The organism is Collinsella intestinalis (assembly GCF_902501455.1).
GTDB classification, from domain to species: Bacteria; Actinomycetota; Coriobacteriia; order Coriobacteriales; family Coriobacteriaceae; genus Collinsella; species Collinsella intestinalis.
In genome coordinates, this window is the sequence record NZ_CABWIC010000030.1 from 57,672 (window position 1) to 114,782 (window position 57,111).

51 protein-coding genes and 1 tRNA gene (2 of these 52 running past the window's edge) are annotated in these 57,111 nt (G+C 63.7%); 10 read left to right on the forward strand and 42 right to left on the reverse strand.

Annotation, left to right across the window (positions count from 1 at the left end; all coding sequences use genetic code 11):
• From AOBCEHNH_RS07325 to AOBCEHNH_RS07340, 4 genes are all read left to right on the forward strand, one after another.
• Window positions 1-280, forward strand: the 3' end of a protein-coding gene (locus AOBCEHNH_RS07325) for a putative ABC transporter permease (RefSeq protein ID WP_226803353.1). Its footprint begins 707 nt before the window's first position; 280 of the gene's 987 nt are visible here — the last part of the coding sequence; its start codon lies beyond the left edge, outside the window; the stop codon is at window positions 278-280.
• Between the two features lie 190 nt (window positions 281-470).
• Window positions 471-1,610: a hypothetical protein gene (locus AOBCEHNH_RS07330; protein ID WP_152063756.1), complete on the forward strand. Its 1,140-nt coding sequence runs from the start codon at window positions 471-473 to the stop codon at window positions 1,608-1,610.
• A 962-nt stretch (window positions 1,611-2,572) separates the two neighbouring features.
• Window positions 2,573-3,430 (forward strand): metallophosphoesterase, encoded by an 858-nt coding sequence (locus tag AOBCEHNH_RS07335; RefSeq protein ID WP_152063757.1) that lies wholly within the window; start codon window positions 2,573-2,575, stop codon window positions 3,428-3,430.
• A gap of 72 nt (window positions 3,431-3,502) precedes the next feature.
• Window positions 3,503-4,279, forward strand: coding sequence for a hypothetical protein (locus AOBCEHNH_RS07340; RefSeq protein ID WP_152063758.1), 777 nt, complete (start codon window positions 3,503-3,505; stop codon window positions 4,277-4,279).
• 113 nt (window positions 4,280-4,392) lie between these two features.
• Here the strand turns inward: AOBCEHNH_RS07340 and AOBCEHNH_RS08070 are convergent, their stop codons facing one another.
• The 3 genes from AOBCEHNH_RS08070 to AOBCEHNH_RS07355 form a co-directional block, all read right to left on the reverse strand.
• On the reverse strand, window positions 4,393-4,620 hold the full coding sequence (locus tag AOBCEHNH_RS08070) for a YbaK/EbsC family protein (RefSeq protein ID WP_226803354.1): 228 nt from the start codon (window positions 4,618-4,620) through the stop codon (window positions 4,393-4,395).
• Window positions 4,621-5,387: 767 nt separating this feature from the next.
• On the reverse strand, window positions 5,388-9,995 hold the full coding sequence (locus tag AOBCEHNH_RS07350; protein WP_152063759.1) for a 2-hydroxyacyl-CoA dehydratase: 4,608 nt from the start codon (window positions 9,993-9,995) through the stop codon (window positions 5,388-5,390).
• Window positions 9,995-10,717, reverse strand: a complete 723-nt coding sequence (locus AOBCEHNH_RS07355; RefSeq protein ID WP_306437547.1) for a TetR/AcrR family transcriptional regulator — start codon at window positions 10,715-10,717, stop codon at window positions 9,995-9,997. Before AOBCEHNH_RS07355 ends, AOBCEHNH_RS07350 begins: the two co-directional genes overlap by 1 nt.
• 289 nt (window positions 10,718-11,006) lie before the next feature.
• Here AOBCEHNH_RS07355 and AOBCEHNH_RS07360 point away from each other — a divergent pair, with 289 nt between their 5' ends.
• Both AOBCEHNH_RS07360 and yihA read left to right on the forward strand, forming a co-directional pair.
• On the forward strand, window positions 11,007-11,819 hold the full coding sequence (locus tag AOBCEHNH_RS07360; protein WP_152063760.1) for a 5'-methylthioadenosine/S-adenosylhomocysteine nucleosidase: 813 nt from the start codon (window positions 11,007-11,009) through the stop codon (window positions 11,817-11,819).
• 84 nt (window positions 11,820-11,903) lie between these two features.
• Window positions 11,904-12,527 carry a ribosome biogenesis GTP-binding protein YihA/YsxC gene (gene yihA, locus AOBCEHNH_RS07365; RefSeq protein ID WP_152063761.1) on the forward strand — a complete coding sequence of 208 codons (624 nt, stop codon included), beginning with the start codon at window positions 11,904-11,906 and terminating at the stop codon, window positions 12,525-12,527.
• Here the strand turns inward: yihA and AOBCEHNH_RS07370 are convergent.
• From AOBCEHNH_RS07370 to AOBCEHNH_RS07455, 18 genes are all read right to left on the reverse strand, one after another.
• Complete coding sequence (locus tag AOBCEHNH_RS07370) at window positions 12,524-13,534, reverse strand: YitT family protein (RefSeq protein ID WP_152063762.1); 1,011 nt, start codon at window positions 13,532-13,534, stop codon at window positions 12,524-12,526. The two genes, yihA and AOBCEHNH_RS07370, sit on opposite strands and share 4 nt — an antisense overlap.
• Window positions 13,535-13,738: 204 nt before the next feature.
• The gene (locus AOBCEHNH_RS07375) at window positions 13,739-14,605 is read right to left on the reverse strand and encodes a MetQ/NlpA family ABC transporter substrate-binding protein (RefSeq protein ID WP_152063763.1); all 867 of its coding nucleotides are present in this window, start codon (window positions 14,603-14,605) and stop codon (window positions 13,739-13,741) included.
• 125 nt (window positions 14,606-14,730) lie between these two features.
• Window positions 14,731-15,396 carry a methionine ABC transporter permease gene (locus AOBCEHNH_RS07380; protein ID WP_118271902.1) on the reverse strand — a complete coding sequence of 222 codons (666 nt, stop codon included), beginning with the start codon at window positions 15,394-15,396 and terminating at the stop codon, window positions 14,731-14,733.
• Window positions 15,389-16,129, reverse strand: a complete 741-nt coding sequence (locus tag AOBCEHNH_RS07385) for a methionine ABC transporter ATP-binding protein (RefSeq protein ID WP_152063764.1) — start codon at window positions 16,127-16,129, stop codon at window positions 15,389-15,391. Before AOBCEHNH_RS07385 ends, AOBCEHNH_RS07380 begins: the two co-directional genes overlap by 8 nt.
• A gap of 60 nt (window positions 16,130-16,189) precedes the next feature.
• Window positions 16,190-16,336 (reverse strand): hypothetical protein, encoded by a 147-nt coding sequence (locus AOBCEHNH_RS07390; protein ID WP_006723939.1) that lies wholly within the window; start codon window positions 16,334-16,336, stop codon window positions 16,190-16,192.
• Between the two features lie 122 nt (window positions 16,337-16,458).
• A complete protein-coding gene (locus AOBCEHNH_RS07395) occupies window positions 16,459-17,001 on the reverse strand; it encodes an Asp23/Gls24 family envelope stress response protein (RefSeq protein WP_152063765.1) in 543 nt (180 codons plus the stop codon).
• 97 nt (window positions 17,002-17,098) lie between these two features.
• Window positions 17,099-17,497, reverse strand: coding sequence for a DUF2273 domain-containing protein (locus tag AOBCEHNH_RS07400; RefSeq protein ID WP_152063766.1), 399 nt, complete (start codon window positions 17,495-17,497; stop codon window positions 17,099-17,101).
• Window positions 17,498-18,034, reverse strand: a complete 537-nt coding sequence (locus tag AOBCEHNH_RS07405) for an Asp23/Gls24 family envelope stress response protein (RefSeq protein ID WP_152063767.1) — start codon at window positions 18,032-18,034, stop codon at window positions 17,498-17,500. It lies immediately after the preceding gene.
• Window positions 18,035-18,176: 142 nt separating this feature from the next.
• Entirely contained in the window at window positions 18,177-18,983 is an 807-nt protein-coding gene (locus AOBCEHNH_RS07410; RefSeq protein ID WP_006723943.1) for a YebC/PmpR family DNA-binding transcriptional regulator, read from the reverse strand.
• A 172-nt stretch (window positions 18,984-19,155) separates the two neighbouring features.
• Complete coding sequence (gene lgt, locus AOBCEHNH_RS07415; RefSeq protein WP_152063768.1) at window positions 19,156-19,986, reverse strand: prolipoprotein diacylglyceryl transferase; 831 nt, start codon at window positions 19,984-19,986, stop codon at window positions 19,156-19,158.
• 96 nt (window positions 19,987-20,082) lie between these two features.
• Window positions 20,083-20,364: a NifU family protein gene (locus AOBCEHNH_RS07420; RefSeq protein WP_039910734.1), complete on the reverse strand. Its 282-nt coding sequence runs from the start codon at window positions 20,362-20,364 to the stop codon at window positions 20,083-20,085.
• Between the two features lie 167 nt (window positions 20,365-20,531).
• On the reverse strand, window positions 20,532-21,002 hold the full coding sequence (rlmH, locus tag AOBCEHNH_RS07425) for a 23S rRNA (pseudouridine(1915)-N(3))-methyltransferase RlmH (RefSeq protein WP_118271896.1): 471 nt from the start codon (window positions 21,000-21,002) through the stop codon (window positions 20,532-20,534).
• A gap of 9 nt (window positions 21,003-21,011) precedes the next feature.
• Window positions 21,012-22,745 (reverse strand): aminotransferase class I/II-fold pyridoxal phosphate-dependent enzyme, encoded by a 1,734-nt coding sequence (locus AOBCEHNH_RS07430; protein ID WP_264297779.1) that lies wholly within the window; start codon window positions 22,743-22,745, stop codon window positions 21,012-21,014.
• 847 nt (window positions 22,746-23,592) lie between these two features.
• Entirely contained in the window at window positions 23,593-24,516 is a 924-nt protein-coding gene (locus tag AOBCEHNH_RS07435; RefSeq protein WP_152063770.1) for a hypothetical protein, read from the reverse strand.
• Window positions 24,517-24,762: 246 nt separating this feature from the next.
• A complete protein-coding gene (locus tag AOBCEHNH_RS07440; protein WP_193221225.1) occupies window positions 24,763-25,647 on the reverse strand; it encodes a patatin-like phospholipase family protein in 885 nt (294 codons plus the stop codon).
• 165 nt (window positions 25,648-25,812) lie between these two features.
• On the reverse strand, window positions 25,813-26,676 hold the full coding sequence (locus AOBCEHNH_RS07445; RefSeq protein WP_152063771.1) for a class I SAM-dependent methyltransferase: 864 nt from the start codon (window positions 26,674-26,676) through the stop codon (window positions 25,813-25,815).
• Window positions 26,673-27,578 carry a hypothetical protein gene (locus AOBCEHNH_RS07450; RefSeq protein WP_152063772.1) on the reverse strand — a complete coding sequence of 302 codons (906 nt, stop codon included), beginning with the start codon at window positions 27,576-27,578 and terminating at the stop codon, window positions 26,673-26,675. The genes AOBCEHNH_RS07445 and AOBCEHNH_RS07450 overlap by 4 nt, the downstream gene beginning before the upstream one ends.
• Window positions 27,579-27,604: 26 nt before the next feature.
• Window positions 27,605-28,468, reverse strand: coding sequence for a type III pantothenate kinase (locus tag AOBCEHNH_RS07455; RefSeq protein WP_226803355.1), 864 nt, complete (start codon window positions 28,466-28,468; stop codon window positions 27,605-27,607).
• A gap of 115 nt (window positions 28,469-28,583) precedes the next feature.
• On the opposite strand from AOBCEHNH_RS07455, the gene AOBCEHNH_RS07460 reads away from it, so the two are divergent.
• Window positions 28,584-30,287 (forward strand): OPT/YSL family transporter, encoded by a 1,704-nt coding sequence (locus AOBCEHNH_RS07460; RefSeq protein ID WP_152063773.1) that lies wholly within the window; start codon window positions 28,584-28,586, stop codon window positions 30,285-30,287.
• A gap of 480 nt (window positions 30,288-30,767) precedes the next feature.
• Here AOBCEHNH_RS07460 and AOBCEHNH_RS07465 read toward each other — a convergent pair whose 3' ends face one another.
• On the reverse strand, window positions 30,768-33,200 hold the full coding sequence (locus AOBCEHNH_RS07465; RefSeq protein WP_226803356.1) for a Tex family protein: 2,433 nt from the start codon (window positions 33,198-33,200) through the stop codon (window positions 30,768-30,770).
• A 302-nt stretch (window positions 33,201-33,502) separates the two neighbouring features.
• Between AOBCEHNH_RS07465 and AOBCEHNH_RS07470 the strand changes: the two genes are divergently transcribed.
• Both AOBCEHNH_RS07470 and AOBCEHNH_RS07475 read left to right on the forward strand, forming a co-directional pair.
• Window positions 33,503-33,991, forward strand: coding sequence for a low molecular weight protein-tyrosine-phosphatase (locus AOBCEHNH_RS07470; RefSeq protein ID WP_152063774.1), 489 nt, complete (start codon window positions 33,503-33,505; stop codon window positions 33,989-33,991).
• An 8-nt stretch (window positions 33,992-33,999) separates the two neighbouring features.
• The gene (locus AOBCEHNH_RS07475) at window positions 34,000-34,716 is read left to right on the forward strand and encodes a DUF554 domain-containing protein (protein WP_152063775.1); all 717 of its coding nucleotides are present in this window, start codon (window positions 34,000-34,002) and stop codon (window positions 34,714-34,716) included.
• A 375-nt stretch (window positions 34,717-35,091) separates the two neighbouring features.
• Here the strand turns inward: AOBCEHNH_RS07475 and AOBCEHNH_RS07480 are convergent, their stop codons facing one another.
• The 5 genes from AOBCEHNH_RS07480 to AOBCEHNH_RS07500 form a co-directional block, all read right to left on the reverse strand.
• Window positions 35,092-36,705, reverse strand: coding sequence for a peptide chain release factor 3 (locus tag AOBCEHNH_RS07480; RefSeq protein ID WP_152063777.1), 1,614 nt, complete (start codon window positions 36,703-36,705; stop codon window positions 35,092-35,094).
• A 218-nt stretch (window positions 36,706-36,923) separates the two neighbouring features.
• Complete coding sequence (locus tag AOBCEHNH_RS07485; RefSeq protein WP_152063778.1) at window positions 36,924-37,208, reverse strand: hypothetical protein; 285 nt, start codon at window positions 37,206-37,208, stop codon at window positions 36,924-36,926.
• Window positions 37,208-37,477, reverse strand: a complete 270-nt coding sequence (locus AOBCEHNH_RS07490) for a hypothetical protein (protein ID WP_039910738.1) — start codon at window positions 37,475-37,477, stop codon at window positions 37,208-37,210. Before AOBCEHNH_RS07490 ends, AOBCEHNH_RS07485 begins: the two co-directional genes overlap by 1 nt.
• Before the next feature lie 473 nt (window positions 37,478-37,950).
• Entirely contained in the window at window positions 37,951-39,618 is a 1,668-nt protein-coding gene (locus AOBCEHNH_RS07495; protein WP_152063779.1) for a SulP family inorganic anion transporter, read from the reverse strand.
• A gap of 142 nt (window positions 39,619-39,760) precedes the next feature.
• A complete protein-coding gene (locus tag AOBCEHNH_RS07500) occupies window positions 39,761-40,453 on the reverse strand; it encodes a class I SAM-dependent methyltransferase (RefSeq protein WP_152063780.1) in 693 nt (230 codons plus the stop codon).
• 246 nt (window positions 40,454-40,699) lie between these two features.
• Here AOBCEHNH_RS07500 and AOBCEHNH_RS07505 point away from each other — a divergent pair, with 246 nt between their 5' ends.
• Window positions 40,700-41,386, forward strand: coding sequence for a phosphoribosylaminoimidazolesuccinocarboxamide synthase (locus AOBCEHNH_RS07505; RefSeq protein WP_039910739.1), 687 nt, complete (start codon window positions 40,700-40,702; stop codon window positions 41,384-41,386).
• A gap of 98 nt (window positions 41,387-41,484) precedes the next feature.
• Here the strand turns inward: AOBCEHNH_RS07505 and AOBCEHNH_RS07510 are convergent, their stop codons facing one another.
• The 15 genes from AOBCEHNH_RS07510 to AOBCEHNH_RS07580 form a co-directional block, all read right to left on the reverse strand.
• On the reverse strand, window positions 41,485-42,561 hold the full coding sequence (locus tag AOBCEHNH_RS07510; protein WP_152063781.1) for an NAD/NADP octopine/nopaline dehydrogenase family protein: 1,077 nt from the start codon (window positions 42,559-42,561) through the stop codon (window positions 41,485-41,487).
• A 229-nt stretch (window positions 42,562-42,790) separates the two neighbouring features.
• A complete protein-coding gene (gene groL / locus AOBCEHNH_RS07515) occupies window positions 42,791-44,428 on the reverse strand; it encodes a chaperonin GroEL (protein ID WP_118271881.1) in 1,638 nt (545 codons plus the stop codon).
• Window positions 44,429-44,609: 181 nt separating this feature from the next.
• A complete protein-coding gene (locus tag AOBCEHNH_RS07520; RefSeq protein WP_006723971.1) occupies window positions 44,610-44,897 on the reverse strand; it encodes a co-chaperone GroES in 288 nt (95 codons plus the stop codon).
• A 244-nt stretch (window positions 44,898-45,141) separates the two neighbouring features.
• Window positions 45,142-46,791: an amidohydrolase gene (locus AOBCEHNH_RS07525; protein ID WP_152063782.1), complete on the reverse strand. Its 1,650-nt coding sequence runs from the start codon at window positions 46,789-46,791 to the stop codon at window positions 45,142-45,144.
• 418 nt (window positions 46,792-47,209) lie between these two features.
• A tRNA-Thr gene (locus tag AOBCEHNH_RS07530) sits at window positions 47,210-47,285 on the reverse strand.
• Window positions 47,286-47,395: 110 nt separating this feature from the next.
• Window positions 47,396-48,211 (reverse strand): purine-nucleoside phosphorylase, encoded by an 816-nt coding sequence (locus tag AOBCEHNH_RS07535; RefSeq protein ID WP_226803357.1) that lies wholly within the window; start codon window positions 48,209-48,211, stop codon window positions 47,396-47,398.
• A gap of 350 nt (window positions 48,212-48,561) precedes the next feature.
• Window positions 48,562-49,767: a SurA N-terminal domain-containing protein gene (locus AOBCEHNH_RS07540; RefSeq protein ID WP_152063784.1), complete on the reverse strand. Its 1,206-nt coding sequence runs from the start codon at window positions 49,765-49,767 to the stop codon at window positions 48,562-48,564.
• Window positions 49,768-49,996: 229 nt separating this feature from the next.
• Window positions 49,997-51,082, reverse strand: a complete 1,086-nt coding sequence (locus AOBCEHNH_RS07545; RefSeq protein ID WP_152063785.1) for an isocitrate/isopropylmalate dehydrogenase family protein — start codon at window positions 51,080-51,082, stop codon at window positions 49,997-49,999.
• Between the two features lie 3 nt (window positions 51,083-51,085).
• Window positions 51,086-51,781, reverse strand: a complete 696-nt coding sequence (locus tag AOBCEHNH_RS07550; RefSeq protein ID WP_006723977.1) for a hypothetical protein — start codon at window positions 51,779-51,781, stop codon at window positions 51,086-51,088.
• Between the two features lie 182 nt (window positions 51,782-51,963).
• Entirely contained in the window at window positions 51,964-52,404 is a 441-nt protein-coding gene (locus AOBCEHNH_RS07555; protein ID WP_152063786.1) for a hypothetical protein, read from the reverse strand.
• 6 nt (window positions 52,405-52,410) lie between these two features.
• Window positions 52,411-53,511, reverse strand: coding sequence for an NAD(P)-dependent oxidoreductase (locus AOBCEHNH_RS07560; protein ID WP_152063787.1), 1,101 nt, complete (start codon window positions 53,509-53,511; stop codon window positions 52,411-52,413).
• 89 nt (window positions 53,512-53,600) lie between these two features.
• The gene (locus tag AOBCEHNH_RS07565) at window positions 53,601-54,557 is read right to left on the reverse strand and encodes a DegV family protein (protein ID WP_118104373.1); all 957 of its coding nucleotides are present in this window, start codon (window positions 54,555-54,557) and stop codon (window positions 53,601-53,603) included.
• A gap of 74 nt (window positions 54,558-54,631) precedes the next feature.
• Window positions 54,632-55,216 carry a ribosome hibernation-promoting factor, HPF/YfiA family gene (gene hpf, locus AOBCEHNH_RS07570; RefSeq protein ID WP_006723981.1) on the reverse strand — a complete coding sequence of 195 codons (585 nt, stop codon included), beginning with the start codon at window positions 55,214-55,216 and terminating at the stop codon, window positions 54,632-54,634.
• 165 nt (window positions 55,217-55,381) lie between these two features.
• Entirely contained in the window at window positions 55,382-56,341 is a 960-nt protein-coding gene (locus tag AOBCEHNH_RS07575) for a transporter substrate-binding domain-containing protein (protein ID WP_152063788.1), read from the reverse strand.
• 494 nt (window positions 56,342-56,835) lie between these two features.
• Window positions 56,836-57,111: the end of a ComF family protein gene (locus tag AOBCEHNH_RS07580; RefSeq protein ID WP_226803358.1), read on the reverse strand. The gene runs 336 nt beyond the window's last position; only the last 276 of its 612 coding nucleotides appear in the window; its start codon lies off the right edge, out of view — the gene reads right to left on this strand; it ends in the stop codon at window positions 56,836-56,838.

Consider the following 57,111-nt stretch of genomic DNA (forward strand, 5'->3'; position numbering starts at 1 on the left):
CGAGATGTCGGATGGCGCCTTCGAGGCCGTGCGCGGCAAGGTGGAGATGCCCTCGTTTATAGCCGAGGGCAAGCAGAACCTCAGGCTGGTTGTGCGCCATGCACGCAGCATAGCCCAACGCGCCGAGATCTCCACCCCCGAAAAGCTGAAGACCGTCCTCACCCGCCGTGAGCTGCGTTTCTTCAACGCGTTCCCGGAGATCAAGCTGAAAGCATATGAGGGAATCATCCGTGCGACGAACCTCAAGGAGCGGGCGCACGAGCTGTTTTATAGGAGGTAGTGGGTAACCACAACGGGCAGCGGCATTATCACTCCATTCGCGGATTGGGGCCGTCGCCTCATCATATGCCATCCCCTCCTGCGCCATACTCAGGAGAACCGAGGCGCACCGGCGGCGGACCTTCCCAAAAAAGAGGGGCGCGGCGGCGCAGCCCGGAGATGAAAGAGCAGCGTCAAACCCGGGAGGGCCCGTGCTCAGCACACGCGATGCAAAGCTGGTTAAGCGCTATTACCTGCTCCCCAAGGCAGCCTGGTATTCCCTGGTCGCCTTGTTTCTCACAGGCGGGCTCGCGATCTTGCTCGTGATGATCGACAACATCGGACTGGGTTCCAAAGGCTTTGGAGACCTGCAGCTGATCGCCATGGCCGCCCTCATGATCGCCGAGGGCGCGGTGTGCGTCGCCTGCGGGGTAGTTGCCAGGCATGGGCTTGGCAGCGCCCACTGGCAGGAGCTCGAACGCGAGGCCATCGGTGGCAACGCGGACATCGGGACGAACCCGGCCGTCGCGGGCGGCATCGGCGTGGCGGCCGCGGGGCGCTTGGTCGACACCCTGGACAACGACGACCTCGACGCCCTGAGCACGGGGCTGGAAATCGCCGGCGCCGCCATGTCCGCATATGGCTTTTTCGACACCATGCGTCGCATGAGCCGGGCCGCGGCCGCAGTTGCGCACGCTCACGGGATTGAACTCCCCGGGCTCGGCCGCACGCGCTTCCTGATGATCGGTCTGCCGCTCCTGCTCCTCACGCTCGCCTTCGTCCCTCGCTTCATCGACTCCACCGCGCAATCCTCGGAAGCCCAAGAGGCCTCCGCGCGCGCCATTCAGGCCCTCAACACCGCGCTCGAACCGGCGTGCAGCTACACTCTCGCCGACGACCCCCTCGAGCACCGCCAGGACAGCGGCTACCGCGTGAGCGGAAACATCACCGATGAAGACGGCGACATCGTGGCGAGTGTCTCCGTTGAAACGGACGAATACGGCGCCGTCGATAGCGTGGTCTACAACGCCGACGTAGATATCGCGCGCACGCCCGAGGAGAACCTTGCCTTTGCCGAAGAGAACTTCGCTCGCTTCTATGAGGCAATTTCCAGCGTGAACGTCGAGGCGGAGAGAATCGAGCTGCTGGACACGGGGCTCGTCAACGCCCCCGTTCTGCCCGATCAGTTCCGTCAGGCGTTCCTCACCGGCGACTATTACACCGCCATCGACACGGACCTCGACGACACCGGCACCCTGCGCGCCTGGGCCCTCTTCGACACGGAACCGGAAGAGGAATTCGACGAGTACACGAACGCGAGCATCTCGATTTACCTGCTGGCTCGAGCTTAGTGCTGCAAGAATTCCTTGCCGTAAATTATCAGCGCCTCAGAGTCATTTTTCCGGCATATGGCATGGAGGCATCGGTCCATGCGCAAGACGATGGCGCGGAGGAGCAGCTGGTAGCGCGCGTCATCACCTAGCGTGAGCTGTCCACGCAAGAGCGAGAAACTGCCGAGGGGCTCATCCGGCTCGATGTCCCCGAACTCGGCCGCGTGGAATTCGCAAGCTCGTAGCGGCCGAATCCGCTCCTGCAACCCGGAAGCGCAAAGCCGTTGCGTTGACATATCGCATTGATGGCCCTTGCCGGCTCGAAGGTCGTCAGCTTTTTCTGACGTTCATACACAACAGTCCCTTCGCGCTTCATGGAGCATCATCTTGACCCGCACTCAACTTGCGCATAGAGGTCTGGCTGGCTACCACCACCTGCAAGAATCGCAAAGCTGCATCTTGCTGGAGGACTATGCCGACTTTAAAATGTCACCCGCGATCCTGCTTGGCTGGCACGCATGCGATGGCATCGCGTGGCGCCTGGAGGAAAAATACCGGACGCCCTCGCCTCCAGACATAGCAAATCGATTAGATTTGGCGGAAGTTACACGGCCGGCTTTGGATACCGCAGCCGCGCGGGAACATGGATGCGAGGCGGCGGGCGATATGGTTCGGGCATCGAAAGCCCCTCCCCTTGCGGCCCCTCCGGGGGTGGACGGCGATGGTCGTGGCGCCAACCGCGTAGTGGCCTGACCCGCTCCTGCAATCGGGCGCATCTTGACCCCCGTCCCAGTAGGGAGAAGCCCCTTTCTCCAATATGAAGATCCCCAAGCTGCTTTGCTCCTTTTATATATTTTTCAACCCTCTATTGGTAGCGTTTTTTCATAGGCATCTACCAGCGGGTTTATAAAACTTATTTATTATTAGGGAGAGGCATATTGGAGATTTTACTATTGTTTAACCCCTCCCTGAAAGGAGAAGGTATGAAGACAATCGTTGTTGGGGACATGCATCAAAAGCAACATCCGATCTTGCCGATTGTGGACAACGCCATCCGGTTCCTTGGCGCGCGGCGGGTCGTGCTGCTCGGGGATTATTGCGATGATTACAGCCCCAACAGAGACACAACCGATGCAAAAAAACTGCTAGAAGGGTTGGAATTTCAGGCAGATTGGATCGATCGAACGCGCGGGCGCGGCATACAAGTAGACGCCCTGCTGGGAAACCACGACATGCAGTATCTCATCGAGCGACAGGGGCCGGGCACCAACTTGAACTGCATCATCCCCGCACAGCGACTGCTCGCCCAGATGAACGTGCGCATGGCGGCAGCCGTCGATGGATGGCTCGCCACGCACGCAGGCCTTACCAGCCAATTCGCGGACATCGTCCTCGAAATCGATGTCGAGGCAGAGTCGTTCGGCGAGCCGTCATATTCCGCCGATTCACTCGCCGCCCAGCTCAACGCCACGTTCGACCACGCGCTGAGCGAGATGTTCGAGCACGGCAACGATGAGGAGCTCCTGCTGTTCAACCTCTGCGGCCCCGGCCGCGGCGGCATCAGCATCCCCGGGCCACTATGGGCATCGACCAGCGAACTCACGGTCCTCGGGATGCCGCACCTCAACCAGATCGTCGGCCATACGCCCGTCTATTCCGCCCGCGAGCTGGAGGAGCAGGGTTTCCGCGGCGAGCGATTCATAGCCTGCGACACGTTTTCGACCGATTTCGATTTCCGCCCGCTCGGCGATGGAAGCATCCTGCTCGCCGATGATGAGACGCACGAGATGCGCGCCGTGACACCCGAGGAAGTAGACTGCGAGTGGGCGGGAGCATGCTGATTCTTACGGGCATCAGACCTACCCGCCACATACATGGGAAGCCACATGAACTGAAAGAAAGAAGGACGACAAATGAGCGACAACTCTGTCCTTACCTGTAATAAATTTCTCGAAGCGATCTTCGAGCAGATCCGACCCCATGCAGACAATCCCGAAGAGTTTACAAGCGAGTGGAAGAGAATAACGGGCGAGCTCGACAATAAGGTCAAGGAGCTTGAGCGAAGCATGTCCGAACGAGATGAGTTGGTACGGGAGCTCCTTATTTTGATGCGCACTCAACTTGTTAAAAGAACCGATGAAAGTACCCCGTTTGATGATTGGGATCTTCAAGCCTCGCAAGGCTGCACCATTTTGCGCGACTACGCAGACCTCGATCCCCGACCCTCCAAATTCGGCGGTCATCAGTGCGACGGCATTAAGTGGACTGAGATTGAACGAAGCATGATGCCCGACCATCCTAAAAGGCGATTTGATTTCCGCGGCAGCGAACGCAACGGCCAACCCTATTATAGCTGCCTGGATCACGCCATAAGCAATTTGATTTGCAAGGTCTGGGGTTTCTCCGGCTTTACCGATTCAAAATTCAGCGAACCGAAGAAAAGCATGCTGCCTTCAATCCGCTTCGACACCGAATGGTGGAAAGATGCAAGCATGTACTTTGCCGTGTTGCTCTGCTTCGGAGACAGCATCCTTGATGATCATGTTTTTCTCGACAACATCAGCGTGACCTTCAATGAGCCCGCCTCGTCGCAAGATAAGCTAGAAACCGTATTAAGCGCAAAGAAGGCGCACGATATTCGTGAAGCACTCTGGGAACGCATACAGGAACTCATTTCGGACAGAGGATAATGCGCAGCCCTCTAAGCAGACATAGCTCAAGCAGCCTGCATGAACGCTAGCCCTGACCCCAGCCCGCAGAAGGTCAGGGTCAGGTCGCCCTTACCCCGCGAGCTTGCAGACGTCTACCCACGTGGCACCTGGCATGGCAACCGAAAGCTCCTTCGGCGTCGGCGCACGGTGCTGTTGGAGCTGCCGCACGCGGGACACGCGCATCCAAACCGACGGATGGATTCGTCCAGATACACGGGCACGCCTTCTGCCACCGCGAAGAGACACACGCCATCGGGGGCATGACCCACCAGCCCCTCCACGCGGTCGCCGGAAATCATCTTCACCTTGGCGTGGAACATGGCCTTGAACTTGGATTATTGATCTTAGTATCGCCCGCAGCACACACGGGCATCGCGCCCTCGCTCATCGGACACGAAAGCGTCTTCACAATCTCGCCCTCGCTCGTGCCAACGGCCTACGCCGCTATCGACACCGTGGCAGATGAGACGTCGAGCTCCATGACTCGACCACCGAGCCGCGTTGTTCCAGATACGCTTTCGCCTGATCAAACGACATCGAGCCCTCCAATTTAAGCCCCCTTAAGCGACGGGGAAATCCCGCGCCCGTGCAATTGCCTTACAAAGCTCGCGTCGATTGGATTACGCATGCGCGTCATTGGCAACATCATCTGGATGCTCTGCGGCGGCATCTTCACCGCGCTCTACTGGTTCGGCGCTGGATGCCTGTTCTGTATCATTTGATAATCGCTGTCGTCAGATCGCTCATTTTAACCAAGACAACGTTGGCGGCGCGCACTTTCGGAGATGCGCGCCGCGCTTCTTGAGGTTTTTCGTATCGAAATTAAGAACTCGCGAGCAGGCCGAAAGTGGCGGTAGGAAAAACCGCAGGTCGCTGGAGGCCACAAATGCCGCTTACTCGACGAATCCCGATTTGAATACGAAAAACCTCATTTAGGCTTGCCGACTTGGAACGTAAACGACAAAAGGAGATGAGCCCGGGATGAGCCGCCTCCCATTTCTTGGACATGAGAGAAAGAAGGCGGCTCGAGCGGCCGCCTTCTTTTCCATCGAATCTTATCCTCAGCCAAGGCGCCCAGTCGAGGTGTTTACTCCTCCGCGTCGCCCTTGCTCGCGCGCTTCCAGTGCAGGCCGCGGCTCAGGCGGTGCGCCACGCGCTCCACCTCGGCATCGCTCGTGAGATGGTGCGGCTTCATGCGGCTTGTCACCGAGTCGCGGCGGATGGTGGCGATGGGTTCCATCACAAAACCCTTGCCCGCGCGCATGTTCTCCTTGGCCACGCTGATCATGAGCTTGATACGGTTGAGCTGGTTGACCTCGCTCGCGCCCGGGTCGTAGTCAACGGCCACGATATTGCTCTCGGGGTGCAGGCGGCGCAGCTCCTTGATCACGGCCTTGCCCACCACGTGGTTGGGCAGGCACGCGAAGGGCTGCGTGCAGATGATGTTCGGCGCACCATGGTCGATCAGGTCGAGCATCTCGGCAGTGAGCAGCCAACCCTCGCCCATGTTGTTGCACAGGGAGAGAATCTGACGTGCCTTGTCCTGCATCACGGAGATGGGCTCGGGGCGCTCGAAGCGATCGCTCTTCTCGAGCATCTCGTCTACGGGCTTGCGCATCCAATCCACCAGGCCGATCGCAGCGTCCATGCTGGCGCGCGCTGCGGCTGAGCTGCCCAGCTCGTCCTTCTGCACCTGCGCGTTGCTCATGGAATACAGGAAGAAGTCGAGCAGGCCCGGCACCACGGCCTCGCAGCCCTCTGCCTCGATGACGTCCACCACGTGGTTGTTCGCCGTGGGGTGGAACTTCACCAGGATCTCGCCGACCACGCCCACGCGCGGCTTGGAGCCCTCACCCGTGAGCGGCAGCGTGTCGAACGCCGTGATGGCCTCGCGGGAGAGCTTGGTGAAGCTGCGGCGCGTGAATGTCGGCGCGAGGCGACGGGCGCGCTCCATGAAGTCCTCGAACAGCTCGTTGGCAGCCCCCTCCTCCGCCTCGTAGGGACGCGTGCGATAGAGCATCTGCATCATGAGATCGCCGAACAGCACGCTGTACACGCAGGACTTGAGCAGCGGGACCGTGAGCTTAAAGCCCGGGTTGCTCTCGTCGAGCTTCACGGCGGAGAGGCTGATCACCGGGATGTCGGGATGCCCGCTGTCGCGCAGGGCCTTGCGGATGAGCGCGATGTAGTTGGTGGCGCGGCAGCCACCGCCAGTCTGGGTGATCACCACGGCGGTCTTGGACAGATCGTAGCGTCCGCTCTCGATGGCCTCCATGATCTGACCCGTCACCAGGATGGACGGATAGCAGATGTCGTTGTTCACATAGCGCAGACCCGCCTCCACGGCACCGCGGTCGGTGGAGGGCAGAAGCTCCAGGTTGTAACCGCCGGCACGGAAGACCTCCTTGATGAGGTCGAAGTGGATGGGCGCCATCTGCGGGCACAGGATGGTGTAGCCCGCCTCGCGCATCTCCTCGGTGAAGGGCACCTTGGGAAACGCCGCGCTCGCGGCGGCGCGTTGCGGCTCGAGGGCGTATTTGTGCGTGGCGAACACCGGCGCATCAGGGCTCGGCGCGACGGGCGCGGCCTCGCCCTGCTCGTACGCCTCGCCCGCGGCAGCCGCCTCGGCGGCGCGCTCGGCCTCCTGGTCTTTCAGGGCGGCCATGAGCGAGCGGATGCGGATGCGCGCGGCGCCCAGGTTGGACACCTCATCGATCTTGAGCACGGTGTAGATCTTACCGCTCGCCTCGAGGATCTCCTGGACCTGGTCGGTGGTAAGCGCGTCCAGGCCGCAGCCGAACGAGTTGAGCTGGATGAGGTCCAGGTCGTTGCGCATGGTCACAAAACGCGCCGCGGCGTACAGGCGGCTGTGGAACATCCACTGGTCAACCACGCGGATCGGACGCTCGGGCTTCACCAGATGCGCCACGGAATCCTCGGTGAGCACCGCGAACCCAAAGCTCGCGATGAGCTCGGGCAGGGCGTGGTTGATCTCGGGATCGTTGTGGTACGGGCGACCTGCCAGCACGATGCCGCGGCCGCCGTTGTCCTCGATCCAGCGCATGGCCTCCTCGCCCATGGTCTGGATATCCTGATGGAAGCGCGCGTCGGCCTCGTAAGCGGCGTTCACGGCCTGATCGATCTCGGTGCGGGTGAGCTTGGGCCCGCGCACACGGCCGCGACCCGCCTCGGCGTCGGCCACGCGCTCCACGGCGAGCAGCTCGTACAGGCGGCGCTTGAGCTCTACCTTGTCATGGTAGGGCACGAACGGGTACATGAACTCGACGTGGTTCTCGGTGATGGCGTCGACGTTCAGGCCCAGGGCCGTGGGGTAGCTCATCACGATGGGGCAGTTGTAGCAATTGCCCGCCGTGGGGTCCTCCTTGCGCTCCCAGCGCACGCAGGGCATCCAGATGAAATCCGGGTCCTTGGCGATGAGGTTCATCACATGGCCGTGGGAGAGCTTGGCCGGATAGCACACGCTCTCGCTCGGCATGGACTCGATGCCGCTCTCGTAGGTCGCCTTGTTGGAGTTGTCGGAGAGCATCACCGAAAAGCCCAGCCGCGTGAAGAACGCATGCCAGAACGGATAGTTCTCGTACATGTTGAGCGCACGCGGAATGCCCACCGTGCCGCGCGGGGCCTCGTCGGGGCTCAGGCACTCGCGGTCGAACAGCAGCTTGTTCTTGGCGGCGAACAGGTTGGGCGCCTCGGTCTTGCGCTTCTTGTGACCCGCGCCCTTCTCGCAGCGGTTGCCGGTGATGAATTTGCGCCCCTCGCCGAAGTCGTTCACCGTGAGCTGGCAGTTGTTGGAGCAGCGACCGCAGCGCACATGACGCTGAGCCACCGTGAGACCGGCGATCTCGTCGGCCGAGAGCACGGTGGAGGTGCCGGTGGCGCCGGCACGGTCGCGCGCGAGCAGGGCCGCGCCGTACGCGCCCATGCAGCCGGCGATATCGGGACGCACGGCGTTCACGCCGGTGAGCAGCTCGAACGCACGCAGCGTGGCGTCGGACATGAAGGTGCCGCCCTGGACGATCACCTGACTGCCGATCTCCTTGGGGTCACGCAGCTTGATGACCTTGAACAGGGCGTTTTTGATGACGGAGTAGGACAGGCCGGCGGCGATGTCACCCACCGTGGCACCTTCCTTTTGCGCCTGCTTCACGCGGGAGTTCATGAACACGGTGCAGCGGCTGCCCAGGTCGACGGGGCCGCGGGCGGCGATCGCCTCGGCGGCGAAGGCGCGCACGTCCATGTCCATGGACACCGCGAAGCTCTCGATAAAGCTTCCGCATCCGCTGGAGCATGCCTCGTTCAGCATGATGTGCTCGATCACGCCGTCGCGGACGCGCAGGCACTTCATGTCCTGGCCACCGATGTCGAGGATGAACTCTACACCGGGCAAAAACGCGCGGGCGCCGCGCAGGTGCGCCACGGTCTCGATCTCGCCGGAATCGGCCTTGAGCGCCTCGATGAGCAGGGCCTCGCCGTATCCAGTGGTGGTCACGTGGCCAATCGTGCACCCTGACGGGATGTGCGCGTAAAAGTCGGCCATGATCGTCTTGGCCGTGCCCAGGATGTCGCCGTTGTTGTTGCCGTACCAGGTGTGGAGGAGCTGGCCGTCCTCTCCCACCATGGCCGCCTTCATCGTGGTGGAACCGGCGTCCAAACCGATGAACACGCGACCCGTGTAACCCTCGAGATCGCCGCGGGGCACGACTTCCTTGGCGTGGCGCGTGCGGAACTCGGCAAGATCGTCGTCGGTCGCGAACAGCGGCTCGAGGCGGGCGACCTCGGCGCCCTGCGTGTCGCCCAGGCCATCGATCGCCTCGACGAGCTCACCGAGGCGCACGAGCTTGCTCGACTCATGCGCCATGGCAGCGCCGGAGGCCACGAACAGATGCGCGTTCTCGGGCACGATGATGTGCTCGTCGTCGAGGTCGAGCGTGAGGTAGAAGCGGTGGCGAAGCTCGGAGAGGTACTGCAGCGGGCCGCCGAGGAACGCCACATGGCCGCGGATGGGGCGACCGCACGCCAGACCCGAGATGGTCTGCGTCACCACGGCCTGGAAGATGGAGGCGGCCACGTCCTCGGGACGGGCGCCCTCGTTCAGCAGCGGCTGGACATCGGTTTTGGCGAACACGCCGCAGCGGCTGGCGATGGGATAGATGTTCTCGGCGCGCTTTGCGAGCTCGTTCAGCCCCGCGGCATCCGTGTGCAGCAAGGTTGCCATCTGATCGATGAACGCGCCGGTGCCGCCGGCACACGTGCCGTTCATGCGCTGCTCGATGCCCGAGTCGAAGTAGATGATCTTGGCGTCCTCGCCGCCGAGCTCGATGGCGACGTCGGTCTGCGGAATCAGGGTCTCCACCGCGCGCTTGCTCGCGATGACCTCCTGCACAAACTCGAGGCCGAGCCACTGGGAGAGCAACAGGCCGCCCGAACCCGTGATGGCGCAGGTCATCTGCGCCTCGGGCAGCAGCGACGCCGCACCCTCGAACAGGTCGCGCGCGCATGCGCGAACATCGGTGTGATGGCGCTGGTACTTGGCGTAGACGATTGCGTTCTCGTCGTTCAGGACCGCGAGCTTGACGGTGGTGGAGCCAACGTCGATGCCCAGGTGGAGCGCGCCGCGCGCGTTCTCGGGGTTCCAAACCGCGTTCTCAACGGCCTTGGTCTGCATGTCGGTCATCAGTCGTTCCTCCCTGTGGAACCTGAGGTGATGTCGTTGAAGTCTATAGCTGGAATGTCAATATTCAGTCCCATGAGCTTGGCACCGTAGGCGGGGACCTTGACGTCAATGGGCATGCCGTACAGGTCGCCCGGACGCACGAAGGCGATCACCGTCATGATGCGCGCCATGGTCTCGGGGCTCTCCGCCAGATCGCGCTCGAACCACAGCTGGACCACGCCGACCTCGGCGGAAACAACCGAAGCGAGGTAGTAGTCGAAGAACGCACCCACGGCGGCGGGAAGGATTCCGGTCTGCATGCGGTCGGACACCTCAGAGCACGACATGTCGATGACCTTCTTGATGAAGGCCTGGTCGCCGCCGGGCCCTATGAGGGCGCCAATGAGGTCGCGGTTCTCGGAGATGTACGTAAGCAACTCGACCGAGCCGGGCGCCGGTTCGAGGCGCTCGATGTTCTTGTACAGATCGGGCAACGTCGCCTCGGCAATGGCGCGGACGCGGACGCGAATCTCATCGAACAGGCCGTTCTCGACCTGCTCGATGAAATCGGGGATGTCCTTGTAATGCGAGTAGAACGTGCGGCGCGTGAGGCCCGCACGCTCGGTGAGCGCGGCCACGCTCACGCGGGCAATGTCCACGCCCGAGCTGAGCTCCGCCACAAGGGCCTCGCGCAAAGCGCGCTGCGAGCGCAGGATACGCCGATCCGACTTCAGGGGACGCATGGCCTCCATCTGGGCATCGAGTCCTTTCCATATGGGATATTTCACTCGACGTGCATTATTGCACGCAGTGTGAATCATCACGGAACGTCTATCGAATTGGGGCCATATCTGCACAGAGCCCCAACGGGGGGTCTCAATTGGGGACAGGTACAAATTGAGACGTTTTTCACCGGTCAAACACGCCGCCCGCAATCGAGAATGGTCTCAATTTGTACCTGTCCCCAATTGAGATCTAAGAGACTCTGTGCTGGTAGAATAGGTCGCGATTGAATTTGAAGATTGGAGACCCATGGCACCTGTCATCGCCATCATCGGAGCGCTCGAGAAGGAAGTGCGCCAGATCTACGCCGCCGTCGAGAAGGGCACCGTCGTCGACGAGGCCGGCCTGCACATCGTGGGCGGCGAATACCACGGCTTCGAGATCGTTGCCACCACGGCCGGTATGGGCACCGTCAACGCCGCGGCCGCGGCGCAGCACCTCATCAGCGCGCACGGCGCCAACGCCATCATCTTCTCCGGTATCGCCGGCGGTCTCAACCCTGCCCTGCACATCGGCGACGTCGTGATCGGCGAGCAGCTGCGCTACCTCGACACCGACACCGCCCTGATCGCCGAATCCGCGCCCGGCCTCGAGGAATTCTCCAGCAGCGATTTCCTCGTCGAGCTTGCCGAGCAGACCCTGCGCGCCCACGGCTTTGTCGATGCCGCGCTCTCCGAGGGCGATGCAGCGACCGCCCGGGCCGAGGCCGACGCCACCCTCTTCCGTCGCAACAACACCGATTCCGAGCCGCAGCGCTTCCTGCGCGGCACGATCGCCACGGGCGACCGCTTCGTGAGCGGCGCGGAGGCTAAGGCGGCCGCGATCGCTGCGACGCAGGGCGACTGCGTGGAGATGGAGGGCGCCGCCATCGCACACGTCGCTGCCAAGAACGGCATCGACTGCCTGGTCTTGCGTGCCATCTCGGACAACTGCGACGAGAGCTATGACGCCCTTTCCTCCCGCGAGTTCGATCTCGAGGAGTACGCCAAGAGCGCCAGCTCCCTCGTGCTTTCCATCGTTCGCCGCCTCGCGGTCCAGCTCGGGATCGAGCCGCGCGACTAACGGCGCACCGCACATTCCCGGACGCGCCGGCCGTATCCGCACGTTCCGCAAGCCCCGCCCCCGATCACACAGAGAGGCATTCCCATGGCAGAGGCCATCAACTACAACAAGGTCCATTTCGTCGCCAGTTACGGCAAGGCATCGCAGATCCCGCGGTCGACCTGCCCCGAAGTGAGCTTCGTGGGCCGTTCCAACGTAGGCAAGTCCTCGATCATGAACAAGCTGTTCAACCGCCGCGGCCTCGTGAAGGTCTCCTCCACCCCGGGCAAGACCGCCAACGTCAACTTCTTTGAGGCCGACGGCGTGCACTTCGTCGACCTGCCCGGCTATGGCTTCGCACAGCGCAGCAAGGCCGAGCGCGACCGCTGGGCCCAACTCATCGGCGACTTCTTCGATTCCGAGCGCAGCTTCAACCTGGTCGTCTCCCTTGTGGACATCCGCCACGACCCGAGCAAGCTCGACCTGCAGATGATCGAGTTCCTGCGCGAGAACGGCTTCAACTTCATCGTCTGCCTCACTAAGGCCGACAAACTCTCCAAGTCGCAGCAGGGCAAGCAAGCCGCGTCGATCCGCAAGCAGATCGGCGTCCCCGCCGATCGCCTCATCGTCACGAGCAGCGAATCCGGTCTGGGCATCGACCGCCTCAAGCAGGCCATCGTCGATTTCTGCCTGGATGACGAGGATGAGAACGAGGCCGCCGTCGACTAGTTGACGCCCCTGAAGCCCTTGCCCACGATCTCGGAGCTGTCCACGATCGTGATGAAGCACCCCGGATCGACCTCGCGCGCGTATCGACGCAGCTTCACGGCCTCACGGCGGCTCAGCACGCACATGATCACCGTCACGAGCTGACCTGAGAACGCACCGTATCCACGGCTGATGGTGGCCGTGCGGTTGAGCTCCTTGACGATGTAGGTCTCGACCTTCAAAGGCTCCTTGCAGATGATGGTGCAGACCTTCCTCAAATGGATGCTCTCGATGGCCTTATCGACCACCAGTGTCTTGGCGAACAGGCCGAGGACGCAGTAGAGACCCACGCGTGGACCGTACAGCACCGCCGCGATGCACACGATGCCGATATCCACCAGCAACAGCGCGCGCCCGATCTCGAGCGTACTATGGCGTTTGAGGATCATGGCGAGGATGTCGGTGCCACCCGTCGACGCGCCGATGTCGAACACCATGGCGCTGCCTATCGCGGGCAAGATCACGGCAAAGCACAGGTCGAGCCACATATCCCCCGTGATGGACGTTGTCGACGCCCCGGGGAACAGCATCTCGAACAGGGACACGTAACCCGAAAGCGCGAACGATGCGAACACGCTCCACAGGATCGCCTTGCGCTCCAAGAAGATGAATCCCAGCGCCACCAGCACGATGTTGATGATCCACATGAAAGCGCCGACCGGCAACGTGGGGAACAGCGTCGAAAGGATGACCGACACGCCGGAGGTACCGCCGAACGCAAAGTGGTTGGGCGTCTTGAACAACACGATGGCCAGGGCGGTGAGGATCAACCCGCCATTCAAGATGACAAAGAAGCGCAGGAAGCCCGGGTCCTTGCTGCGACGAGCGCCAGCTTGCTCGCCGCGGCGGATGTCCTCCTCGCTCACGAGATGCTCAAGGGGCTCGACCGGTGTCGTATGTTGGGTCGCCGCCCATGAAGAGGCGGCCTCCGTCGCCGTTGGCTTTGCTTGCTCTTTCTGCTCTTCCACGCCGCGCCCCGCTTTTCGAATCGGTTCCTCGCGCCCCTGATGGTAACGCGAACGGCCCCTTATGCAAGCAGCGTTTGCGACAGTTCGGGCAACGGACAATCACAGGCGTCATCGGCATGAAAAAGGCGGCCGCCCCTCGGCGACCGCCCCATATAGCCTCTTATCACCCGAGACGATACCCGGGCCCAGAATCGACAGCGAAACCTAGAACGCGGGAAGCACGTCCTCGCCGTAGTTCTCCTCGAGATAAGCCTTGAAGTCCCCAGAGGTAAGCACCTTGACGAGGGCCTTGATTCCCTTGGAATCCTCCTGGCCCTTGGCGACGCAGATGATGTTGGCGTACCTCTCAACGGCGAGCGAATCGGAGGACTCGTGCGCGAGGGCATCGGCAACGTGATAGCCGGCCTCGATGGCATAGTTGCCGTTGATGACCGCAAAGTCGACCGAGGAAAGGGCACGCGGCAGCGCAGCGGCCTCGAGCTCCTGGAACTTGAGGTTGTGCGGGTTCTCCTTGATGTCCTTGGGCGTGGACTCGAGGTTCTCGGGGTCGGAAAGGGTAATCAGGCCAAGATCCTGTAGCAGGAGCAGGGCGCGACCCTCGTTGGTGGGGTCATTCGGAATCGCGACCGTGGCGCCGTCGGAGATATTGTCGAGGTCATCGGACGCACCGGCGTACACCGCGAAGGGCTCGTAGTGAATCAAGCCGGCGGACACGAGGTCGGTGCCGTTCTTCTCGTTGTAATCCTCGAGATAGGTGATGTGCTGGAAGTAGTTGGCATCAACGGAGCCAGCGGACGTGTCCTTGTTGGGCTGGATGTAATCGGTGTACTCCTTCACCTTGAGCTTGATGCCCTGCTCGGCGAGAAGAGGCGCGGCGAAATCCGTCAGGATCTCGGCGTGCGGCGCGGGGCTGGCGGCGACAGTCAGCACGGCGGAATCGGCCGCGGCGGAGCCGGCGGGAGCGGAAGAGCCGCCGCAAGCGGTGAGCCCGCCCAGGGCAACAACGCCCAGACCGGCAGCAAAAGAGGTGAGCAGGGAGCGACGAGAAACGGAAGCGTTGAAGTTCTTCATGATGGGATCCTTTCGAAGGACGTTGTTGAGAGATGAATGGTCTGGGGCCAGACAGGGTTTCCCAGATGCTGCAGGTTGACGCAAGCGACGATTGAACGCAGAAATGCGATGCCCGGGAAAGCCCGTCAGCGGTGATCGACCTTGCGGGCAATGAGATTGCACACTGACTGGATGAGCTGGACGAGCACGATGAGCAGCACGACCGTGGCGATCATGGCACCGTCCTCGTAGCGGTAATAGCCGTAGCGGATGGCGATATCGCCCAGGCCGCCCGCGCCCACGGCGCCGGCGATGGCGGTGTAACCCAGCACGGCGATGAGCGTCACGGCGATGCCACGCACGATGCTCGGCAGCGCCTCGGGCAGAAGCGCCGAGAACACGATACGGGGCACGGACGCGCCGCACGCCTCGGCGGCCTCCACGGCGTCGCGGCTCACCTCGGCGAGCGATTGCTCGACCATACGGGCCACAAACGGGGCGGTCGCAACCACCAGCGGCGGGATGACGCCCACCACGCCCGTGGAGGTGCCAACGAGCGCCTGAGTGGCGGGCATAAGGGCGATCAGCAGAATGATGAACGGCAGGGAACGGCCGATGTTGACCACCCAGCCCAGCACCGCGTTCAGCACGGGCACGGGGCGCAGGCCGTTCGGCGCGGTGAGGTGCAGCACGACACCGAGGACCGTGCCGATCACATAGGCGACCGCAGTGGACGCGAACACCATGACGAGCGTGTCGATGGTGCCCTGAATGAGCAGCGGAGCAAACTCCGCGAGGAAATCGTTAAGCATCCCAATCCACCTTTCCGAGCAGCACGCGCGTAGCCTCGGCCTGGGGATCGGCGAACACCTTCGCCACGCTCCCCTGCTCCACCACGCGACCGTGCTCGAGCACCGCGACGTTATTGCAGATCTTCTCGACCACATCCATGGAATGGGTGATGACCACCAGCGTCACGCCGGTCTCGCGGTTGATGTCGCGCAGCAGCTTGAGGATGGTGTTGGTGCTCTTGGGGTCGAGCGCGGAGGTCGCTTCGTCGCAGAGAATCACCTCGGGCTCGCAGGCCAGTGCGCGGGCAATGGCCACGCGCTGCTTCTGACCGCCGGACAGCTGGCTGGGATAGCTCTGGGCCTTCTCGGCCAGTCCGACGCGATCGAGCAACTCGAGCGCGCGGGCGCGGTTCTCGGCAGTCACCTTGCCGGAAGCGGCGAGGAACGGGAAGCACACGTTGTCCAACACGGTCTTTTGCGCGAGCAAGCCGAAGTTCTGGAAAATCATGGCCACGCGACGACGATACGCGCGCAGCTCCTCGCCGGACAGGGCGGTGACGTCGCGGCCATCAACCTCGATAGTGCCCGACGTGGGGCGCTCGAGCAGGTTAATGGTACGCACGAGCGTGGACTTGCCCGCACCGCTCATACCGATGATGCCAAAGACATCACCGTCGGCGATATCGATGTTGATATCCGAAAGGGCGTGCGCGCCGCCGTCATAGGTTTTGTCTAGATGCTTGATGCTGATCACGAGGAAAACTCCGCTTAAAGATGGTTTTGGGATAAATGGCCATCTCCCGCCGGAGACAACCTAGTGGAGGCGCCCGGTCTCGGTCAGCACGCGGAAAACGCGCGGCATGACAAAGTGCCCGGGCGAGGGCATCTCCATGACCATCATCATGCTCGCGATATGTCCGTCAAACGTAATCATGGGGATGAGCTTAACAGGGTACCCCATATCGGGCAACCATGGAAACCGCCATGAAACAAAAACGGCCGTCTGCAAACAGACGGCCGCATGCCCTTTGGCGACATGTTGCAAATTGTACCTGTCCCCAATTGAACAGCTTTGGCGATGTCTTACTCGTCGTCCTCGGCGTGGCGCTTCTTGCTTGCCTCGTACTCCTCGCGCGTCACCACGTCCTCGATGCGCAGGTTGATGCCTGCAACCTCCAGGCCGGTCATAGCGGTCAGACGCTCGGTCACGCGCTCCTTCACGTCCTCGAAGATCGCCGGCGCATAGCAACCGTACTCGATGATCACGGAGATGTTCACAATCACACGATTGTCGTCGGTGACCTCAACGGTAACGCCCTTGGTGAGGTTCTCGGCGCCGAAGGTCTCCTGCACGAGATGCATAAGGTTGCCCTTCATGCCGAGCACATGCGGGACCTCACGCGTGGCCATGGCGACGATCTTCTCGATAACGCCGTTGGAATAGGTGAGAGAGTCCTCAGAATCGTCCTCGAGATCCTCTTCGAACTCGGGCTCGTCCTCGAGCGCAGACTCGTCCGCCTCGTTCATATCCTGCTCCATGAGCTGCAGCTCGCGCTCGGCCTCGTCGTCAGCCTCCGAAAACGCGACCTCGATGCCGAACAGTCCCTGCTTCTTCTCGTCTGCCATGGTGTCCTCCCCTGTCGGGCTCTGCCGTCTGATTTCCTCATGCTATCGAATATGCCCACGAACGCGCGGTTCATGCACAGGCGCGGGCGGCGTCATGTTATTTGTCGAACAGACGGCGGATGAAGTTCACCGCCGCGTTATCGCCGTCACGCATTTGACCGATGACCACACCGACGCCCACGAACACGGCGATAACAATGGTGTCCCACAGCCCGATGACCAAGATGAGCACCGCCAGCACGAACCCCATGATGCCGTACAGCGTGGCATGCGGATGCGCATCGGCGTGCTCCCACATCCTGCGCCCCAGCTCGCGGAAAAAGCCGAAGGTCGCCTCGTGGAACGTCTCGGGGCGAGTGGTCCCATCCGCATCGGTCGCGCTCGCCTGCGAGCCAGCCTCGGCGGAAGACGTATGCGTCTTGCTCTCGACGGGCTCGACGACATGCTCGATGACGGCTTTGGGCGCTCTCTGCGCGCCCTTTGCAGTATCACTCACTTAGCAAACCTCCCTGGTAACGGTCACGGTCTTGCTCGGCAAGAACCGAACGCGCACGGAAACACCGGGCACACCGAGCATCTGCTCGCACGCCCGCTGCACGCGGCCCTGCATATCCTGTCCAAGGGCCGCAAGGTCCCCATCAACAAGAGCGATCGCCTCGATCTCGATATGGACCTCCGAACGGTCACGGCCCCGCACGTGCGCCCCGACCTCCTCGATGAGCACGTCATCGCACTCGGCGGCAGTGCGAGAAATGGAAACGAGCGCGGGTAGGGCGACTTCGATCTGCACATCGCCGGAAAGTCGCAAAAATTCAGGCTCTGGCTTGTCCGCAATGGCCGCGATCAAAAGCACCGCCATCTGGACGAGCACCACGCACACGCACGCAAACGCGAGAACGCGTACCCACGGCACAGCCAGCAGGGCATTGAAGCGATCCGTATGGGGGCCGAATTGAGAGCCCGCGAACAGGCCAACCACAACCACGGCGGCGATCAGGTACAACATCACGCCGATCTTGCGTATGCGCCTCATGGGCCCTCCTCTCTCCGGTGCAACGCGCGCAGACCCTCCGCGCGCGATAACGCTTTCCTATTATAAAGCGAGCCGGGCCCACGGCGATGCGGACCCGGCTTCACAAGCACTTCTTAACCAAGCGGCGAAAACCGCGTGGATGTTACTCCTCTTCGAGGGCGGCGATGACCTCATCGGTCATGTCCATGGTGGAGTACACGTCCTGGACGTCGTCCAGGTCCTCGAGGCGGTCGATGAGGCGCTGGACCTTCTTGGCGTCGGCGCCGGAGACAGCCGTCGGGGTGGTCGGGACCATGGTGAGCTCGGCGCCCTTGACCTCGATGCCCTGAGCCTCGATGCCCTTGGACACGGCCATGAGGTCGCCCGCGGCGGTCCACACGACCCACTCGTCACCGGCATCCTCGTAGTCGTCGCCACCGGCCTCGGCGATGACCATCATGAACTCTTCCTCATCGCCGGCAGCGCCGTTGGCCATGAGGTTCTCCTTCTTGTCGTTCGGGTCGACGATCTGCTTGGAGACCACGACCTGGCCCTTGCGCTCGAACTGGAAGGCAACGGAGCCGGTGGTGCCCAGGTTGCCGCCAGCGTGGGAGAAGGCGGAGCGGACATCGGCGGCGGTGCGGTTGCGGTTGTCGGTCAGGCACTCGACGTACACGGCAACACCGGCCGGGCCGTAGCCCTCGTACACGATGTTCTCGTACACGGCGGCATCGGCGCCGGAACCGAAGGCCTTGTCGATCGCGGCCTTGATCTTATCCTTGGGCATGGACTGAGCCTTGGCCTTGGCCACGGCAGCGGCGAGGGAGGCGTTGTTGTCCGGGTTGGGGTCGTTGCCAAGACGGGCCGCGACGGTGATGTTACGGCTCAGCTTGGAGAACAGGGCGGAACGCTTAGCGTCCTGCGCACCCTTGCGGTGCTTGGTAGTTGCCCATTTAGAGTGTCCGGACATATGATGCTCCTTCTATTTTCCCGCCCGCGGTGTTGGCGCGAGCCCATATAAACACACGTTCAGCATGATATACCGATTGCCGACCATGCGAAAGGTCTTTGAGTCAGCTTCACACACGGTCTCAATCGAGGAGGGGGCGATTGCCCGAAAGGCAAACGAGCGACCGATTGTCCTACAGCCAATCGCGATGTTGCGGTCGTCTGGTCTTCCACGCGTACACAAGCAGCGCCGCGCCCACAGCGATCAGCGGTAGGCTCAACAGCTGCCCCATGGTGAGCCAACCGCCGGCGAGGTAACCAAGCTGCGCGTCGGGCAGGCGAACGAACTCGATGAGAAATCGCACGATACCGTAGCCGAGCACGAAAATGCCGAGGTACGAACCCTGGGGCAGCGGCTTTGCACGACGGCTCAGCACATACAGGATCGCGAACAGCACAACACCCTCGAGCAGCGCCTCGTACAGCTGGCTCGGGTGACGCGGCACGTTGCCCGCCGCACCGCCAAAGACGACTCCCCACGGCAGATCCGTGGGCTTGCCCCACAGCTCACCGTTCACGAAGTTCGCGCAGCGCCCCAGGCAAAGCGCCAGCGGTACGCCCACAAAGGAGGCATCGGCCACCGTGAGAGGAGAGATTCGCAGGTAGCGGCAGGCGATGAGCCCTCCCAGCAAGCCTCCTGCAAGACCGCCGTGGAAACTCATGCCGCTGATTCCGCCGCCGTTCGTGCCAAAGAAGATCTCAAGCGGATGCGTGAAGTAGTATCCGTTGCTATAGAACAGCACGTATCCCAGGCGCCCACCAATCAGCAGGCCGAATACGACGGCGATGACGACGGTCATGACGTCATCGGGGGTGAATCCGATGTTCCAGCGTTTCTGGGTCCGGTACATCACGAACCCTGCCAGCAGCGCACCGACCATATAGGCCAATCCGTACCAGTAAATCGTGATGGGACCCGCCGAGAACGCGACGGGATCGAGGCTGTGATACAGCTCGTTGAGCATAATGCCCCCTTGCGGCGCCCCGACGAGGCACACCTTTACACAAAGAGCCGGGCCGGCCGTGGTGTCCACGATCCGGCCCGGCTCCATCACGGATGATTAGAACGGCATGTACTCGTCGTACAGGTCGTTTGCGGCATCGGCGCCGCCGCCAACCTGCTCGACGCGCGTCACGCCGGGCACATGCTCCTTGAGGATACGCTCGACACCCATGGAAAGCGTCAGCGAGCTCATGGGACAACCGGCGCAGGCGCCCTGCAGCTCCAGCTTGACCACGCCATCCTCGGTCACACCTATGTACTCCATATCGCCGCCGTCGGCCTGGAGGTTGGGGCGGATCTGCTCAAGCACCTCTTTGAGGAGGGTCTCGTCTACTGCCACGGAGACTCCTTTCATCTACAGCGAGCCGGCCGATGGGCGGGCCCGCGTCAATCGCACGGGTGGTGCACATGATACTACAGCGTGATACCCGCCCGCAGGGCTTCTATGCACCCCGGTTGCCCACAGAGCCGCCCATGGGCCCTCGCACCGGAAACGAGTGGCAAGCCCTACTTGTGATACGGCTCGCCGCGCATGATCTTGAACGCACGGTACACCTGCTCGAGCAGGACCACGCGAGCAAGGTTGTGCGGGAGCGTGATGCGCCCGAACGAAAGCCGCTCGTCGGCACGAGAGCGCACCTCGGGCGAAACACCGCACGAACCCCCGATGACAAACGTGATCGAGCTCTCGCCGCGCAGCATCAGGTCGTCCAGATGTGAGGCGATCTCCTCGCTTGAACGTTCCTTGCCGCCGATGTCGAGCAGCACCACATGCGAGCGTTCGGGGATGGCGGCGAGGATGCCCTTGCCCTCGAGGGCGCGGCCCGCCTCCTCCCCGCCTGACTTCGCGGGGTCCCGGTCGGCGATTTCGACCATCTTCACGGTCGCGTACGCTGAGAGACGTTTGGCGTATTCCGCGCAGGCATCGGCCCAAAAGCGCTCCTTGAGCTTGCCGACGGCGACGACGGTGATTTTCATGCACGCCCCCTAGCGCTGGCGATACGTCTCGAAGAATTCCGCCAGGTCCTCCATGGCCTCGTGGAGCACGTCCATGGGCGGAAGGTAGACGATGCGGAAGTGGTCGGGCTCTGGCCAGTTGAAGCCGCCGCCGCGGGTGATGAGGATGCCCTTCTGATGCAGGAGGTCGAGGGCAAACTGCTCGTCGTCGCGGATATTGAACTTCTTGACGTCCATCTTGGGGAAGATGTAGAACGCCGCCTTGGGCTTGACCGCGGTGATGCCGTCGATCGCGTTGAGGGCCTCGTACACGTAGTTGCGCTGCTCGCACACGCGACCGCCCGGCGTCACATAGCTCTTCACGGACTGATGCCCACCGAGCGCCGTCTGGACGATGGACTGCGCCGGCACGTTCGAGCACAGGCGCATGTTGGAGAGCATGTTCACGCCGAGCATGAAGTCCTCGCCCAGACGCTTGTTGCCCGACACGATCATCCAACCGATGCGATAGCCGGCAATCATATGGCTCTTGGAGAGGCCGGAGAACGTGACGCAGAACAGATCGGGCGCGAGGCTGGCGATGGAGACGTGCTCCGCATCGTCCATGCACAGGCGGTCGTAAATCTCGTCCGCGAAGATCATGAGCTGGTGCTTGCGGGCGATCTCCACAATGCCCTCGAGCACTTCCTTGGCGTACACGGCGCCGGTGGGGTTGTTCGGGTTGATGATGACGACCGCCTTGGTGCGAGCCGTGATCTTAGCCTCCATGTCGGCGAGGTCGGGATTCCAATCGGCCTGCTCGTCGCAGCGATAATGCACGGGCGTGCCGCCGGCCAGCGTGGCGCAAGCGGTCCACAGCGGATAGTCCGGGCTGGGGATGAGAATCTCATCGCCGGTGTCGAGCAGGGCCTGCATGCACAGGTTGATGAGCTCCGAAACGCCATTGCCGGTGTAGATGCCGTCCATGCTCACGTTGGGCAGGCCCTTGAGCTGGGCGTACTGCATGATCGCCTTGCGCGCGGAGAACAGTCCGCGGCTGTCGGAGTATCCCTCGCACTCGGGCAGCTGCTCGCGCATGTCCTGGATGACCTCGAAAGGCGTGCGGAAGCCAAACGGCGCAGGGTTACCGATATTGAGCTTGAGGATGTGCGCACCCTCGGACTCGAGGCGAGCCGCCTCGTCGACCACGGGACCGCGGACGTCGTAGAGGACGTTATCGAGCTTGGAAGACTTTTTAAAAGTGCGAGTGTTCTCAGACATGATGTTCCCTTCGGAATGCGAGCTGGAGGTCGAGCGGTCCGCGAATGTGCGGGGCTCCGGGAAGGCGGCGGCAGGCCGCGCCTCGGCTCGTCCGGGAGGATCGGACATCACGGGGCTGGAAGGGGTGAAAGCGGACGTGGCAGGCGCAACGGCTCCGTCGGCCGGCGCGGACGCGGGGGCGGGGGCGCCATCAGCCGTGGCGGGCGCGGCGGACGCGGGCGTGGCGGCATCATCGGGCACGGCGGGCGCGAGGGCGGCAGGGGCTGCAGATTTAGTACGCGCGACGGGTGCGGGCGCGGGCGTGGACTCGTACTCAGCCGCCCAGCTCTCCCCCGTAAGCTCGAAAGGTTCAATTTCAAGGATATCTGCGAGCAGCTGCACCACCGCGCGACGCGGGAGCGTTTTGCCACTCACGTACTGGCTCACCTGGCTCTTGCCGAGCTTCGACCCGCGGTCCGCAGCCATGCGAATCAGGTCGGCCTGCTTGAGACCGCGCCCGTCCATGGCGTGGCGCAGGCACGAGGCAAAGACCTCCACCGTTGTCGGCGATGTATTCACGGTGTTTTCACCCTCAGCCACTTCTACTCCAATCATGAAATTGAACTCTAAGTTCAATTTCGCAAGAGTCTATCACGAGAGTTCAATTCTTCGATCAAAAGAGTTCAATTTTCATTGCACATCAAGAAGCCCACATCCAATCGGGACGCCGCATGCGGCTGCACGTCAACATGCGCCTGCACGTCCACATGCGGCTGCACATCCTCATGCACCTGCACGTCCGACTCGATCTCTCCTCCTCATGTAACCAACGCACGCGATCTGGATGCCGTGCACGGTTTGTAGGCTATGAACGATTGGAGGATATGAACGATTGCCGCTTCTTGCACTATTGGACGCTCAGCATTTTCCCAGGTAGATACATGTACAGAAATGGAGGTTGTGAGCGAACCGTTCATAGCTTGCAATTTCTGCCAGGCAAATCGTTCACAGCTTCCAACCGTTCATATCCTGCAAAAATGCCCAGGCGCTGGGCCCAGGCGCCCGTGCCCAGGCGCACCCGGGCCCGCGCCCGGGCCCGGCACGGGCCTGGCACCGCAAACCCGGACAACAAAAAAGGGGCGCACGGGAGTTTCGAATCCCGTGCGCCCCCGACGTGCGCGTTTTCTTGCTGTAGCCACACTCGGCAAAACCAGCAGGCTCGATCGAGCCGGACCACTGCAACCAACCCGACCACTCGGGCCGATGCGATATTGCAATCGCGGCTTAAGCCCATGTGGCCAACGGAACCGCAGAGACGATCAGCTCCCTGCCCCGCTTTGGCCGGACCCGCCGGACCGCGCTCAGCCTCGCTCTAGAAGCGACGGCCACCGCGATCGCCGTAGTTGCCACGGCCGCCGCGATCACCGTAACCGCCACGACCACCGCGGTCGTCACGGCCACCAAAGCCGCCACGGCCACCACGGCCGCCACGGTCACGATCGCCGAAGTCGCGACGAGGGCCGCGATCGCCAAAGTCCTTGCGAGGACCACGGTCACCGAAATCGCGGCGCGGGCCACGGTCGCCACCGCGATCGCCAAAGCCACCACGGCCACCGCGGTCGCCGCCACGGCCACCGAAGTCCTTGCGCGGGCCACGGTCGCCACCACGGCCGCCGAAGCCGCCGCGACCGCCGCGGTCGCCGCCACGGCCACCGCGATCATCGTTGTCCAGACCCATCTCGGTCAGCGGGTCGATGAGCTTGTCCATGAGTGCGACGATATCCTCGGCGTCCAGCTGGGACAGCTGCGGGACGAGCTTCTTGCGCTTGCCACCGATGGAAGCGGCGAGCTCCTCGGCGTTCTCGTTGGCGGAGACGAGGATGGCGCGCATGTCCTCCTCCTCGGGCATGATGCGCGTCACAGCGCCGACTTCCTCAGCCTCGCGCAGGATGCCGTCGAGCTCGCGCAGACGCATGCCGAGCAGGTCGGACATCTCCTTCTGCTCCATCTGGGGCTTGAGCTCGAGGAGCTTGAGGGCGCGCATGAGCTCGCTGGCGCGGGCGGCGTCGGCCTCGGCCTCACGGCCCATGGCGAACTTGCGGTTACGGAGCAGGCGAGCGGCGCGCTGCACCTTATCGAAAAGCTGGTCGTCCAGGCTGGGCTCCTCAGCGGCCTCCTCGGCGGTCTCCTCGACGACGTCCTCGGCCTCGACAGCCTCCTCGACGACCTCGACGGTCTCGGAAGCCTCGACGACCTCTTCCACGTTCTCGTTCTCGTTCTCGATGTACTCGGACATTTCGTCCTCCTTCTGCGCCCTCGGACGCGTTCATTGGGGGCCTCGCCCCGATGCCGGCGACCTCTATTTCCGCCTGGGCACCATCTCCACGCCTTCCGGCGTCTCATGCGGCACGCTCCATCTGAGCCTCGAATGCCGCCGTGCACCAGTGTACGCGCCGCGGAGCCACTTCAATCGTGCGCTTTTGGTGACACACACCTTTCGCATCCACCTGGGAATGTGGCTCCAATCAGCGGATGCCGCCGGCTATGCCAAATAGCACCTCACGTCCGCAATCCGCGCCTCGCCGTCGCGGCGCCCTACCTGGTAGATCCGCTCCAAGATCTCCGGGTCCTTTACGACGAGCGGCGCCTTGACCGACTCGCTCGGGCGGATGACGAGCGCCTTCCCGTCGCGCTCGAGGCGGGCCACCTCTTCGAGCTGGGCGTTATAGCGCACGTGGCGGTTGGCTAGCAACTCCACCAGCTTGGGATACGTACCGTATGCGCGCTTCAAGAGCGGCATGAGCCTGTTCGGCTCCTTCACGAATCCCGCGGGCTGTGTGAGAACGACCACGTTTCTGTCGTACCCCTGCGCGACCATCCATGCCGCTGGGATCGAGTTGGCGATGCCGCCGTCGAGGAGCTCGCGGCTATCGAGCTCGACGGGTCGCGCGAGCAGGGGCACCGAGGCGGATGCCCGAATCCAATCGAGGTCATCGCCATCGCCGCGTTCGATGTCGCGATAGACAGCCTCGCCCGTGACGATATCCGTGCAAACGGCCGTGAAGCGCATGGGATTCGCGACGGCGGCCTCTATATCGAAGGGATCGAGGTGCAAAGGCACCTCACGATAGGCGAAATCGATGCTGTAAAGCTCCCCGGTGCGCAGGAGGTTCTTAAGGCTGGCGTAACGCGGATCGGCGCAGAAGCGCTTGTTATAGCGGATGGCACGGCCCACCTGGCGCGACTTGATGTTCACGCCGAACGCGGCGCCCGCGGACACGCCCACCGCATGGGCGAACTCCACGCCGTGCTCCATGAACACGTCGAGCACGCCCGCCGTGTACAGACCGCGCATGCCGCCGCCCTCGAGCACCAAACCCGCCGTCATATCGCCCAGCCTCCCATCGTCGTGGTTTCGACGGGCCATTCTACGCCTATCGCACAGCGTGGCGTGAGGCCCCGCATGGGGAACCCATTTTTCGCTTCGCCGAGCGAGGGAGACGGATGCGGTGGGCCTTCCAGCTGTGCGCCTGCCGCTGCGGGCCCGTCCGCGGCGAGCCTGAACGCTGTGGGCGAGCCCGCCGTAGGCCCGTCAGCGCGGCGGGACGATGCAGTCGTAGCGCACGGCCTTGCCAGCGATTGCGTGGCTCGGCTTGACGCCGGCGAGATAGGGGCCCTTCACCGGGCGCTTGATCACGACTTTACGCGGACGCGCGGCAAGCGCGGCCTGGAGCAGCGACTCCTCGTCGAGGGGCTCGGTCGGGCGCTCGAGGCCGTGGATGAGCTGGAACTTCTTCTTGACCGCGGCGCTCTTGGTGCGCCCCGGGAACATGGGGTCGAGATAGACCACGTCGGGCTGCGCGCCCGTGCTGGCCCCGGCCCGCTCGAGGGCGATGCGGCTGTCGCCCGCGACCAAGTGCATGCGCTCGACGATAGGCCCGAGGACCTCATGCGCCGATGCCCGCGCGAGGGCGTCCTCGAGCAGGGCGGCGATCACCGGATCGGCCTCGCACAGCGTGACCGTGAAGCCGGCAGCAGCGAGCAGCAGGGAGTCTTCGCCCAGCCCCGCCGTGGCATCCACGGCACGCGGGGCCTCAACGCCCTTCACCCGGGCGGCCTTGACGAGCATCTCTCGCTGCAGGGCGCCCTGTTTGATGCGTGGCAGCATCTCGGCAAAATCGGGGCGGAGCTCCATGCCATCGCGCATGAGGGAGAGACCGTCGCGGGACACCTTGAGATACAGGAGGCCCGGCTCGGGAATGAAAGCCGCCTCCGAACAACCGGCCTCGCAGACCGCGAGCGGGGCGTCCAGTCGATCGGACAGTCCCTGTGCGCGGTCGAGCGAGCCCCCGTCGATGCAAAGCACCGTCACGGGCGATTCGGCAGAACCGACCCTCAATACGGCGACATCCGGCGCGCCCCGCATGCCGTCCTCCTCGATTCGAGACCCCGTCATGACCGGTCCCCGCCCTTGATGGCGTTGACCGCGCCACGGCGCACCTTGGCCGGGTTGAGCGTCGACGCGGCGGCGTGAATATCGATATTCACGCCCAGCAAGATCTTCGCCATCCAAAAGTAGAAGAGAAGCACCAACAGCGGAATGAGGCACGAGGTCACGAGCATCACCGCCAGCGACTCGATGAACTGGTTGAGCGACTCCTGGGCGCCCTCGACGGCGCTCGAAATCCCGCCGGTCACCGTGTCGATAGCGCCCTGGAAAAAGCCGAGGATGCCGCCTTCGTCCTTCTTGCCGCCCTCCGACTCGGCCTCCGCCGCGCCCTCGGCCAACGCCTCGGCCGCCTCGACCGACTGCGCGAGCGAAGTGTCGTACATGGCGTCGACCTGGTTGGTCACCCAGGTGCTGGTGGGTATGGCCAACAGCAGCACCGCGCCGATCAAGGCGAATTTGACGCCGAGGCGCACCGGCACGGCCGACCAGCGCGCACGGCCGTACGCCCAGGTGAACACAATCGCGGCGAGGAGCGCGAGCGGCATCACGAGCCCCAGCGCAACACCGCTGAAGATGGCGATGAGGTATTTCTCAAGGAACAGGGCAGCGAGCACGATGAGGAAACCGGTGCTCAGATCCATGAGCTTCTCGGCGATGGGCGAGCCCGCGTCGCCGGGGATCGCCGAGATGAGCGCTGATGCACCCGCGGAGCCCGCCGTGAGGGTGAGCACGTTGTCAATCTTCTCGTCGATGGTGGCAATCACCCCCGCATGCGCCTCGGGCGAGGCGAAGTGCGGGGCAAGGCCGAACACGAACAGGGCGATGAGGGCCACAAGGACCATGGTGACGATCGCCCGCACCTGGGTGCTGGGCCCGAACGTCTCGTCGTACTGCTCAATTTCGTTCATGGGAACACCTCTCATCGATTCGCGTGTCAGTGGCGATTGCGGAGCCAGATATGGTGCAAGCCGCGCAGGGTGAGGGTCTCATCGACCACCGCATCATGGGAGATGAGAGCGGCGACCTGCGCGGCGCCGTCACCCGTGATCACCACGGGAGCGTCGGTGCCAAGCTCGTCCATCACCGCGTCGAGCAGGCCGTCGATGCGCGCCGCCTCGCCCAGGACCACGCCGGACTGCATGGCGGAGCGCGTGCTGCGTCCGATCACGCGCTCCGGCGCTCGCAGCTCAATCATGGGCAGACGCGCCGCCGCGGCGGTAAGCGAACGCGCACCCAGGGCGACACCAGGGGCGATGATGCCTCCGGCAAAGGCGCCGGACTCGTCCACGACCTCGATATTCGTGGTCGTCCCCAAATCCACCACGACCACGGGAGCACCGTAGGTCTCGCGCGCCGCCACCGCGTCGGCCACACGGTCGGAACCAACTTCGGACGGATCGTCATAGCGCATGCGGATGCCGGTCTTGAGACCCGGGCCCACCGCGTAGGGACGGGTTCCACACAGCTTGCCCAAAGCGGAGCGCCACACCTCGGCAAGGCTCGGCACCACGCAGGAGAGGATGGCGCTTGTGGGCTCGGGCGCGCCCAGCATGTCGATCGCACAGGCGGCCTGCGCCCATGCCTCATCGGCCGTGCAGCGCTCGGAGGTCGTTACCTCCCACGTGCCCGCGAGTTCATCCGCGGCGAACACGCCGAACTTGGTAACGGTGTTGCCCACGTCGACGGCGAGAAGGCAGGACGCCGCCGAGGGCTCCGAGATGCCCCGAGCTTGCAGAACCCGGTCGCGTGAATCCGGTCCCTCGGGCCGAGCGTCCGTGGCCTCCATATCGACATCCATCGCGCCCTCCATGTTCTCGAACGCATATCTCTCAATCGAGCTTACACTATAGCGGTCCTATTGCCGTAACCCGACTCCCCGCATAAGGGGGAGCGGATATACGAAGGAGCTACAAATGAGTTCTCTGAACCAGCGCGCGCCGTGGCGCGGGCAGATCAGTGCCGCCGGTATTCTCATCGGCTGCATCGGCTGCGTCATCATCACGGCATCTTCCGTCTACACGGCCCTCAAGATGGGCGCCCTGCCCTGGCCGACCATCTTCACCTCGATCACCGCGCTGGTCCTGCTGCGCGCGGCGGGCCGCACGAGCCTGAACGAGGCGAACGTCACTCAGATCATCATGTCAGCCGGCTCCATGGTCGCGGGCGGATTGGCTTTCACCATCCCCGGCGTATGGATGCTCGGCCTCGGCGCGGAGCTGAGCTGGATCGAGATCGGCGGCGTCGCGCTGGCTGGCACGCTGCTCGGCCTGGTGTGCACGGCGCTGATCCGCCGCCGTTTTGTCGAGGAGTCCGACCTCGAGTACCCCATCGGCACCGCCGCCGCCGAAACGCTCATGGCCAGCCGCGCGGGCGGCGCAACGGGCAAGAGACTCTTCGGGTCCATGGCGGCGGCCGGTATCTGGTGCGCGCTGCGCGACCTCGCGGGCGTCATCCCCGCCATGATCGGCGCACTGCCCATCCCCGGTATGGCCTTCGGCATCTACAACTCGCCCATGCTGCTATCGGTCGGCTTTTTGGTGGGCGGCGCCGCCGTGGCATTTTGGCTGGCAGGCGGGCTCATCGCGAACTTCGGGATCATCGTGGGCGGCAGCGCGGCGGGACTCTGGGACGTGTCAAGCGCGCAGGGAGTCGTGTCGAGCCTGGGCATGGGCCTCATGATGGGCTCTGGCATCGGTGTCGTGGTGCGAGACATCCTGCCCGCCGCCTTCCGTAGCGCACACAATGGGCGACGCGACGACGACCACGCAAACGTCCCCGCACGCGCATTCGGAAAACTCGACCGCAGCGTCCTCTCCCTGTTCGTGGCGGCGGCCGCCCTCCTCGTCTGCCTCGTGCTCGGCCTCTCCCCCATCGCCTGCGCCGTCGCGGTGGCGCTCGCATTCGTCACCACCATCATGAGCGCGCAGTCGGTGGGCCAAACCGGCATCGACCCCATGGAGATCTTCGGCCTCATTGTCCTGTTGGTCATCGCCGCCCTGGGAGAGTCCGATCAGGTCAGGCTCTTTTTCGTCGCAGGCGTGGTGGCCGTGGCATGCGGCCTCGCGGGCGACGTCATGAGTGACTTCAAAACCGGCAAAATCATCGGCACCGACCCGCGCGCCATGTGGATCGGCCAGGCGATCGGCGCGCTGATCGGCTGCGCCGTATCGGTGGCGGTGATGTGCGCGCTCCTCAACGCCTACGGCGCCGACGCATTCGGCCCCGGAAAGCTCTTCGTGTCCGCCCAGGCAAGCGTGGTGGCAACCATGGTGTCGGGCATCCCGAGCGTCCCCGCCTTCGCGCTCGGCCTTGTCGCGGGCGTGGCCCTGTACTGCCTGGGCATCCCGTCCATGATGCTCGGCCTCGGCGTATATCTGCCGTTTTACATGACGCTCTCGGCCTCTCTCGGCGCAGCCGTGAAGATCGCCTACGATCGCGTAGCGTCCATCCGGAACGCGCGTGCGAACGGCGACGCGACGACGAATGCCAACACGGGCACCGATGAGACGTCGCACGAGGAGACCGGCATCATCGTTGCCTCCGGCGTGCTCGGCGGCGAGTCGATCGTGGGCGTGATCATCGCGCTCGCATCCGTTGCGAGCGGCCTTTTGGGGTAAGCGCACTCACGTCGACTCTTTCCCCATAATCAAACGACCATGCCCCATGCCGCGGCATCACGATGCGCCGTATGGGTACCTTCAAGGCCAATTCGGGGCCGTCCACCGAGGAGCTACACTCGATGGACGGCCCGCGCTTTATGCTTGATTGCATCTGAGCGCACCGCCCGGTCCCGGGGATTCGGCCCACACGACTCCTGGCCGCATGCACGACACCCCTCCAAAGCCTCGGGCGATGCGCCCTCCTTGCGACTGGTCCCGCGAAAGGCGCTCGCCATGCGGGTTTTCGACACCACCCTGTACCAAATCTATCCACTCGGCATGTCGGGCATCCCCTGCCTGTATTACGGCAGCGAGTGAGGACAGCCTGGAGAGAAGGGCACCGGCTACCTGGCCGACATCGACCTGCGCCCGGCGATTGCGGCGCCTCCTGTCGAGGCGCCAGGCCCCTCGGGCTCGTGGCGAATGGGCCGGAAAGGACTACTTGCCCATGCGGCCCTTCACCATGGTGAGGGAGATCTTGCCGCGCGCCTTGTCGACGCCGGTGATCCACACGGTCACGGTATCGCCCACTGCCACGACCTCGCTCGGATGCTTCACAAAGCGATCGGCGAGCTTGGAGATGTGGACCAGACCATCCTGATGCACGCCGATATCCACAAACGCGCCGAAGTCCACCACGTTGCGCACGGTGCCCTTGAGCTCCATGCCGACCTCGAGGTCCTCGATGCTGCGCGCCGCCTGGGAGAACACGACCTCGGGGGCGTCGTCGCGCGGGTCGCGGCCGGGCTTTTCGAGCTCCGCCACGATATCGCGCAGGGTGGGCACGCCGCAGCCCAGCTCGGCGGCCACCGCGCCCAAGCCGCCGATCTTGGCGCCGATGCCCGGCACGCCGCCCGCCGCCAGCGCACTCGGCGCCACACCGGCACGGCGCAGTAGCTCACCGGCGATCTCATAGCTCTCGGGATGCACACTCGTGGCGTCGAGCGGGTTCTTGCCGCCCGTGATGCGCATGAAGCCCGCCGCGTTGAGGTACGCCTTGGGGCCGAGCTTGGGAACCTTCTTGAGCTGACGGCGATCGGTGAAGGCGCCGTTCTCCTCGCGGTACGCCACGATGTTCTTCGCCACGGCGGGCGTGATGCCCGAAACGTATCCGAGCAGACTCGCGCTCGCGGTGTTCACGTCCACGCCCACGCGATTGACCACGTTCTCCACCACGTTGCCCAGCGCGCGACCGAGCTCGGCCTGATCGAGGTCGTGCTGGTACTGGCCGACGCCGATGGACTGCGGCGGGATCTTGACGAGCTCCGCCAGGGGGTCTTGCAGGCGGCGACCCAAGCTCATGGCGCCGCGCGTGGTCACGTCGAGGTCCGGGTACTCCTCGCTCGCCAGCTTGGAAGCCGAGTACACCGAGGCACCCGCCTCATTGACGATGGTGTAACGCAGCTCGGGTGCGGACTCGGCGATGAAGGCGGACACAACCTCCTCGGTCTCGCGACTCGCCGTGCCGTTGCCCACCACGATGGTGTTGATGCGGTGTTTGCGGGTGAGGCGCAAAAGCTCGCGCTTGGTGCCCGCGATGTCGCGACGCGGCGGCGTGGGATACAGAATCGTGTGGTCGAGCAGTTTTCCGTACTCGTCGAGCACCGCCACCTTGCAGCCGGCACGATAGCCCGGGTCGAGCGCGATCACTCGTGCGCCGCGCACCGGGCGCTGCTGCAGCAGGCCCTCGGTGTTCTTGGCAAAGACCTTGATGGCGTCGGCCTGGGCTCGCATGGTGAGGTCGACGCGCAGCTCGCGCTCGAGCGAGGGGGCCATGAGGCGCTTGTAGCCATCGGCGATGGCGGCGTTGAGCTCGAATGCGAACGGCCCACGGCGACGCGGGTAGCGGCTCTGGAGGCGCTCGGCCGCGGCCTCGCCGTCCACGCGCACGCGCACGCGCAGCTTGCCCTCGCGCTCGCCGCGGTTGATGGCGAGGATGCGATGGTTGGGGATGGAACGAGCCGCCTGCGAGAACTCGTAATAGGGCTCGTACGGCGTTTTCTCGTCCGCGTCCATCGCCTCGGACTCGATGGCGGCCGTCTTATGCGTGTACTCGCGCAGGTCCGCCGTGTTCTCGGGGTCCTCCGCCACGAGCTCGGCAACGATATCGCGCGCACCCGCAAGCGCCGCCTCCGCCGTGGCAAAGCCGCCCTCGGCGTTGACGTATTCGGCCGCCGCCACGAGCGGCTCGGCCCCCTGGGCGGGCTGCATGAGAATGAGGTTGGCGAGCGGTTCGAGACCGGCGTCGCGCGCCTTGGACGCACGGGTAGCGCGCTTCTTGCGGTAGGGCTTGTAGAGGTCCTCCACGCGCTGAAGCGTGGACGCCTCTTCGATGCTCGCGCGCAGCTCCTCGGTGAGTTTGCCCTGGGCGTCGATCGCCGCGATCACGTCGGACTTGCGCTGCTCGAGATTGCGAAGGTAAGACAGGCGATCATCGAGCGTGCGCAGCGCGACGTCGTCCATGCCGCCCGTGGCTTCCTTGCGATAGCGCGCGATGAACGGGATCGTCGCCCCCTCATCGATGAGCGAGATCACGGACTCGATGCGAGCGGCGGGCTGGTTCAACTCGGAGGCGAGGGCCGCGACGATGCGCTTATGACGGGCCGCCAGCTCCTCGGGCGAAGTCTCCGCGCGGCGACCGGTCGCCGGGGCATCCGCGACATCGTCGGCGGTGAGCGAGCCGGCGGAGCCGAGGGTGCGCACCGTGGCGGCACGGACCGGTGCCACGGAAGGCGCGGGGTCCGAAACGGGCGCTGGCGCTGGCGCAGCGGGCTCGATGATGACATCCTTGCGCGCGCCGCTCCCCTCCGGGCTCAGCGTGGCGACCATATTCATGATGGAGGCGATGTCGACGTTGTTCGTTTCGGCCATATGAAGACTCTCCCATCGAATTCGGCTAGGCATTACATCCTACCCGACCGTTGGGACACATCATGCAATCCCTATGCGGCGGCACGGAGGCGATCACGCACCGCCGGGCCATCCTCACCCGAGTGTGCGCCAAGCCGATCTCGACGACCAGAGGCAAACCATTGGGGGCCGAGCCCGCGCGACTGGAGGCAAAACCGCCGCACGCGCAAGCCATGCTGCCGCGCACGGCACCGTGCCGTCCCGCCCTCGCGCGCTCTGGTAAGCTGTGCTGTGAAATCATCCATTGAAAGGCCGCTTGCGACATGCATCGCATTCTCTTCATCTGCCATGGGAACATCTGCCGTTCCACCATGGCCCAATTCGTCTTTGAGGAGCTCGTGCGGAGGGCCGGGCTCGAGGGCGAGTTCATAATCGATTCCGCGGCGACGTCTCGCGAGGAGATTGGAAACCCTCCGCATCGCGGGACCGTCGCCAAGCTCCGCGAAGTCGGCATCCCCGTCGGGGCGCATCGCGCTCGTCAGATCACGCGCGGCGAATACGGAAACTGGGACCTCATCGCGTACATGGATCGCGAGAACGAACGGGGCCTCAATCGCATTCTCGACGGCGACCCCAACGGCACCTGTCACAAGCTCTTGGAATTTGCCGGATGCAACCGCGACGTGGCCGATCCCTGGTATACCGGGGACTTCGACGCGACCTATCGAGATATCGCAGAGGGCTGCTCGGCCCTGTTCGAGCACGTAACCGGAATCAACGCGCCTCTCTTACCGGGCATCGAAGCACACTAGGAGCCCCTATGATCGGACTCGGAACGCTCATCGACGTCACGCTCATCCTCCTGGGCGGCTTCGCCGGCCTCGCCTTCGGACGGTTCATCAACGAGCGCATACAAGACACCCTTCTCAAGGCAACCGCGGTGGCCATCATCTTCATCGGCATCTCCGGCGCCATGAGCGGCATGCTCACCGTATCCGGCGGCGAGATCTCGGCCGGCGGCTCCGCGCTCGTCGTCATCTCGCTCGCGTTGGGATCGCTCATCGGCGAAATGCTCGACCTCGAACGCCAGATCGACCGCTTTGGAGAGTGGCTCAAGTATGCGACCGGCAGCAGCGGCGACTCCGAGTTCGTGGACGCCTTCGTCACCGCGTCGCTTTCCGTCGCAATCGGCGCCATGTCCATCGTCGGCTCCATTCAGGACGGCATGACGGGCGACTGGACGACGCTCGCCATCAAAGGCGCCATCGACGCCCTGCTCGTATGCACCATGACGGCGTCGATGGGCAAGGGTTGCATCTTCGCCGCGATTCCCGTGCTGGCGCTCCAGGGCGCCCTCACCCTGCTCGCGAGCTTCTTGCAGCCGCTCATGACCGCCGCGGCACTCGCCAACCTCTCGACGGTCGGCTCGATCCTCATCTTCTGCATCGGCATCAACCTGATCTGGCCCAAGACCTTCCGCGTGGTCAACATGCTCCCCGCGGTTGTCGTTGCCATGACGGCGGCATTTGTGGTGTAAGCGACGGAGGATCGTCGCGAACACAAGGTAGGGCTTTCGAGCACGGGTCGTCACGCGCCGTATGCTGGTCCCGTGGCTGGTCCCGTGGCTGGTCCCGTGGCTGGTCCCGTGGCTGGTCCCGTGGCTGGTCCCGTGGCTGGTCCCGTGGCTGGTCCCGTGGCTGGTCCCGTGGCTGGTCGCAAAATGCCACTCTGTACAAACGTGGCATTTTGCGACCATTTTTCGCTTGAATGACCCAAAAAAGTGGTCGCGATTTACCACGCTAGAACAGAGCAGCAAATCGCGACCACTTCATGGGAGCGGAGCGCCTGAGAAGCAGGCCCGGGCATCGCGACGTGCGCGTCTCATGGCCAATGCCCGGGCCCCGCCTGCATCTTAGAACTCCACGTTGCCGAACTCGGACAGCTTGAGCTCCTTGTTGTGGTCCGTGGCCCAATCGATGTTCCACGGGCTCGTGAACAGTAGCAACTTGCCGCCGCGCATGTCCTCGACACGCAGCGTGTCACGCGTGAGGGAGAGCGCCGGAATGTCGATGGTGCCGGGCTCGTTCACGATCCAGCGGATGTCGGTGTAGGGCAGCGGCTGGCGGCGCACCTCGACGTGGTACTCGCTCTTGAGGCGCTGCTCGAGCACCTCGAACTGCAGGGTGCCCACCACGCCCACGATGACCGACTCCATACCGGCGCCGAGCTCGCGGAAGATCTGGATGGCACCCTCCTGGGCGAGCTGCTCCATGCCCTTCACGAACTGCTTGCGCTTGAGCGTATCGACCTGCGTGACGCGCGCGAACAGCTCGGGCGCGAACGTGGGGATGCCCGTGAACTGCACCGGCTTCTTGCCCGTGCAGATGGTGTCACCGATGGAGAAGATGCCCGGGTCGAACAGGCCCACGATGTCGCCGGCGTAGGCTTCGTCCACGATGGCGCGGTCGTCGGCCATCATGGTCGTGCCCGTGGCCAGCTTGATCTTGCGGCCGCCCTGCACGTGCGTGGCGTCCATGCCGCGCTCGAACTTGCCGGAGCAGATGCGCACGAAGGCAATGCGGTCGCGATGGTTCTTGTCCATGTTCGCCTGGATCTTGAAGACGAAGCCGGAGAAGTCCTCACGCGTGGGCTCCACGGGCTCGCCGGTCAGCGCGTCGGTGTGCGCGCCGGGGCCGGGGGCCAGGCGCAGGAAGTCCTTGAGGAAGGGCTCGACGCCGAAGTTCGTGAGCGCGGAGCCGAAAAACATCGGGGAGAGCTTGCCCGTGAGAACCGCATCGAGGTCGAACTCGGAATCGGCACCGTCGAGCAGCTCGATGTCGTCCATCAGGTTGTTGTGGCTGTGCTCGCCGATGAGCTCGGTCAGCGCGGCGTCGCCGAGCGTGGCCTCGACCTCATCGACCTTCTTGGTGCCATTGGCGCGGCCGTCACCCTCGAACGCAAGGACCTTGCGGCTGGCGCGGTCGAATACGCCGCGGAAGTCGCGGCCGTTGCCGATGGGCCAGTTCATGGGATAGGTGCGGATGCCGAGCACGTTCTCGACCTCTTCCATGAGGTCAAACGGGTCGCGCGTCTCGCGGTCCATCTTGTTCACGAACGTGAAGATCGGGATACCGCGCATAGCGCAGACGCGGAAGAGCTTCTTGGTCTGGGCCTCGACGCCCTTGGCGCCGTCGATCACCATGACCGCGGCGTCGGCGGCCATGAGGGTGCGGTACGTGTCCTCGGAGAAGTCCTGGTGGCCGGGGGTATCGAGAATGTTCACGCAGCAGCCGCCATAGGTGAACTGGAGCACCGAGGAGGTGACGGAAATACCGCGCTGCTTCTCGATGTCCATCCAGTCGGAGACCGCATGGCGGGAGTTCTGCTTGCCCTTGACCGAACCGGCGGACTGGATGGTGCCGGTGTAGAGCAGGAGCTTCTCGGTAAGGGTGGTCTTGCCGGCGTCGGGGTGCGAGATGATCGCGAACGTGCGACGCGAGGAGATCTGCGGGGCGTAAGAGGCCATGGGCGCGTGCGTCCTTTTCTAACGTGGCGGCGCAGATGCGCACGCCGTTCCATGTATCGTGATTTGAACCGTACGTATTGTAGCGGCACAAAGCACTACATCCCGGCCGGACTCCCCCGCAAACGCATTATGCAGGGGATTTCCACCGCAGAACTTGCAGCATTCCGAATGCGGGAACTCACAGGCCGAAAAACGCCGTGTGGATCCGTTCGTTCTAATCAACCAGCTGCCGCCAAGATTCGCACAGCCTTCTCCACAGCGGCCTCGCGCATGAACGCAGACTTCTTGATCCCAAGCTCCTTTGCCGCCGCGGCAATGAGCGCGGCGCTGCTTTCCGGGCATTTAAATGAGAGGTTGGCATTCGGTTCCTCAGACAAACGGGGCCTCCCAACGCGCAGCTCAACCAAAGGCCCTTCCCAAGTGCCCTCTTCCCACTCACGAGCCATTTCCTCGATGTCGCGGTCTGTTAAAACTTTCCCGTCGGCGAGTTTATACGTAGCCATCAAGTCCTCCTTCCCTTGACCTCATCTCTCACGCGCTTTGAAAGCGGAGTGTTCGCGTGATAGATGAGATATCCCGTCGCCGTCGGCACGCCAACCATTTCTACCTCTCTCCCCTTTCCATCGATTCCAATCCAGAGATATTCCGGTGAATTCTTCGAACCGGTCCGCAACGCCTGGAAAAACGAGTTTTGCCAAGCGACGCGCACATCTTCATCGGAAAGCTGGGGGTGACGCGCACTCACTCTAGGATGAACAACGAGCTCAAGCATGGTATTCCACCTGTCATCCATTTTATACTACTATATTCTACTACTAAATGACATGAGAGAGATTTGGCTTGGTGCTGTTCCAGATAGCCTCCGGCCAAATTTGAACTAACCGCAAAAGCTGCGCGCCCTGTCCACCTCCCAGCAGCTCCATCGCGACGCCAAAAGACGCCCATGTAGAACACGCTCACTGGGGAAATGAAAGCCGAATCAACGGCCCCGTATAGCCACAGGTTCTCACGCGGATAGAGCTTGTCCGTGCTTGACGCAAACAGCCGCTTCAGTCGACAAGCTCCCATAACAGTCAGTATACGAACATTTGTTCTGTTATCAAGTTTTGCCGAGGGCACTAAAACGCCCTGGACCTCATGAGTCCAGGGCGCCTAATTCTTCGTATTTAATGCAGGAAGACGCACCGAATCACAAGCGCCTCATTCGCATCTGCCCCCGAGTGGGGCCTGCCTTCAAAATGGGCCTTACGCGTCCTCCCCCAGCAGCTCGCGGGCGTGGGCGATGGCGTCGTCGATACCGGTGCGGAAGTGCTCGCGACCCACCTTCTCCACAAAGCCGGCGCGCTCCATGGTCTTCATGGGCTGCTCGTTGGCGTGCGAAATGATGAGCTGCACGTCATTCTCGGCACAATACTCGCGCAGGTTCTCGAGCGCGTTCATGGCCGAGGAGTCGAGCGAAGGCACGCCGCGCATACGGATGATCAGGTAGCGGGTGAACTCCTTCACCGAGATCTCGGCGATCTGGTCGGTCATGCCGAAGAACATCGGGCCGTTGATCTCGTACACGCGCACGCTCTTCGGCAGCTCACGCAGGTGCGTGACCTCGGAGTCCTCGTCGCAGTAATACTTCCAACCGCGGACCTCGGTCTCGTCGCTCAGGCGCTTCATGAGCAGCACGAGCGTGATCATCATGCCAACGCCGATGGCCATAACCAAGTCGAACACCACGGTAAAGAGGAAGGTGACCACAAGCACGGCCACGTCGCTCTTGGGCGCGGTGCGCACCTGGTGCACCACGGTGCGCCAGCCGGACATGTTGTAGGCAACCTGCAGCAGGATGGCGGCGATGCAAGGCATGGGGATGAGCGCCGCATACGGCATGAGGAACACCATCACGGCGAGCAACACCACGGCGTGGACCATGCCGGCGATGGGCGTGCGGCCGCCGGCCTTCACGTTTGCGGCGGTGCGGGCGATGGCGCCCGTTGCGGGAATGCCGCCGAACATCACGGAACCGATGTTGCCCACGCCCTGGGCGACGAGCTCCATGTTGGCGCGATGGTGCGAGCTGATCATGGAATCGGCCACCACGCAGGACAGCAGGGACTCGATGGCCGCGAGGATCGCGATGGTGAAGCCGTTGGGCAGCTGCTCGCGGAACAGACCGAAGCTCAGCTGGGGCAGCTGCAGCTGCGGAACACCGGCGTTGATGGTGTAAAGGTCGCCGATGGTGTTCACGTTCATGCCCAGACCGCTCACCATGGCGATTCCTGCGAGCACCGCGATGAGCGAGCCGGGGATGCGCTGGCTCACGCGCGGCCACAGCACGAGCACCGCCAGACACACGAGGCCCACGATGAGTGCCTCGACGTTGAAGGTGGAGAAGTTGGCGGCCACGGCCGAGAGCTTGTCCATCGTCTCGATGGTGGGGGTGCCTGCCGGGTACGTGAGGCCGAACAGATCCTTGAGCTGGCCGGCCACGATGGTCACCGCGATGCCCGCCGTGAAGCCCGTGGTGATGGTGTAGGGCACGAAGCGGATGAGCGTGCCCAGGCGAAAGACGCCCATGAGGATCAGAAGCACGCCTGCGATGATGGTCGCGGCCACCAGGCCGTCCATACCGCTCGAGGCGACGATGCCCGCCACGATGGTGGCGAACGCGGCGGTGGGACCCGAGATCTGCACCGCACTGCCGCCGAGCAACGCGATGATGAAGCCCGCGACGATGGCGGTATAAAGGCCCTGCTCGGGCCCGACACCCGAAGCGATGGCGAGGGCGATCGACAGGGGCAGCGCCACGATGGCCACCACGATGCCGGCGACGATGTCGCGGGGGATCTGGCGCTTGAGCTGTTCGGGGTCCTGGTGTTTGATGATGCTGAAGAGGATGGGCTTGATCTTGTCGCGCGTCATATGGGTGCTTCCCGGCTTTCTACTCTTGATGTGCGTGCGGCATCGCCCAGGCGAATGGACACGCGAAAACGCCCGGCGGCGGTGCCCCGGACGGAACGCGTGAGGTCATTTCGTTGTAATCGCACTGGAACGACGCCCCCTGTTATACCACAGGCGCACCCTCCGCCCCGTTCGCATCTGGCACGTAACGCCAAATGGAGTAGTGCTGAGGGTACCCGAAAACCGGGAAACCACCAGCCGGATGCGCATAAAACGAACCCTCCCGCTCTCGTATCCATCCCGCACGGCCCAGATACGCAAAGCTCTCGCCGTTATCCGACATGTGCACGAGCGTGATGGAACGGCGCACCTGCGCCTCGAGCCGGTCGAGAAACTCGACGAGCAAGACTTGGTCGAATGGGTTGAACAGGTAGAAATGCGTATAGGCCCCCAAGGGGATGTCGAGTGCGCTGCCCGCGATGACCTCGAGCCCGTCGCGGCCCCTCGTCCACGACGCCGCCCGCGCGGCCAGCCGCCCATCGAGCTCGACCCCCGTCACACGGCACGGCAGCCGTGTCGCCGCGGCGTATGCCAGGACACGGCCCGCCCCGCAGCCCACGTCGAGCAGGTGGTCGGTCTGCTCAAAAGACAATCCCCCCAGCAAGTCGTCGAGAATCCAGTACGGAGTGGGCGTGGGCTCATGAGCGCCTCCGCCGAGAACAGTTGGGTCCCCCAGTGCCGCCAGCGGCTCGCCCGCCACTGCGACGTCGAGGGCACGATCGGCCCTGTTCTGATCGTCTTCGCACGCCGCGCGCGCCGATGCTGCGCGATACGCGCACATGGAAAGATCGTCCATCGTCAAACAGCCTTTCGCACGCGGCAACCGACCCGCGCGGCCACCGTTTCAGACGGGCCCTTTTCGCCATCTAAACACGCTTCCCACGACGCGATGTTCGAGCATGCCATGTTCGCCAAAATGACACCCATGCATAATCTTTCTGTAACAATTAATCAGTTTGCGCATGACCTTATTAGGCACCTTGACGATGTTGTACACTCACACCGTCAAAGCATGCGGCGCTGTGTGAAAGGACTTACCGCCATGACCAAGGAACTCGTGTACTCCGGCAAGACCAAGGACGTGTTCGCCCTCGAGAACGGCAACTACCTGCTCAAGTTCAAGGACGACTGCACCGGCAAGGACGGCGTCTTCGATCCGGGCGAGAACGCGGTCGGCCTCACCATCGAGGGCGTGGGCGACGTCAACCTGCGCATGTCCATCTACTTCTTCGAGAAGATCAACGCCGCCGGCATCAAGACCCACTACGTGTCCGCCAACCTCGACGACACCACCATGGAAGTCCTGCCCGCCAAGGTCTTTGGCGAGGGCCTCGAGGTCATCTGCCGCAACAAGGCCGTGGGCTCCTTCTACCGCCGCTACAAGCAGTACTGCAACGAGGGCGACGACCTGCCGTCCTACGTTGAGACCACCTTCAAGAACGACGAGCTGGGCGACCCGCTGGTCACCAAGGACGGCCTGGTCGACCTGGGCGTCATGACCGCCGAGCAGTACGACTCCCTCAAGGAGATGACCAAGCAGATCACCAAGATCGTCGCCGACGACCTGGCCGAGAAGGGCCTCGTCCTCTACGACATCAAGTTCGAGTTCGGCTACGACGCCGACGGCAACGTCATCCTGATCGACGAGATCGCCTCCGGCAACATGCGCGTCTACAAGGACGGCGAGTACGTTGACCCGATGACCCTCTCCGAGCTGTTCTTCGCGTAGGAGCGCAGCGCAACTCATACAGCGATGCCCCGCGGTTCCGATGGGCCGCGGGGCATTTTCTTTAGGCATGCGGGGCGGCAGGAACGCCTATCCTCGCGCTATCCCTCGATCAGGTACGCGCGCAGCGCCTCGAGATCCATGTCCTCGATGCCGAGCTCGGCCATGGAGCGGCCACCCTCCCAGCAATCGCTCTCGAGCAGCACGCCGCCCAAGCTCACCAGGGAGTCCATCACGGGCGTGGGCACGCCGATGAGGCGGGCGAGCTTGGCCCACGTCGCGATGCCGAACGGGATGTCCTCGGAGTAATAGCGGTTCTTGAGGTTCGCCGGGCCGGTGATCTTGGCGAAGTTGGGATCGCCGGCGATCGCCTCCTTGATGGAGTCGGTCTCAACCGCGCCGCCGATGCCGTGCGCCGCGATATCGGACTCGTAGCCCATGGCATAGAGCAGAGCGATGCGCTCGGCGTCGATGGCCTCGGTCAGGCGAGCCACGCAATCGGTGAAGCCCTCGGTGTAGAAATGGAAATCGCCCTGGGCGTACTCGATGCGACCGGCGTTCAGGATGCAGCCCGGCACGTGGATGATGGGGTTCAGGCTGGACAGGCCGCACGCGACGACGCTCTCCACTGCCTCGATGCCGGGAAAGACGCCGTCGAGCGCCGCGATGACCTCGTCGGTGCGGGAGGCGGGCATGACGCCCACCTTCAGCGGGTCGAAGCGGCTCATGACCAGCGAGGCGCCGGGGCCGAGCAGGCGGGTGGCGTACGGCAGGGTGTGGCTCTCGGCCACGCAGACGCCCTCGACGCCGTGGGCCTTGAATGCTTTCCAGAACATGAGAGAACCGAAGGTACCCGGCAGCACGAGCACGATCTGGCCGGCGGTGACGACCTCTGCGAGCTTCTCCGCATACGCGGCATGCGCGAACGCAGGCACCGCGACCAGGATGACCTTGACACCCTCGATGGCGGCGGCAAGATCGCTCGTGACCATGGCGAGCTCGGCCGTACCGGTGCCCGCGGCGCCCGAAAGCTCGATCTTCTTGGTGTCGAACACCTGCTGCATGTTGGGGGCGAACCGCTCGTCCTCATACATGTTAACCGTAAAGCCCCTCAGCGTGAGGTCCGCCGCGGCGGCATGCGCCCCGTTGCCGCCGCCCAAAACCGCGATCTTCGTCATGATACCGATGCTCCTTTCCAGCAAAAGGCGCGAGGCCCCGAGCGCCCGCGTCATATACACACCCCTCGAGTCTACTCCTCCGAGAGGCCTTTAGGGCGGTAGAGACGCGGGGGAACCGTATCTGCCATCGCATCAGCCATAAAAAAATCCCCCTGCGGACCCCTTCGCACCGCTTCTGGGTGCCAAGGGGCCGCCGGGGGATTCCGGTGAGTTATCTAAACCTTACGGCTTAGTACATGCCGCCGCCCTGGGCGCCGGCGGTAGCGGCCGCGATGGCGTCCTCGAGCTGGGTGTTCTTGGGCACGTCGGAAACGGTGGCCTCGGTGATGAGGATGAGGGAGGCCACGGAGGCGGCGTTCTGCAGGGTGGTGCGGGTGACCTTGACCGGGTCGAGCACGCCCATGTCGATCATGTTGCCCCACTCGCCGTTGGCGGAGTTCAGGCCCTCGCCCGCGGGGAGCTCGGAGACCTTGTCAACGATGACAGCGCCCTCGTAACCGGCGTTCTTGGCGATGGTGGCCACAGGAGCGGTCAGGGCCTTCTTGATGATGTCGATACCGATCTGCTCCTCGGGATCGGAGATCTCAATGTTCTCGAGCGCGGGCAGGGCGTCCATGAAGGCGACACCGCCGCCGGCGACGATGCCCTCCTCGACGGCCGCGCGGGTGGCCTGCAGGGCGTCCTCGACGCGGTGCTTGATCTCCTTGAGCTCGGTCTCGGTAGCGGCACCGACCTTGATGACGGCCACGCCGCCGGAGAGCTTGGCCAGGCGCTCCTGGAGCTTCTCGCGATCGAACTCGGACTCGGTGTGCTCCATCTCGCCCTTGATGGCGGCCACGCGGTCGGCGATGGCCTCCTTGGTGCCGGCACCGTCGACGATGGTGGTGTTGTCCTTGGTGATGGTCACGCTCTTGGCGGTACCGAGCATGTCGGCGGTGATGTCGGCGACCTTGATGCCGAGCTCGTCGAGCGCGGCCTGGCCACCGGTGAGGATGGCGATGTCCTCGAGCAGGCGCTTGCGGCGATCACCGTAGCCGGGAGCCTTGACGGCGCAGACGTTGAGGGCGCCGCGGATCTTGTTCAGGACCAGGGTGGGCAGAGCCTCACCGTCGATGTCCTCGGCGATGATGAGCAGGCCCTTGCCGGCACGGGAGACGGCCTCGAGCACGGGCATGATGTCCTGGACGTTGGAGATCTTCTGGTCGGTGATGAGGATGTAGGGGTCCTTCATCACGGCCTCCATGCGGTCGTTGTCCGTGACGAAGTACGCGGAGACATAGCCCTTGTCGAACTGCATGCCCTCGACGGTGTCGATGGTGATGTCGAAGGTCTGGGAATCCTCGACGGTGATGACGCCGTCCTTGCCCACGACGTCCATGGCGTCGGCGATCTTGTTGCCGACCTCGGCGTCACCAGCGGAGATGGTGCCGACGGAAGCGATCTGCTCCTTGGTCTCGACCGGCTTGGCGAGGTTCTTCATCTCGGCCACGGCGGCGTTGACGGCCTTGTCGATACCGCGACGGATGGCCAGCGGGTTGGCGCCGGCGGCGACGTTCTTGAGACCGTCGTTCACGATGGCCTGGGCCAGCAGCGTGGCGGTGGTGGTGCCGTCACCCACGGTGTCGTTGGTCTTGGTGGCGACCTCCTTGACCAGCTGGGCGCCCATGTTCTCGATGTTGTCCTCGAGCTCGATCTCCTTGGCGACGGAAACGCCGTCGTTGGTGATCATGGGAGCGCCGAAGGAGCGCTGCAGGGCGACATAGCGGCCCTTGGGGCCCATGGTGACGGTCACGGCGTCGGCCAGGGTGTTGACGCCCTTGGCGAGCTTGGCGCGAGCGTCGGTGTCGAACGTGATGTTCTTAGCCATTTGATGTTCCTCCAAATGTGTTATTAGGGACGGGTGCAAATTACATATCCGTCTCAGGACCTCGTTTTAGGGACAGTCCCCAATTTGAGGTCGCGGTTTGTCGGCTGCGGCTGAGTCGCGTGCCGCAGGCGACACCTCAATTTGGGGACTGTCCCTAAATTGAGGTTCGGGGTCGCGAAAGTTACTCGACGACGGCGTAGATGTCGTCGGCGCGCATGAGCAGGTACTCCTCGCCGTCGACCTTGATCTCGTTGCCACCGAACTTGCCGTAGATCACGACGTCGCCCTCGTGAACGTCGAGCGGGATGCGCTCGCCGCGGTCGTTCATCTTGCCGGCGCCCACGGCGACGACGGTACCGCGCTGGGGCTTCTCCTGAGCGCTGCTGGCGATATAGAGACCGGAAGCGGTCTTCTGCTCGACGGCGTCGGGCTTGATCAGAACGCGATCTGCAAGCGGCTTCAAAGACATGCTTGTCTCCTCCTTTTGCTGGGATCCGGCACACGCCGGCGGTCCATGCGGTTTGTGTACGCGTTGAATAGTACCCAGCCGTACGGACTTATACAACGTCACTTCAAAAAATCTTATAAAGCGGCACTTAGATTTCCTGAGCGTTGAATTACCAGCGGTAGGCGGTCGACAGAGGACTGAACGAAAACACTTTCGACTATCGTTGCCGAAAGCGCGAAGTATGCCCAGAACAGAGAGCCTGCTCCTACCGTTCGTACACTCGCTCGCCCGCCACATACGTGGCTACGACCCGAGCGCCCTGGATCTCGCTCGGATCACTCGCGGTGACGTCGCGGTCCAGCACCACAAAGTCCGCCAGGTAGCCCGGGGCGATCTGGCCGAGTTCGCCCTCGCGGCCCGTCGCCGCGGCGCTGCCGGCGGTGTAAATGCGCAGGGCCTCGGCGGCGCTGATACGCTCACCCGGCAGCCATCCACCCGCGGGCTCATGCGTGAACGGGTCCTGGCGCGTCACGGCGCAGTACAGCACGTCCATGCTGGTCACGGCCGTGATCGGAGAATCAGTGCCAAAGGCCTGTTCAACGCCGTGGTCCTCATAAGTCGCGAAGGGCCACATGACCCGGCTGCGTTCCTCGCCCAGATCGCGCTCGGGGCCGCCCGGATCGAGCGTAATGTGGCCGGGCTGGGAACTCGCCAAAATGCCGAGCTCGGCCAAACGATCGATGTCCTCGGGCAGCAGGTTCTCGAGATGCTCGAGCGTGTTACGGCCCTGCATGGGCGCCCCGTACCAGGCCATCGCCTCGCCGAAGATGTCGATGGCCTCGTGGATGGCGCGGTCACCGATGGTGTGGATGCGCACGGAGTGGCCGCGCTCGGCGGCGGCGAGCACCAACTCGCGCATGCGATCGGCCGGTACCGTGGGGCGCCCGCAGTCGCCGTCGAAGCGCGCGTTCGTGTAAGGCTCGGTCAACCACGCGGTATGCTGGCTGCTCACGCCGTCGAAGAACTGCTTGAAGCCCGGAGCGCGCAGCAGGGGGAACTCATCGCCCGCATAACGGTCCTGCAAATCCTCGAGGCGCGACTGATCGTCGAGCAGCGTGGGGTACATGTGCACGCGCAGGGTGAGCTTGCCCTCGCGCGAGAGCTTCTCATACACGTCGTCGCGGATGAAATCGCAGCCTGGATGCGGCATGAGGGCCATGTCGCAGATCGAGGTGATGCCCTGCTCCGCCATGCGCGCCATCTGGGCTTCGTAGGCGGAGGCGATGTCTTCCTCAGTGAGCCACTCGAGGCAGCGCGGAAGGAGCTCCATCGCCGCAGCCTCGCGGATGATGCCCGTGAGCTCACCGTTCTCATCCCTGTCGTAACTGCCGCCCTGCGGGGGCACGGAATCACGCGTGACGCCGAGGGCGTTAAGGGCGCACGTGTTCATCCAGAGCGTATGACCGTCGCCCGAGTACATCACGCAGGGACGGTCGGGGAACGCCTCGTCGAGCGAATGCTTGGTGGGCGGCACAGGCGGGTCCCAGCGGTAATCACGCCAGCCCTGGGTGACCACCCAGGCATGCTCGGGAAGCCCCTTCGCGAATTCGACCGTCCGCTCGACGAGCTCGGCCTCGCTCTCCCCCATGTGCATGAGCAGGTAGGGTGATCCCCCGAGGGCCGTATGGAAGAAATGCAGATGAGCGTCGTGAAAGCCGGGGCAGATGAGGGCATCGCCGTAATCGAGCACGGGAGTCGATGAGGGACAAGAGGCGATCACATCCTGCAGGGAGCCCGTCGCCACGACCCGCTCCCCCGCCACGGCGAACGCCAGGGGCCGGGCGGCGCACTCCGCAGGGGCGCTCGTAAACACGCGTGTGGACGTGACGATGTAATCGACCTGGGTGAATTCCATGTTTCGCTCCTGACCGCAGGGTGCTCTCATCTTGCTGAAATTGTCAGGCGGGCACTCGAAAAACTCAAGGTGTACGTTTTGGGGAAGGTTTTAACTCAAATCACGTCGAACGCCCTTTGCTCGCTTTGCGCGACCTGGGGTTTTGCTGCCGGATTGCCGCGCACAATGCCGTAATTCGATCAAAACGTTCCCCAAAACGTACACTTTGCGGAAAAGGACCCCCGGACACGGCCTTAAATCGTCAAAAGCCTTCCATCGAACGCAAAGGGCATGTAGACAGTGGGAAAAATCCCCCCAACGAGCCAAAGGCGCTCACGTGCGGGTGAAAAGATTTCCCCCAACACTTACACGCTGTCAAAAAATGCGACGTATAAAGAAAAAAGCCAGACACACATGGTGCCTGGCCTTTAAAATTCGATGGAGCCAGCGACCGGGCTCGAACCGGTGACCCCCGCTTTACGAGAGCGGTGCTCTGCCAACTGAGCTACGCTGGCGACTCCATGGCGGAGCGGACTGAGCCGTTCCGACGATTGTCTATAGTACGTGGAAATGCGCTCCCGCGCAAGTGCCTAACGCACGGTTAGAAAAACTCTTCTCCACGCGCTTATGCACCGATACGGCGGATCGTGGCAAGGGCAAGGGCCTGCATTGCCTCGGCGGCCGCGTCGGCGGCGCCCAGCACCTTGGCGTGGCTTTCGCCCGGACAGCCGGCCTTGTTGGTGACGAGCGTGATTCCGAGCACCTCCATCCCCATGGCGCGGGCCATGATGGCCTCGCACACGGTCGACATGCCCACGTAATCGGCACCGAGCGTGTCGAGCATGCGGATCTCGGCGGGCGTCTCGTAGCTGGGGCCGAGGAGACCGGCGTACACACCCTCTGCGAGCTCCATGCCAAGCTCGGACGCAGCCTCGCGCGCCAGGCCGGAGAGATACGGGGAGTAGGCCCCCGCCATCGAGACAAACGGGCTGTCCAGGCCGGCCGCGGCAACGCCCGCGGGCGATGCGAGCGGGTTGCGCCCGGTGAGGTTGATCTGATCGGTGATGATGCCGACGGTACCGGGAGCGATGGCGCCCACCGCACCGGTCGCACAGCTCAACACGATGCTGCGGCAACCCAGCTTATGAGCATGCCGCACGAGCGAGGTCACCTGCAGGGCGTCGTAACCCTGGTACATGTGCACGCGACCGGGATACACCACCACGGGCACGCCGTCGAGCTCACCCACGAGAACCGTGAAGCTATGGCCCTCCACTGGGATCGCCTCCGTGGGGAACCCATCGATGTCGCTGTACGGGATGTGTCGCACCACGCGCACGCGCTCACCCAGCGAACCCAGACCGCTGCCCAGCACGATGGCGAGCGGATGCTCCATGGTCGGCTTGCACCATGCGGCGACTTTCTCAAACGTCTCGTCCATGACGACCGTCCTTTCTCCTTGCATAAGCCGGAGGCGGGTCGAGTCCCTCCCCCACAGGCACTTCTCCAGCATAGCAAGTCACCCGTTTGCGACAGGCGCAACCCGTGAGCGGCCCCGATAACGAGCTGGGCGTCACAACACGCAGGTCCAGCGCGTAGATTCGGCACAAAAAATGGTCGCGATGTGCCAAGCTGTCGCAGCGTGGCACATCGCGACCAAAACGGCGGGCGCGGCGGGCGGCTACGGTCGTAAATTGCCTGCCTATCACAGCGCGGCACATCGCAACCAAACCTCGAGATACCGCAGCGCATGCAGCCGGCGCGCGCGGCTAGCGCAAGCGACCGAGCATCTTAGGCATACAGGCCAAAGAGCTCGACATCAGCCTCGCCGAAGAGCTCGTTGACATAGGACGTCCACTTGGCGTTCGCGCCCTGCGACTCGAGCATGTACTGCTGGTACGCGACGGCATAGGCCTTCTGGGCCTGGGCATAGGTCGCAGACTCGGGAGTGATCTCCTCGCCGGCGAGCGCGGTGGCGTAAGCGCCGTCGAGCTTAGCCCAGGTACCAGCCTCGGCATCCCACTCCTTACCAGCCAGATCGATGATATAGGCGGCGTACTCGGCCTTGGCCTCGTTCTCGTCGCCGCTCTCGGGCTCGGCGGGGGCCTCGGGCATGGCGGGCGCGTCGTCCATCACGCTCTGATACAGCTTTTGGATGGTGCCCTGCTCACGCACGATCTGCTTTGCCTGATCCTCACTCACGCCGTACTGATCGGCGATAGCGGAGAAGTCGGAGGTGCCCAGGGAGGCCTCGGCAGAGGAAGAAAGATCTTCATCACTCAGCTCGATGCCTTGCTTGGACGCCTCCTCCAACAGGATGCGGTTGCGCACATAGGAAAGAACCGCGTCAGCGGAAGGAGCGGGGTAGTTGCCGTCCTCGTCCTTCACGCTGTCAAGGCTGTACTGGCTCTCGATGGCCTCACGGGCACTGATCTTGTGCGAGGCCCCCTTGAACTTCCAGGTTGCGACCGTCGCGTCGAGCTCGCTCTCGGCAAAAACGGGAGCGCTCACACCCTTGGAGCCAAAGCCGCCGGAACCAAGGAAGTAACCGGAAACACCGGCAACGATCACGGCGGCGAGCGCGCCGGCGATAAAGTACTTGTGCTTGCCCATCATTGCTCGCTGCATGCGCGTCTTCTTCGGGCGCACCGCGCACGGCGTGGCGGCAGGTGCGGCGGTAGAGGAATCCGCAGAGGCGTCTGCCGCGGGCTCGGAGTCCTCGACGCCCTCAGGCTCGGACTCGCCATCGGCCTCGCCGGCGTCGGCGGCGCCGCCCTCCTCAGCGTCGGCATCCAACAGCTCGGGATCGGCCTCGAGCTCACGCTCGGCCTCGGCGGCCGCCGTCTTGCCGGAAATGTCCTCGGCGGTCAGACCCTCGTGAATTTCCACGTGCTCGACCTCATCATCGCCGTTCGGGCCCTCACCACGGCCGACGACCTCGATCCCGTCGATGTACTCGTTATCCTCGGAATCGTCCTTCTTCATGATCAGACCCATGCGGTCCGCTCCCTTCACCTTACCTGGCGGATTGTCGTATCAAGCCGATACGATACCCAAAAATAAACGGGGATACGCCTCAAAACGAGCGCATCCCCGTTAAGGTTTGCTTAATTGCACAATGTGATGCCCCAGTGCGACGCCGCGCGCATCGATACCGCGGATCGGCGCAAAAGGGAAGAGTCACACCTCATGTGTAAAATGCACCCGTCCCCAATTACACATCCGGCTACGAAAGGTGCGCGATGACCGCGTCGGCGTAATCCTGCGTCCCCGCAGCACCCTCGGTGCTACCGGTAAGCGCGCGCTGCACATCCCCGGTGACGCACGTCCCCTCGGCGAGCGTGGCGCGAACAGCCGCGCGGATGCGCTCGGCGGCATCGACCTCGCCCAAGTGGTCGAGCATCATCGCGGCGGAAAGGATCTCGGCCGTGGGATTGGCGATGTCCTTACCCGCGATATCGGGCGCACTGCCGTGCGTGGGCTCGAAGATCGCCGCGTCCGTGCCGATATTGGCACCGGGCGCCATACCAAGACCGCCCACCAAACCGGCGCACAGGTCGCTCACGATGTCGCCATACAGGTTCAGGCATACGAGCACATCGAAATCGCGGGGCTCCTGAACCAGGCCCATGCACGTGGCGTCCACGATCTTATCGTTGAACTCGATATCGGGATAGCGCTCAGCCACCTCGCGCGCCACGCGCAGATACAGACCGTCGGTCGCCTTCATGATATTGGCCTTGTGCACGCACGTGACCTTCTTGCGACCGCAGCGACGGGCGTACTCGAACGCGTACTCGACGATACGGCGCGAACGCTCGATGGAGATCGGCTTGATGGAAATAGCCGAATCGGAGGCGAAGGGCTTCTGACCAGATGCCTCGACGAGCTCGGCGAGCTTCACGACCTCGGGCGCACCCTCGTCGAACTCGATGCCCGCGTAGAGGTCCTCGGTGTTCTCGCGCACGATCACCAGGTCGACGTCGCGGTAGCGCGAGCCGTCGCCGGGCTGGGAAAGGCAGGGGCGCACGCAGGCATACAGGTCGAACTCCTTACGCAGGGCGACATTGACGCTGCGGAAGCCCGTGCCCACCGGCGTGGTGATGGGGCCCTTGATGGCAACCTTGGTGGAACGCACAGCCTCGAGCACATGCTCGGGCAGCGGCGTGCCGTACTCATCCATCACGCCGGCACCGGCGTTCTGAACATTCCAGTTGATTTGGACACCAGTTGCCTCGACCACGCGGCGCATCGCGCTTGTGATCTCGGGGCCGATGCCGTCACCGGGGATCAGTACAACGTCGTGGGCCATGAGTTACTCCTCGTCTTCGTCCTCGGCATCGCTCTTCTTGGCGCGTACCTTCTTCTGCGGGTTGTCGAGCTTGAAGCGCTTGACCAGCGCGTCGTAAATCTCACGCGAGCGGACGCGCAGGTAGCTGCCCTTGCCGTTCTCGGCATCGAACTGGAGACGGCCGGCCAGCTCGGCGGCAACGGAACCCGAGATCTGGCCATGTGCGAAGGAGAAGAGCAGTGCCAGCATATCGCGGTACTCAAGATCGCCGTGATAGCACTGGATAGCCTCGTCGATAATGGGCCACACCTTCTCGGAGCGGCGGCGCTCCGTGGCACCCCACACCACGAGGAAACGGAAGGCGGACAAGCGCAGCGGGGCCGAGATCTCATCGAACAGGGCGGCCTCGGCGCCCTCGTACGCGGCGCCGCACTCCTTGGCATGCTCGGGAACGAGCAGCGTCAATGCGTCGAGCACCTCCCAGCGGGTCTGGGCCTCCGGGCGATACAGGGCGTCCACCAGCTGCTCGATAAAGGGGGCGAGCAGATCGGGCTCGCGCTCGGCGAGCAGGTTCACCACGCGTCCGGCGAGCTGGCGCGTGCGACGGCTCGAGCTGGACAGGTCCTCGATGAGGGCGGACAGGGCATCGGCACTGTTCTCGACGCTCGCGAGGCGGGCGGCCTCCTCGGGGGAAAGCTCGACAAGGTTCTCTTCTGCCATGGGTGCGTACCTCTTATCTTTCTCTTGCGGCGAACATCCGAATTATCGTATGGACGGGCCCATCGGTCCAGGGCAAATGTGCACGGTCGAAAGGCCTGAAGCGGACTCTGGGCACAACCGCCGCCCGCGGGCCCCATCCGAGTGCGCCCGCGGGAAGTCCGCGGGCGCTCGGGGTGTTGTTTTTAGGCGTCGCGGGACTGCCTTGAGGGCGAATCCGCAGAGCCCTTCTCGTCGATCGAAATCAGGTCGGGGGCGGCCTCTCCGGTCTTGCGACGGCGACGATACGCCTCGCCGGTACCCTTCTCGGCGACCTTTCGATGGCGCTTGTTGACGTCCATGAAGTTATCGAGCCACTTCCAGGGGCCCGAAGATTCGCCAAAGCCCATCTTGAGGCCAGCGATATACCCGGCCAAGACGCCCATCAAGATGATTTGGATCATCATGGCGGGAATGAGCGCAACGGCCAGCACGACCGCGACGAGGCCTCCGATATTGGCGGCCCAGTAGGCGCGCGCGGTGACGAGGTAGCGGCGGCTCAGCTCCTGACCGATTAGGAAACCGATGTAGACGGCAAAGCCGAACACCATGACGTAGGTGATGATGTAGACCCAGTTAGCCGGCATGCCCGCTTACCCCTCGTGATGGTGACCGCAATGGCACTCGTGGCTCTCGCCGTGACCGTGGCCACCGCAGCACTCGTGGTCTTCGCCGTGGCCGTGGCCACCACAGCAGCACTCGTGGTCCTCGCCGTGGCCGTGGCCATGGTCGTGACCGCAGCCGCAATCGCACTCATCGTCGTGCTCGTGCTGGGCCGCGTAAAGCGACCAATCCAGGCCCGCGGCGACGGCTTCGGCCTCCTCCTGGTACAGCAGGGTGATGGCCTGGGTGCCCATGCGGCCGCCGCCGATGGCGTCGAGCATGTCGTACAGGGTGAACGCGGTATCGGCGCCGGGCAGGGCGAGCTCCTTCTCCTCGGCGACCGTGAGCGCCAAGCCCAGGTCCTTGAGGAAGTGCTCGACCAGGAAGCCGGGCTTGTAGTCGCCGTCGATCGCCTTAGGGGCGAGCTGCTGCATGGCGCCGGAGCTGCCCGTGCCGGAGCAGATCATCTCGCGCACCTGCTCGACGTCGAGATCGTTTTGCTGGGCAAAGGAGAGGGCGTCGGCCATACCTACCATGGCGCTCGCCAGGGCGACCTGGTTGGAGAGCTTCGCGGCCTGGCCCTTGCCGGCACCGCCGAAGCAGCAGATCTTGGAGGTGAAGGTCTCGAGCGCCTCGCGGACGGGCTCGATATCGCGCTCGGTGGCGCCGATGATGGCCGTGAGAGTGCCGGCGATGGCACCGGACTCGCCGCCCGTCACGGGGCAGTCGAAGGCGTGCTTGCCGCACACCTCGGCGGCGCCGGCGATATCGCGGGCGAGCTCGGGCGCGCTGGTGGTGAGGTCGATGAGGTAGGCACCATCCTTGGCAGAGGCCAGCAGGCCCTCGCCCGCCAGGTAGACCTCCTCCACGTCCGTGGGGAAGCCGACCATGGTAAAGACTACGTCGGCGTCCTTGGCGGCCTCGGCGACGGAATCGGCCCAGGCGGCGCCGCGCTCGATGAGGTCGGCGGCCTTTTCCTTGGTGCGGTTGTAGACGGTGAGCTCGTAGCCCGCGTCCATGATGTGGCCGGCAATGGGTGCGCCCATGATGCCGGTGCCGATGAAGGCGATCTTGAGGTTCTTGCTTGCCATATGCAACGCTCCTTTTGACGTTTGTTCGACGAATGGGCGGCGATGGCGGATGCCACCGCCGGAGCCAGGCGGACCGACCCCGGTGCTCGCTATTCCCCGCGGACGCGGCTGGCGATGCGGTCGGTCAGGGAGATCTTCTCCGAGCGGTTCTTACCCCAGAAGATAAGGGCGACCATACCCGGTCCGACATGCGAGCCGATCGTAGGGCCCACCGAACCGCGCAGGATGGTGAGGTCCGCACAGCCGGGCTCCTTACGAACGGCAGCCTCGAGCCAATCGGCATCCTTCTCGGCGTCGGAGGAGACGATGGCGAGCGGCAGGGTCGGGTCGAACTCGTAGTTCTCGGTGAATGACTTGATGAGCGACTTGAGCGCCTTCTTGCGGCCACGGTTCACGCCGATGAGCGAAAGGGCCCCGGCCAGGTCGAAGGACAGCTCGGGCTTGATATCGAGCTTGGAGGACAGGGAGGCCGCCGCAGGCGGGATGCGTCCGCCGGCGGAGAGCGCATCGAGGCTGTCCAGGGTGAAGTAACCGTGGATGTAGGTCTTTGCCTCATTGGCCCATTCGGCCAGCTGGCGCGCACTCAGACCGGCCGCGCGCTGACGCACGGCCTCCATGGCGAGCAACTCACCGCACGCGCAGGGCAGCGCGTTGTCCACCACGTAGAGCTCGAAATCGGGATGATCGGCGCGCACCTGCTCGGCCGCATGGCAGGCGGAGTTGTAGCTTGAGGAGAGCGCGCTCGTGAAGCACAGATACACCGTGGGCGTGCCCTCTTCGGCGCATTTGGTGAAGAACTCGAGGTACTGACCGATCGAGATCGCCGAGGTCGAGGCCTTGGAGCCCTCACGCAGCTTGTCGTAGAACTCCGAAGGGGTGATGGTGCTCCAGATGTCGTCGGTGTACTCGACGCCATCGAGGATGTAGGGGAATCCCAAGATATCCACTTCGAGTGTGGCCGCGATCTCGGGGGTGAGATCGGCACAGGTATCAATGACGATGCGGCACATGCGCGGGACCTCGTACGAGGCGGTGATGTTGCCCATGGACGCTCCTCAATACAACAAGGCGGCCACCCACATGGGATGGCCGCCATCCAGATCATGCAATGGACGCTATTTTACTCGCCCTCGACCTCGATTTTGGGCTTGATGATGCCGTATCCACCATTCTTACGGTGATACACCACATTGACCAGGCCGGTGACGCTGTTCTCGAACACGTAGAAGTCATGGCCGATCAGATCGGTCTGAACGAGCGCTTCCTCATCGGTCATGGGGGTGAGCTCAACCTCCTTGACACGCACGAGCTGGTCGTCCTCATCCTCGGGGAGCAGCAGGTCGGCCAGATCGGCGACGGGCTCGACAGGGGCGACCTCGGCGGCGGACAGACCCTGCTGACGGTTGTCGACCACGCGCGTCTTGAACTTGCGGAGCTGGCGCGTCACCTTTTCGGCGGCGAGGTCGATCGCGGCATACATGTCCGCACCGTGCTCGGCCACGCGGATCACCGAACCGCGGGCGCGGACCGTGACCTCGACGATGGCGGGGTTGGGGTTGGAGGGGTTCTTCTCATAGCGCAGGACGACATCGGCGGTCATGGGCTCGATGTCGAACACTTTGAGGGCTTCGCCGATCTTCTCATCGACATGCGCACGCAGAGCATCGGTGACCGTGGTCTTGCGACCGGAGACCTTGATTTCCATACGTGGCTCCAATCTATCCGGGGATAGTACTCGTACAGCTGTTGTACCCAAGTTGGATGAAGACACACGTGAGGAAATTGTGCTCCCGTTCGCTGGAGCGTCCGAACCGACCGCCGAATTCCCATGCGCTGCATGGGCGCGAACGGGTAGCGGAGAAAGTCGGGCCTAGCCCAGGGAGTTCAGGCTGTCGGACTGCGCGAGCTCGCCCGATTCGCCCTCAGAAGCGGGGGTTTCCTCGTTTTCGGGGGCCTCCTGCTCGAACGTCACGCCATCAAGCGCGAGATCGTCGAGGCTGAAGGGCAGGTCGCCGTACCACAGGCGAAAAATAGCCTCGAGCGTGCCATCGGACAGGGCGTCTTCGAGAATCCCCATCGCCTGATCGGCAAGATCCGTACCGGAAGCGGCGATGGCGTCGTAAGAGACCATCGGGGCGATGGTACCCACAAACACGGTGCCGGGATAGGCGCGGGCCAGGTAGGCGCCGGCGGTGGAGTCGCAGGCGACGTAGTCGACCTCGCCGTCCGCAAGCGCCTCGAAGCACTCGTTCACGTTCGACTTGGTCTTGAGGGTGGTGTCGATGCCCGCGGAGTCCATGGCATCTTGCGCGGCGGAATCGGACTGGACGGCGACGACGGCACCCTGCAGGGTGGTTGCCGAAACCGTGGGGACCTCACGCGAACCATCGGCCGACTTGGCAAAGATGGAGGAGGCGTTTTGTACCAGGACGCCGCTCTCGACGACACCGTCCTCGCCGGTACGGGCGCCGATATAGAGGTCGGCCTTGCCCTTGGAAAGCGAGCCCGTGACGTCGGCGGAGGAAACGACGCGCAGGTCGAGGCCCATGCGCTCGGCGAGCAGGCGGGCGATATCGGCGTAGTAACCGCTCGGCTTGCCCTCGTGGTCCGTCATGGTCTGAGGGGCGTCGGTCATGTCCATGGCAACGGTGAGGACACCGTCCTCGATAAGGTCGTCTGCTCCGAGAGTCGCCTTGACGGGCTCGGGCTCGACCTCGGCGCGCGTGGGCGTGGTCAGCGAACAACCCGACAGGCCCATCGTCATCGCGCATGCGAACGCAACCAGGCCGGCCATACCTTTGCGACCTGCAACGAACTTGCGACCGATCATCTCGGCACTCCCCCACTCTCCTTGCGGCCCCTGCGGCCGGCACCCCGAACGCCCGCGCACGGGCGCGCGGACGGCAGCTATCACGATCCCCCCAGCTGACCTGGTTTTTGACCCCACACTTGCGCACCGGGGCGTTTGCTCGTACCGCCGCGGCGGTATCACGACTAACCCGCTCGCCCGCGAGGCACGTATTGCCTCAAAAAAGTAGCGACGGGCGGTGCGACTTACTTCTAGGACGCGCCATGATCGCCCTCGCGCGCACGCGACGGCTTACGTGGATCCCTTCGACCGCGTCTGTCTTGGACTGAGGAGCGCGACGAACCGATAGTCCGCGCGCACCCGCAACCACAGCCTGGGAGGAACTTCGGGGCATTATACCGCAGGTAACGTGCAGATTGCGCACGGGTGCGGGCACAATCGCCCGCCCCATCGCACGGCGACAGCCATCCTGTGGGAAACGGGATGGCGATCCCCCCCCCCCGCGGTCCATCGCCTCAACCCCATACGCGGGCGAACGCGAGACCGTCGACGCGCGAGGCACCCGCGGCCTTGAGTGCCGATGCCGCCGCGGACATGGTCGCGCCCGTGGTGATGACATCGTCGATCAGCAAAATGCGCTTGCCCCTCACGGGAAGTACGACCTCGTAAGCGCCGAGGGCCTCGGCCAGGCGGTCGGCGCGCCCGAGTTCGCGCTGGTCGGATGAGCCGTGCTTGACCAGGGCATCCAGCAAGGGAATGTCCGAGCGCCCACTCAGATGCCGCGCGATGAG

What these genes read in the sequence shown, in the direction of transcription:
- AOBCEHNH_RS07335 (WP_152063757.1), top strand. Translation starts at nt 2,573, where the DNA reads ATGAAGACAATCGTTGTTGGGGACATGCATCAAAAGCAACATCCGATC.
- AOBCEHNH_RS07340 (WP_152063758.1), top strand. Translation starts at nt 3,503, where the DNA reads ATGAGCGACAACTCTGTCCTTACCTGTAATAAATTTCTCGAAGCGATC.
- AOBCEHNH_RS08070 (WP_226803354.1), bottom strand. Translation starts at nt 4,620, where the DNA reads ATGTTCCACGCCAAGGTGAAGATGATTTCCGGCGACCGCGTGGAGGGG.
- AOBCEHNH_RS07350 (WP_152063759.1), bottom strand. Translation starts at nt 9,995, where the DNA reads ATGACCGACATGCAGACCAAGGCCGTTGAGAACGCGGTTTGGAACCCC.
- AOBCEHNH_RS07355 (WP_306437547.1), bottom strand. Translation starts at nt 10,717, where the DNA reads ATGCGTCCCCTGAAGTCGGATCGGCGTATCCTGCGCTCGCAGCGCGCT.
- AOBCEHNH_RS07360 (WP_152063760.1), top strand. Translation starts at nt 11,007, where the DNA reads ATGGCACCTGTCATCGCCATCATCGGAGCGCTCGAGAAGGAAGTGCGC.
- yihA (WP_152063761.1), top strand. Translation starts at nt 11,904, where the DNA reads ATGGCAGAGGCCATCAACTACAACAAGGTCCATTTCGTCGCCAGTTAC.
- AOBCEHNH_RS07375 (WP_152063763.1), bottom strand. Translation starts at nt 14,605, where the DNA reads ATGAAGAACTTCAACGCTTCCGTTTCTCGTCGCTCCCTGCTCACCTCT.
- AOBCEHNH_RS07380 (WP_118271902.1), bottom strand. Translation starts at nt 15,396, where the DNA reads ATGCTTAACGATTTCCTCGCGGAGTTTGCTCCGCTGCTCATTCAGGGC.
- AOBCEHNH_RS07390 (WP_006723939.1), bottom strand. Translation starts at nt 16,336, where the DNA reads ATGGGGTACCCTGTTAAGCTCATCCCCATGATTACGTTTGACGGACAT.
- AOBCEHNH_RS07395 (WP_152063765.1), bottom strand. Translation starts at nt 17,001, where the DNA reads ATGGCAGACGAGAAGAAGCAGGGACTGTTCGGCATCGAGGTCGCGTTT.
- AOBCEHNH_RS07405 (WP_152063767.1), bottom strand. Translation starts at nt 18,034, where the DNA reads ATGAGGCGCATACGCAAGATCGGCGTGATGTTGTACCTGATCGCCGCC.
- AOBCEHNH_RS07410 (WP_006723943.1), bottom strand. Translation starts at nt 18,983, where the DNA reads ATGTCCGGACACTCTAAATGGGCAACTACCAAGCACCGCAAGGGTGCG.
- lgt (WP_152063768.1), bottom strand. Translation starts at nt 19,986, where the DNA reads ATGCTCAACGAGCTGTATCACAGCCTCGATCCCGTCGCGTTCTCGGCG.
- rlmH (WP_118271896.1), bottom strand. Translation starts at nt 21,002, where the DNA reads ATGAAAATCACCGTCGTCGCCGTCGGCAAGCTCAAGGAGCGCTTTTGG.
- AOBCEHNH_RS07430 (WP_264297779.1), bottom strand. Translation starts at nt 22,745, where the DNA reads ATGGACGGGCGCGGTCTCAAGCAGGCCGACCTGATTCGCATGGCTGCG.
- AOBCEHNH_RS07435 (WP_152063770.1), bottom strand. Translation starts at nt 24,516, where the DNA reads ATGTCCGAGTACATCGAGAACGAGAACGAGAACGTGGAAGAGGTCGTC.
- AOBCEHNH_RS07440 (WP_193221225.1), bottom strand. Translation starts at nt 25,647, where the DNA reads ATGGCCCGTCGAAACCACGACGATGGGAGGCTGGGCGATATGACGGCG.
- AOBCEHNH_RS07445 (WP_152063771.1), bottom strand. Translation starts at nt 26,676, where the DNA reads ATGACGGGGTCTCGAATCGAGGAGGACGGCATGCGGGGCGCGCCGGAT.
- AOBCEHNH_RS07450 (WP_152063772.1), bottom strand. Translation starts at nt 27,578, where the DNA reads ATGAACGAAATTGAGCAGTACGACGAGACGTTCGGGCCCAGCACCCAG.
- AOBCEHNH_RS07455 (WP_226803355.1), bottom strand. Translation starts at nt 28,468, where the DNA reads ATGGATGTCGATATGGAGGCCACGGACGCTCGGCCCGAGGGACCGGAT.
- AOBCEHNH_RS07460 (WP_152063773.1), top strand. Translation starts at nt 28,584, where the DNA reads ATGAGTTCTCTGAACCAGCGCGCGCCGTGGCGCGGGCAGATCAGTGCC.
- AOBCEHNH_RS07465 (WP_226803356.1), bottom strand. Translation starts at nt 33,200, where the DNA reads ATGGCCGAAACGAACAACGTCGACATCGCCTCCATCATGAATATGGTC.
- AOBCEHNH_RS07470 (WP_152063774.1), top strand. Translation starts at nt 33,503, where the DNA reads ATGCATCGCATTCTCTTCATCTGCCATGGGAACATCTGCCGTTCCACC.
- AOBCEHNH_RS07475 (WP_152063775.1), top strand. Translation starts at nt 34,000, where the DNA reads ATGATCGGACTCGGAACGCTCATCGACGTCACGCTCATCCTCCTGGGC.
- AOBCEHNH_RS07480 (WP_152063777.1), bottom strand. Translation starts at nt 36,705, where the DNA reads ATGGCCTCTTACGCCCCGCAGATCTCCTCGCGTCGCACGTTCGCGATC.
- AOBCEHNH_RS07485 (WP_152063778.1), bottom strand. Translation starts at nt 37,208, where the DNA reads ATGGCTACGTATAAACTCGCCGACGGGAAAGTTTTAACAGACCGCGAC.
- AOBCEHNH_RS07490 (WP_039910738.1), bottom strand. Translation starts at nt 37,477, where the DNA reads ATGCTTGAGCTCGTTGTTCATCCTAGAGTGAGTGCGCGTCACCCCCAG.
- AOBCEHNH_RS07495 (WP_152063779.1), bottom strand. Translation starts at nt 39,618, where the DNA reads ATGACGCGCGACAAGATCAAGCCCATCCTCTTCAGCATCATCAAACAC.
- AOBCEHNH_RS07500 (WP_152063780.1), bottom strand. Translation starts at nt 40,453, where the DNA reads ATGGACGATCTTTCCATGTGCGCGTATCGCGCAGCATCGGCGCGCGCG.
- AOBCEHNH_RS07505 (WP_039910739.1), top strand. Translation starts at nt 40,700, where the DNA reads ATGACCAAGGAACTCGTGTACTCCGGCAAGACCAAGGACGTGTTCGCC.
- AOBCEHNH_RS07510 (WP_152063781.1), bottom strand. Translation starts at nt 42,561, where the DNA reads ATGACGAAGATCGCGGTTTTGGGCGGCGGCAACGGGGCGCATGCCGCC.
- groL (WP_118271881.1), bottom strand. Translation starts at nt 44,428, where the DNA reads ATGGCTAAGAACATCACGTTCGACACCGACGCTCGCGCCAAGCTCGCC.
- AOBCEHNH_RS07520 (WP_006723971.1), bottom strand. Translation starts at nt 44,897, where the DNA reads ATGTCTTTGAAGCCGCTTGCAGATCGCGTTCTGATCAAGCCCGACGCC.
- AOBCEHNH_RS07525 (WP_152063782.1), bottom strand. Translation starts at nt 46,791, where the DNA reads ATGGAATTCACCCAGGTCGATTACATCGTCACGTCCACACGCGTGTTT.
- AOBCEHNH_RS07535 (WP_226803357.1), bottom strand. Translation starts at nt 48,211, where the DNA reads ATGGACGAGACGTTTGAGAAAGTCGCCGCATGGTGCAAGCCGACCATG.
- AOBCEHNH_RS07540 (WP_152063784.1), bottom strand. Translation starts at nt 49,767, where the DNA reads ATGGGTCTGATCATGAAGAAGGACGATTCCGAGGATAACGAGTACATC.
- AOBCEHNH_RS07545 (WP_152063785.1), bottom strand. Translation starts at nt 51,082, where the DNA reads ATGGCCCACGACGTTGTACTGATCCCCGGTGACGGCATCGGCCCCGAG.
- AOBCEHNH_RS07550 (WP_006723977.1), bottom strand. Translation starts at nt 51,781, where the DNA reads ATGGCAGAAGAGAACCTTGTCGAGCTTTCCCCCGAGGAGGCCGCCCGC.
- AOBCEHNH_RS07555 (WP_152063786.1), bottom strand. Translation starts at nt 52,404, where the DNA reads ATGCCGGCTAACTGGGTCTACATCATCACCTACGTCATGGTGTTCGGC.
- AOBCEHNH_RS07560 (WP_152063787.1), bottom strand. Translation starts at nt 53,511, where the DNA reads ATGGCAAGCAAGAACCTCAAGATCGCCTTCATCGGCACCGGCATCATG.
- AOBCEHNH_RS07565 (WP_118104373.1), bottom strand. Translation starts at nt 54,557, where the DNA reads ATGGGCAACATCACCGCCTCGTACGAGGTCCCGCGCATGTGCCGCATC.
- hpf (WP_006723981.1), bottom strand. Translation starts at nt 55,216, where the DNA reads ATGGAAATCAAGGTCTCCGGTCGCAAGACCACGGTCACCGATGCTCTG.
- AOBCEHNH_RS07575 (WP_152063788.1), bottom strand. Translation starts at nt 56,341, where the DNA reads ATGATCGGTCGCAAGTTCGTTGCAGGTCGCAAAGGTATGGCCGGCCTG.